At 72.2% G+C, this 46,379-nt stretch carries 42 protein-coding genes and 2 pseudogenes; 18 read left to right on the top strand and 26 right to left on the bottom strand.

What is annotated here, in order from left to right; genetic code table 11:
* Positions 1–29: 29 nt before the first annotated feature.
* Positions 30–1,169 carry a winged helix DNA-binding domain-containing protein gene (locus tag ACFWGJ_RS09575; RefSeq protein WP_387322179.1) on the bottom strand — a complete coding sequence of 380 codons (1,140 nt, stop codon included), beginning with the start codon at positions 1,167–1,169 and terminating at the stop codon, positions 30–32.
* A 3-nt stretch (positions 1,170–1,172) separates the two neighbouring features.
* The gene (locus ACFWGJ_RS09570) at positions 1,173–1,760 is read right to left on the bottom strand and encodes a DinB family protein (protein WP_387322185.1); all 588 of its coding nucleotides are present in this window, start codon (positions 1,758–1,760) and stop codon (positions 1,173–1,175) included.
* A 118-nt stretch (positions 1,761–1,878) separates the two neighbouring features.
* Between ACFWGJ_RS09570 and ACFWGJ_RS09565 the strand changes: the two genes are divergently transcribed.
* Together ACFWGJ_RS09565 and ACFWGJ_RS09560 are read left to right on the top strand one after the other, a co-directional pair.
* A complete protein-coding gene (locus ACFWGJ_RS09565) occupies positions 1,879–2,883 on the top strand; it encodes a helix-turn-helix transcriptional regulator (protein ID WP_387322177.1) in 1,005 nt (334 codons plus the stop codon).
* 54 nt (positions 2,884–2,937) lie between these two features.
* Positions 2,938–3,948, top strand: coding sequence for an NAD-dependent epimerase/dehydratase family protein (locus ACFWGJ_RS09560; RefSeq protein ID WP_387322175.1), 1,011 nt, complete (start codon positions 2,938–2,940; stop codon positions 3,946–3,948).
* A gap of 47 nt (positions 3,949–3,995) precedes the next feature.
* On the opposite strand, the gene ACFWGJ_RS09555 is transcribed toward ACFWGJ_RS09560, so the two are convergent.
* Both ACFWGJ_RS09555 and ACFWGJ_RS09550 read right to left on the bottom strand, forming a co-directional pair.
* Positions 3,996–5,126, bottom strand: a complete 1,131-nt coding sequence (locus ACFWGJ_RS09555; protein ID WP_387322173.1) for a sensor histidine kinase — start codon at positions 5,124–5,126, stop codon at positions 3,996–3,998.
* Positions 5,119–5,970, bottom strand: a complete 852-nt coding sequence (locus ACFWGJ_RS09550) for a response regulator transcription factor (RefSeq protein ID WP_387322171.1) — start codon at positions 5,968–5,970, stop codon at positions 5,119–5,121. The genes ACFWGJ_RS09555 and ACFWGJ_RS09550 overlap by 8 nt, the downstream gene beginning before the upstream one ends.
* 111 nt (positions 5,971–6,081) lie before the next feature.
* On the opposite strand from ACFWGJ_RS09550, the gene ACFWGJ_RS09545 reads away from it, so the two are divergent.
* The 3 genes and pseudogenes from ACFWGJ_RS09545 to ACFWGJ_RS09535 form a co-directional block, all read left to right on the top strand.
* Entirely contained in the window at positions 6,082–6,825 is a 744-nt protein-coding gene (locus ACFWGJ_RS09545; RefSeq protein ID WP_387322169.1) for a glycosyltransferase family 2 protein, read from the top strand.
* Positions 6,822–7,439, top strand: a complete 618-nt coding sequence (locus ACFWGJ_RS09540) for a DUF2064 domain-containing protein (protein WP_387322168.1) — start codon at positions 6,822–6,824, stop codon at positions 7,437–7,439. The genes ACFWGJ_RS09545 and ACFWGJ_RS09540 overlap by 4 nt, the downstream gene beginning before the upstream one ends.
* Positions 7,436–7,948, top strand: a pseudogene (locus ACFWGJ_RS09535) (class I SAM-dependent methyltransferase); the annotation flags it as partial. The gene ACFWGJ_RS09540 and the pseudogene ACFWGJ_RS09535, both read left to right, overlap by 4 nt.
* Before the next feature lie 191 nt (positions 7,949–8,139).
* On the opposite strand, the gene ACFWGJ_RS09530 reads toward ACFWGJ_RS09535, so the two are convergent.
* Together ACFWGJ_RS09530 and ACFWGJ_RS09525 are read right to left on the bottom strand one after the other, a co-directional pair.
* Positions 8,140–8,637: a hypothetical protein gene (locus ACFWGJ_RS09530; RefSeq protein ID WP_387322166.1), complete on the bottom strand. Its 498-nt coding sequence runs from the start codon at positions 8,635–8,637 to the stop codon at positions 8,140–8,142.
* Entirely contained in the window at positions 8,604–9,866 is a 1,263-nt protein-coding gene (locus ACFWGJ_RS09525) for a molybdopterin-dependent oxidoreductase (protein ID WP_387322164.1), read from the bottom strand. The genes ACFWGJ_RS09530 and ACFWGJ_RS09525 overlap by 34 nt, the downstream gene beginning before the upstream one ends.
* Before the next feature lie 113 nt (positions 9,867–9,979).
* Between ACFWGJ_RS09525 and ACFWGJ_RS09520 the strand changes: the two genes are divergently transcribed.
* Positions 9,980–11,479: a hypothetical protein gene (locus ACFWGJ_RS09520; RefSeq protein WP_387322162.1), complete on the top strand. Its 1,500-nt coding sequence runs from the start codon at positions 9,980–9,982 to the stop codon at positions 11,477–11,479.
* 197 nt (positions 11,480–11,676) lie between these two features.
* On the opposite strand, the gene ACFWGJ_RS09515 is transcribed toward ACFWGJ_RS09520, so the two are convergent.
* The 10 genes and pseudogenes from ACFWGJ_RS09515 to ACFWGJ_RS09470 form a co-directional block, all read right to left on the bottom strand.
* Positions 11,677–12,084, bottom strand: a complete 408-nt coding sequence (locus tag ACFWGJ_RS09515) for an STAS domain-containing protein (protein ID WP_387322160.1) — start codon at positions 12,082–12,084, stop codon at positions 11,677–11,679.
* Between the two features lie 114 nt (positions 12,085–12,198).
* Positions 12,199–12,720 carry a DUF5990 family protein gene (locus ACFWGJ_RS09510; protein ID WP_387322158.1) on the bottom strand — a complete coding sequence of 174 codons (522 nt, stop codon included), beginning with the start codon at positions 12,718–12,720 and terminating at the stop codon, positions 12,199–12,201.
* A gap of 146 nt (positions 12,721–12,866) precedes the next feature.
* Positions 12,867–13,010 (bottom strand): annotated as a pseudogene (locus ACFWGJ_RS09505) (aldehyde dehydrogenase family protein); the annotation flags it as partial.
* Between the two features lie 14 nt (positions 13,011–13,024).
* On the bottom strand, positions 13,025–14,017 hold the full coding sequence (locus tag ACFWGJ_RS09500; RefSeq protein WP_387322157.1) for a hypothetical protein: 993 nt from the start codon (positions 14,015–14,017) through the stop codon (positions 13,025–13,027).
* Between the two features lie 186 nt (positions 14,018–14,203).
* The gene (locus ACFWGJ_RS09495) at positions 14,204–15,133 is read right to left on the bottom strand and encodes a helix-turn-helix domain-containing protein (RefSeq protein WP_387322155.1); all 930 of its coding nucleotides are present in this window, start codon (positions 15,131–15,133) and stop codon (positions 14,204–14,206) included.
* Positions 15,134–15,224: 91 nt separating this feature from the next.
* Positions 15,225–17,318, bottom strand: a complete 2,094-nt coding sequence (locus ACFWGJ_RS09490) for a xanthine dehydrogenase family protein molybdopterin-binding subunit (RefSeq protein ID WP_387322153.1) — start codon at positions 17,316–17,318, stop codon at positions 15,225–15,227.
* A gap of 49 nt (positions 17,319–17,367) precedes the next feature.
* Positions 17,368–18,363, bottom strand: coding sequence for an FAD binding domain-containing protein (locus ACFWGJ_RS09485; RefSeq protein WP_387322151.1), 996 nt, complete (start codon positions 18,361–18,363; stop codon positions 17,368–17,370).
* Positions 18,360–19,040, bottom strand: a complete 681-nt coding sequence (locus ACFWGJ_RS09480; RefSeq protein WP_387322149.1) for a (2Fe-2S)-binding protein — start codon at positions 19,038–19,040, stop codon at positions 18,360–18,362. The genes ACFWGJ_RS09485 and ACFWGJ_RS09480 overlap by 4 nt, the downstream gene beginning before the upstream one ends.
* Positions 19,041–19,200: 160 nt before the next feature.
* The gene (locus ACFWGJ_RS09475; protein WP_387322148.1) at positions 19,201–19,626 is read right to left on the bottom strand and encodes a DUF6003 family protein; all 426 of its coding nucleotides are present in this window, start codon (positions 19,624–19,626) and stop codon (positions 19,201–19,203) included.
* 98 nt (positions 19,627–19,724) lie between these two features.
* Complete coding sequence (locus tag ACFWGJ_RS09470) at positions 19,725–20,855, bottom strand: hypothetical protein (protein ID WP_387322147.1); 1,131 nt, start codon at positions 20,853–20,855, stop codon at positions 19,725–19,727.
* 221 nt (positions 20,856–21,076) lie between these two features.
* On the opposite strand from ACFWGJ_RS09470, the gene ACFWGJ_RS09465 reads away from it, so the two are divergent.
* The 5 genes from ACFWGJ_RS09465 to ACFWGJ_RS09445 are packed head-to-tail and all read left to right on the top strand — an operon-like array spanning position 21,077 to position 25,180.
* A complete protein-coding gene (locus tag ACFWGJ_RS09465) occupies positions 21,077–21,265 on the top strand; it encodes a hypothetical protein (RefSeq protein WP_107014931.1) in 189 nt (62 codons plus the stop codon).
* A 12-nt stretch (positions 21,266–21,277) separates the two neighbouring features.
* The gene (locus ACFWGJ_RS09460) at positions 21,278–22,054 is read left to right on the top strand and encodes a hypothetical protein (RefSeq protein ID WP_387322146.1); all 777 of its coding nucleotides are present in this window, start codon (positions 21,278–21,280) and stop codon (positions 22,052–22,054) included.
* A 35-nt stretch (positions 22,055–22,089) separates the two neighbouring features.
* The gene (locus ACFWGJ_RS09455) at positions 22,090–23,145 is read left to right on the top strand and encodes a DUF6895 family protein (protein WP_387322183.1); all 1,056 of its coding nucleotides are present in this window, start codon (positions 22,090–22,092) and stop codon (positions 23,143–23,145) included.
* Complete coding sequence (locus tag ACFWGJ_RS09450; protein WP_387322145.1) at positions 23,142–24,062, top strand: DUF6895 family protein; 921 nt, start codon at positions 23,142–23,144, stop codon at positions 24,060–24,062. Before ACFWGJ_RS09455 ends, ACFWGJ_RS09450 begins: the two co-directional genes overlap by 4 nt.
* Positions 24,059–25,180, top strand: a complete 1,122-nt coding sequence (locus ACFWGJ_RS09445) for a serine hydrolase domain-containing protein (RefSeq protein WP_387322144.1) — start codon at positions 24,059–24,061, stop codon at positions 25,178–25,180. Before ACFWGJ_RS09450 ends, ACFWGJ_RS09445 begins: the two co-directional genes overlap by 4 nt.
* Before the next feature lie 95 nt (positions 25,181–25,275).
* On the opposite strand, the gene ACFWGJ_RS09440 is transcribed toward ACFWGJ_RS09445, so the two are convergent.
* Positions 25,276–26,637: a carbohydrate-binding protein gene (locus ACFWGJ_RS09440; protein WP_387322143.1), complete on the bottom strand. Its 1,362-nt coding sequence runs from the start codon at positions 26,635–26,637 to the stop codon at positions 25,276–25,278.
* A 180-nt stretch (positions 26,638–26,817) separates the two neighbouring features.
* Positions 26,818–28,482 carry an alkaline phosphatase D family protein gene (locus tag ACFWGJ_RS09435; protein WP_387322141.1) on the bottom strand — a complete coding sequence of 555 codons (1,665 nt, stop codon included), beginning with the start codon at positions 28,480–28,482 and terminating at the stop codon, positions 26,818–26,820.
* A 381-nt stretch (positions 28,483–28,863) separates the two neighbouring features.
* Between ACFWGJ_RS09435 and ACFWGJ_RS09430 the strand changes: the two genes are divergently transcribed.
* Positions 28,864–29,406 (top strand): hypothetical protein, encoded by a 543-nt coding sequence (locus ACFWGJ_RS09430; RefSeq protein ID WP_387322140.1) that lies wholly within the window; start codon positions 28,864–28,866, stop codon positions 29,404–29,406.
* Here ACFWGJ_RS09430 and ACFWGJ_RS09425 read toward each other — a convergent pair.
* Positions 29,403–30,050, bottom strand: coding sequence for a CatB-related O-acetyltransferase (locus ACFWGJ_RS09425; protein ID WP_387322137.1), 648 nt, complete (start codon positions 30,048–30,050; stop codon positions 29,403–29,405). The two genes, ACFWGJ_RS09430 and ACFWGJ_RS09425, sit on opposite strands and share 4 nt — an antisense overlap.
* Before the next feature lie 249 nt (positions 30,051–30,299).
* Between ACFWGJ_RS09425 and ACFWGJ_RS09420 the strand changes: the two genes are divergently transcribed.
* Together ACFWGJ_RS09420 and ACFWGJ_RS09415 are read left to right on the top strand one after the other, a co-directional pair.
* A complete protein-coding gene (locus ACFWGJ_RS09420; RefSeq protein ID WP_387322136.1) occupies positions 30,300–30,689 on the top strand; it encodes a hypothetical protein in 390 nt (129 codons plus the stop codon).
* A 168-nt stretch (positions 30,690–30,857) separates the two neighbouring features.
* On the top strand, positions 30,858–33,413 hold the full coding sequence (locus ACFWGJ_RS09415; RefSeq protein ID WP_387322134.1) for an ATP-binding protein: 2,556 nt from the start codon (positions 30,858–30,860) through the stop codon (positions 33,411–33,413).
* 14 nt (positions 33,414–33,427) lie between these two features.
* On the opposite strand, the gene ACFWGJ_RS09410 is transcribed toward ACFWGJ_RS09415, so the two are convergent.
* From ACFWGJ_RS09410 to ACFWGJ_RS09400, 3 genes are all read right to left on the bottom strand, one after another.
* Positions 33,428–34,690 (bottom strand): HEAT repeat domain-containing protein, encoded by a 1,263-nt coding sequence (locus ACFWGJ_RS09410; protein ID WP_387322133.1) that lies wholly within the window; start codon positions 34,688–34,690, stop codon positions 33,428–33,430.
* 70 nt (positions 34,691–34,760) lie between these two features.
* Positions 34,761–36,404: a thiamine pyrophosphate-binding protein gene (locus tag ACFWGJ_RS09405; RefSeq protein ID WP_387322131.1), complete on the bottom strand. Its 1,644-nt coding sequence runs from the start codon at positions 36,402–36,404 to the stop codon at positions 34,761–34,763.
* A complete protein-coding gene (locus ACFWGJ_RS09400) occupies positions 36,401–37,186 on the bottom strand; it encodes a cyclase family protein (RefSeq protein WP_387322128.1) in 786 nt (261 codons plus the stop codon). Before ACFWGJ_RS09400 ends, ACFWGJ_RS09405 begins: the two co-directional genes overlap by 4 nt.
* Before the next feature lie 101 nt (positions 37,187–37,287).
* Between ACFWGJ_RS09400 and ACFWGJ_RS09395 the strand changes: the two genes are divergently transcribed.
* Positions 37,288–37,881, top strand: a complete 594-nt coding sequence (locus tag ACFWGJ_RS09395) for a hypothetical protein (protein ID WP_387322126.1) — start codon at positions 37,288–37,290, stop codon at positions 37,879–37,881.
* 4 nt (positions 37,882–37,885) lie between these two features.
* On the opposite strand, the gene ACFWGJ_RS09390 is transcribed toward ACFWGJ_RS09395, so the two are convergent.
* Positions 37,886–38,968: a protein kinase family protein gene (locus ACFWGJ_RS09390; protein ID WP_387322125.1), complete on the bottom strand. Its 1,083-nt coding sequence runs from the start codon at positions 38,966–38,968 to the stop codon at positions 37,886–37,888.
* 130 nt (positions 38,969–39,098) lie between these two features.
* On the opposite strand from ACFWGJ_RS09390, the gene ACFWGJ_RS09385 reads away from it, so the two are divergent.
* On the top strand, positions 39,099–40,289 hold the full coding sequence (locus ACFWGJ_RS09385; RefSeq protein ID WP_387322124.1) for a PP2C family protein-serine/threonine phosphatase: 1,191 nt from the start codon (positions 39,099–39,101) through the stop codon (positions 40,287–40,289).
* Between the two features lie 69 nt (positions 40,290–40,358).
* Here ACFWGJ_RS09385 and ACFWGJ_RS09380 read toward each other — a convergent pair whose 3' ends face one another.
* Entirely contained in the window at positions 40,359–41,339 is a 981-nt protein-coding gene (locus ACFWGJ_RS09380) for an ArsR/SmtB family transcription factor (protein WP_387322122.1), read from the bottom strand.
* A 372-nt stretch (positions 41,340–41,711) separates the two neighbouring features.
* On the opposite strand from ACFWGJ_RS09380, the gene ppk2 reads away from it, so the two are divergent.
* On the top strand, positions 41,712–42,686 hold the full coding sequence (gene ppk2 / locus ACFWGJ_RS09375) for a polyphosphate kinase 2 (protein ID WP_387322181.1): 975 nt from the start codon (positions 41,712–41,714) through the stop codon (positions 42,684–42,686).
* A gap of 192 nt (positions 42,687–42,878) precedes the next feature.
* Here the strand turns inward: ppk2 and ACFWGJ_RS09370 are convergent, their stop codons facing one another.
* Complete coding sequence (locus tag ACFWGJ_RS09370; protein ID WP_387322119.1) at positions 42,879–44,543, bottom strand: serine/threonine-protein kinase; 1,665 nt, start codon at positions 44,541–44,543, stop codon at positions 42,879–42,881.
* 405 nt (positions 44,544–44,948) lie between these two features.
* Between ACFWGJ_RS09370 and ACFWGJ_RS09365 the strand changes: the two genes are divergently transcribed.
* Positions 44,949–45,419 (top strand): ATP-binding protein, encoded by a 471-nt coding sequence (locus tag ACFWGJ_RS09365; protein WP_387322118.1) that lies wholly within the window; start codon positions 44,949–44,951, stop codon positions 45,417–45,419.
* A gap of 226 nt (positions 45,420–45,645) precedes the next feature.
* On the opposite strand, the gene ACFWGJ_RS09360 is transcribed toward ACFWGJ_RS09365, so the two are convergent.
* The gene (locus tag ACFWGJ_RS09360) at positions 45,646–46,212 is read right to left on the bottom strand and encodes a snapalysin family zinc-dependent metalloprotease (protein ID WP_387322117.1); all 567 of its coding nucleotides are present in this window, start codon (positions 46,210–46,212) and stop codon (positions 45,646–45,648) included.
* Positions 46,213–46,379 lie beyond the last annotated feature (167 nt).

Raw genomic sequence — 46,379 nt, 5'->3', positions numbered from 1 at the left:
CCCCTCGGTCTGCTGAGCGGCCGGATCGATCAGCGGGCGGCCTCCGCGATGCGGATGCCGTGGCTGTCGCCGTCGGACAGGAACGCGGCCAGTGCCTCCCCCTCGGCGGCCACGGCGGTGCGGTCCGTCCGGGAGAAGCCGTGCAACGGGGTGACCGTCACGGCGTCGTCCTTGCCGACGGTCCAGGTCGCGGCGACCCGGCCGTCGACCAGCACGACCCGCTCGCCGGCGACCGACAGACCGCGGTGGGCGTCGTCGATGATCCGGCCGCGGTCCTGGTAGCCGAGGATCGCGTTGTCGAACGCCGGCAGGAACCGCACGGGGGCCGGGGTGTCCGGGTCGGGGCGAGGCGCGTCGGGCAGGTCCAGCAGTTCCCGGCCCCGCTCGTCACGGAAGGCGACCAGCTCTCCGCGTACGGCCGCGACCGCGGCGGGCAGCCCCGCCACACCGCACCAGGCGCGCAGGTCGGCCGAGGCGGCGGGCCCGAACGCGGCCAGATAGCGCCGGACCAGCGCCCGGCCCACCGGATCGGAGCCGTCCCCGTTCGCGGCCGGATCGGAACTGTCCCCGTTCGCGGTGTCGACCTCGCGGCCCAGCCAGGAGGAGAGCGTCACATTGCGTACGCCCGCTCTCGTCCGCCAGAGACCGCGCGGCGGGAGCTGCGCCATCGGGACGAGGGCGGCGATCAGCATCTCGCCCAGCGCCCTCGGCCCCGGGTCCGGCCAGCGCTCCGCGACGGCCCGCGCCAGCTCGGTCATCGTGCGGGGTTCGCCGTCGGCCATGACGGCCCGGCCGGCCGCCGCGAGCTCGTCGAGGTCCACCCCGGCCAGTTCGCGACGGTAGGTCCCGAGCACCCGCTGGCGCAGCATGGCCGTGTGGCGGCCCCGCCAGGCCAGGGCGTCGCCGGCGGTGACGAGGTGGACGGTCCTGCGCATGAGGTGGGTGCGCACGACCTCCCGCCCGGTCAGCAGGTCCGAGAGCGCCGACGGGTCGAACGCGGACAGCCTGGACCAGAGCCCGACGAACGGTTCCTGCGGCTCCTGGGCCTGCAGACCGCCGAGGTGGGCGACGGCGTCGAGGACCGGCAGGTCGGCACGGTCGAGCAGCAGCTGCCGGGCCAGCGTCGCGCGGTTGAGCGCCCGGGTGCCGAGAACGGTCGAGGTGCCCACCGCTCAGGTCGACTTCTGGCCGTCGAGCGACTCGCGCAGGATGTCCGCGTGACCGGCGTGCTGTGCGGTCTCCGCGATGACGTGGATCAGCACCCGGCGGGCGCTGTGCGCCGACCCCGGCTCGTTCCAGGGCGCGTCGGGCAGCGGGTGCGTCACGGACAGGTCGGGCAGGCCGACCACGATCTCCTCGGTCCGGGCCGCGATCTGCTCGTACCGTTCGAGGATCCCGGCCAGCGTCTCGCCGGGCAGCATCCGGAAGTCGTTCTGGCGGTCGATCGCCCACTGCGGGTACTCGCGTGCGGTACCAGCAGCGAAGTCGGCCCAGGTGACACCCTCCGGCAGGTCGAAGGACATCGCGGACGGGCCCTCGACGACGAAGCGCAGCCAGCTCTCCTCGGTGGCCGCGACATGCTTGATCAGCCCGGCCAGGGACAGCGTGCTGACCGTCGGGCTCTGGCCGGCCTGTTCGTCGGTGAGACCGCGGGCCGTGGCGGTCAGAGCGGCCCGGACGGTCGCGAGTTCGGCGAGCAGGTCGCTGCGCTCGGGGTCGAGGGCGGGCCGGGGGGTGGTCGTGGCGGTCACGTCGGTCATGGTGATCGCGTCCTTCTTCTCATCGGGGTGCGCGCTCCGGCTGTCTTGGTCGGGCACAAGAAGACAATGTCAGGAGAAGCGGTCAGGGAGTGTCCGCTACTGCGTGCACCATGGAGCCATGCCGAAAACATCAGCGCGACTGCTGTCCCTCCTCTCGCTGCTCCAGGCGCGCCGGGACTGGCCCGGAGGGCTGCTGGCCGAGCGGCTGGACATCAGTCCGCGCACCGTGCGCCGCGATGTCGACCGCCTGCGCGAACTCGGCTACCCCATCGTCGCCTTCAAGGGGCCGGACGGCGGATACCGCCTCGACGCCGGTACGGAGCTGCCGCCGCTGCTGTTCGACGACGAGCAGGCCGTGGCCCTCGCCGTCGCCCTCCAGATCGCGACCGTCTCCGGTGCCGGGATCGGGGAGGCCTCCGTACGCGCTCTGGCCACGGTGCGGCAGGTCATGCCCGCGCGGCTGCGCCGCCGGATCGACACCCTTCAGGTCACCGCCGTCGAACGGCCCGCGTCCCGGCGGGCGCCGCAGCTCGACAGCGGAGTGCTCCTGACGCTCGGTGCCACCGTCCACGCCTGTGAGGTACTGCGCTTCGACTACACCCCGGCGGCCGTGACGGCTCCGGCGTCCCCGGCGCCCCCACGCAGGGTCGAGCCCCACCACCTGGTCACCCGGGGCGGACGCTGGTATCTCGTCGCCTGGGACCTGGAACGCGAGGACTGGCGGACCTTCCGCGCCGACCGGATCACCCCGCGCGTCCCCACCGGACCCCGCTTCGTCCCGCGCGAGCTGCCCGGCGGTGACGTGGCCGCCTTCGTGGCCGCCAAGTTCCGGGGCGCCGACGGCTCCGGCGACTGGCCCTGCCGGGGCGAGGTGATCCTCGCCAAGCCCGCTTCCGCCATCGCCCAGTACGTGCACGACGGAGTCGTCGAGGCGCTCGGACCGGAGCGTTGCAGGGTCACCCTCGGCTCGTGGTCCTGGGTCGGTCTGGCCGCCACCATCGGCCGCTTCGACGCCGACGTCGAGGTCGTGGGCCCGGAAGAACTCAGGGACGCGTTCGCCCGGTTGGCCCGCCGCTACGCCGACGCCGCGGCCGACCGGGAGCGACCTCTTACGGACCGGTGACGTGCGGCGCGTAACCCTGCCCCGGGGCGCGGGGGCGGACCTAGGGTTCGGCGCATGCGTGTACTGGTCACCGGCGGTGCCGGGTTCATCGGGTCCCATGTCGTCGAGGCGCTGCGGGCGGGCGGGCACGAGCCCGTGGTGTTCGACGTACGGGCCGTACGCGGCGCGGGCGGGGGTGACGTCCGCGAGCGCGGCGCGGTGTCGGCGGCCCTCTGCGGGGTCGACGCGGTCTGTCACCAGGCGGCGATGGTCGGCCTGGGCAAGGGGGTCGCGGACGCGGCCGAGTACGTCTCCCACAACGACCTGGGTACCGCCGTGCTCCTGGCGGCGATGGCCGACGCCGGGGTGCGGCGGCTCGTCCTGGCCGGGTCGATGGTCGTGTACGGGGAGGGCCGGTACTCCTGTGCGCGGCACGGCGGGGTGCGCCCCGGGCCGCGATCGGCCGCCGATCTTACGGCGGGCAGGTTCGAGCCGCGGTGCCCGTCCTGCGGCGCGGACCTGGTGCCCGGTCTCGTCGGCGAGGACGCCCCGGCCGATCCCCGCAACGTGTACGCGACGACCAAGCTCGCGCAGGAACACCTGGCCGCCGCATGGGCGCGGTCGACGGACGGTACGGCGGTCTCACTGAGGTACCACAACGTCTACGGGCCCGGGATGCCGCGCGACACCCCGTACGCCGGGGTCGCGTCCTTCTTCCGTTCCGCGCTCGCCCGCGGTGAGGCTCCCCGTGTCTTCGAGGACGGCGGTCAGCGGCGGGACTTCGTGCATGTACGGGACGTGGCGGCGGCCAATGTGGCGGCGCTGGAGGCGGATACGGCGGGCGGCGCGCTCACGGCGTACAACGTGGGGAGCGGGGAGCCGCACACGGTCGGCGAGATGGCGCGGGCGCTGGCCGACGCCCACGGCGGGCCGGAGCCCGTGGTGACCGGCGAGTTCCGGCTGGGGGACGTCCGGCACATCACCGCGGACTCGTCCCGGCTGCGGGCCGAGCTGGGGTGGAAGCCCGAGGTCGGATTCGCGGAGGGGATGCGGGAGTTCGCGGTGGCGCGCCTGCGGGGTGAGTGAGCCGGTCGCGCACGTGGCCCACTGCGCTGGTGAGGTGCTGCTCGGGCTCAGGTTCCGGTCGCCGCCGGTCCGGTCGCCGCCGGCAGGGTCACCTCGAAGCGGCAGCCGCCGGAGATGTTGCGTACGGTGGCCCGGCCCCGGTGGGCCTCGACGATGCCCTGGACGATGGCGAGTCCGAGGCCGGCTCCGGCCGGGGGTGTGCGGGCGTGGGAGCCTCGCCAGCCCGTGTCGAAGACGCGCGGGAGGTCCTGCTCGGGGATGCCGCCGCAGCCGTCGCTGACGGACAGGACGACACCGTCGGCCGAGCGGGCGGCGGCGACCGCGACCGTGCCGTCGGCCGGGGTGCGCCGGATCGCGTTGACCAGGAGGTTGCCGAGGACCCGGCTCATCTCCTTGCCGTCGACCTCGACCGGCAGCGGTTCGACGAGGTCACCGACGAGCCGTACCCCGTGCCGGCGGGCGAGCGGGTCCGCTCCGGCGAGGGCGTCGCTGACCAGGTCGTACAGCGAGATGCGGGACAGGGACAGCGCGAGTGTTCCGGCGTGGATGCGGGAGAGTTCGAAGAGGTCGCCGACCATGTCGTTGAGGTGGTCGACCTCGGTGCGGATCTGGCGCAGATAGCGCTGGGGGTCGGTGGCCACGCCGTCCTCCAGCGCCTCCGACATCGCGCGCAGCCCGGCGAGCGGGGTGCGCAGGTCGTGCGAGATCCAGGCGACGAGCTCGCGGCGGGAGGACTCCAGGGCGCGCTCGCGCATCCGGGACTCGGCGAGTCTGGCGCTGGTGGCCGCCAGCTCACGGCTGACCTCGGCGAGTTCGGCGGTCGCCGGCGCGTCGGGGGCGGTGAAGTCGCCGCCGTCGCCGAAGGACCGGGCGGCGACGGCGAGTTCGCGGCTGCGGGCGACGACCCAGCGGCCGAGCAGCAGCGCGGTGACCATGGAGACGACGGCCGCCATCGCGACGACCGTGGTGACGACGCTCAGATCGTGTGCGGACAGGAACATCGCCTGCGCGACGGCCAGTGTTCCGGCGAGCATCGCGGTCACGGCCACGGCCGCCACCACGGCGAGGGACAGCGTGAGCGAACGGCGCCGGATCAGGCGCAGCGCACCCGCTCCGGCCAGCCCCGCGGCGGCGGCGCCCGCGAAGGCGTACAGGGCGATGAGCAGCGTGCTAAGCATGGTCGGGTTCTTCCTGGCCTACGGTGTCGGAGGCGGGGGCTGGGGCCGGGGCGTCACCAGCGGTGGGCTCGGGGGTGTTCCCGGTGGGGTGGGCGGCTTCGCCGGTGGGGTGGGATGCGTCTCCGGTGGGGTCGAAGCGGTAGCCGACGCCCCACACCGTCTGGATCAGCCGGGGCCGCGCGGGGTCGTCCTCGACCTTGCCGCGCAGCCGCCGGACGTGGACGGTCACGGTCGACAGGTCCCCGAAGTCCCACCCCCACACCTCGCGCATCAGGTCCTCCCGGGCGAACGCGCGGCCCGGATGGCGCAGGAGGAAGGCCAGCAGGTCGAACTCCCGCAGGGTGAGGGCGAGTTCCGTGCCCTGTTTGGAGGCGCGGCGCGCGGCGGGGTCGACGGTCAGCCCGGCCGCGCTCAGGGGCCGTGCGGCGACGGCGGGCCGGGTACGGCGCAGCACCGACTCCACCCGCAGCACCAGTTCGCGCGGGCTGAACGGCTTGGTCACGTAGTCGTCCGCGCCCACTTCGAGGCCCAGGATCCGGTCGTCCTCGTCGCCGCGGGCGGTGAGCATGATGACAGGCACCGGCCCGAGACCGCGCAGCCGCCGACACACCTCCAAGCCGTCCATGCCGGGCAGCATCAGGTCCAGGACCACGAGGTCGGGCCAGTGCGCGGCGGCGCGGGCGAGCGCGTCGGGGCCGTCGCCGGCCCGGTCGACGCCGTATCCGGCGCGGTCGAGGTAGCCGGAGACGACCTCGGCCACGGTGGGGTCGTCGTCGACCACCAGGATCCGGGCGCCCTGCGGGGCTGCGCGAGGAGCCGGTGTCGGTTCGTGCGGCTGGTGCATGCGCCAAGCCTCGCACCGCACGGTCCGCCGTGCCGCCCCCTGGCCCCGACGTCCCTGTTTCGTAAGGACCCGATGCCGGAAATGCGTATTTCGCGTTCGTAGGGTGAAGGCGTGACAACCCCTCCCGCCCCACCTCCTGTCGACGTGATCCTCCCGTGCCTGAACGAGGCCGAGGCCCTGCCCTGGGTCCTCGCCCGGATCCCGCCCGGCTGGCGGGCCCTCGTCGTGGACAACGGCTCCACCGACGGTTCGGCCGACGTCGCCCGCGCTCTCGGCGCGCGCGTCGTCCACGAGCCGCGCCGTGGCTTCGGAGCCGCCTGCCACGCGGGGCTCGTCGCCGCCACCGCCGACATCGTCTGCTTCTGCGACTGCGACGCCTCGCTGGATCCGTCGCTCCTCATCCCCTTCGTCCGTGAAGTACGGGACGGTGAGAGCGACCTGGTGCTGGGCAGACGCCGTCCGGAAGGCCGGTCCGCCTGGCCCGTCCACGCCCGGGCAGGCAACCTCGCACTCGCCCGGCTGCTGCGCCGCCGCACCGGACTCCGGCTGCACGACCTCGGCCCGCTGCGCGCCGCCCGCCGCGAGCCCCTGCTGGCCCTCGGGCTCACCGACCGGCGCAGCGGCTATCCGCTCCAGATGGTCGTGCGCGCCGCCGACGCGGAGTGGCGGATCACCGAGCACGACGTGCCCTATCTGCCGCGCACGGGCTCCTCCAAGGTGACCGGCACCTGGCTCGGCACCTGGCAGGCCGTCCGGGACATGAGCCGCGTACTGGCCCAGCCCGCTCCCCCGGCCCAGCCCGATGTGCAAGCCCAGGACTCAGCCCCGGCCGCCCGAGGAGGCACCCCCCGATGACCACCCTGCTCGTCATCGCCAAGGAGCCGCGGCCGGGACGGGTCAAGACCCGGCTCACGCCGCCGTTCACCCCGGTGGAGGCCGCCGCCCTCGCCGAGGCGGCGCTCGCAGACACCCTGTACGCCGTGGCCGCCACGCCCGCCACCCGCCGGGTGCTCGTCCTGGAAGGGGCGCCCGGCCCGTGGCTGCCGCCCGGCTTCGACGTCGTACCGCAGTGCGACGGAGGTCTCGACGAGCGGCTGGCCGCGGCCTTCGCCGCCTGTGACGGACCGGCCCTGCTCATCGGAATGGACACGCCTCAGGTGACACCGGCTCTGCTCACCGTGGACCTCACGCACTGCGACGCCGTCTTCGGCCCGGCCGAGGACGGCGGTTTCTGGGCGCTGGGGCTGGCCGCACCCGACCCGCGGCTGTTGCTCGGGGTGCCGATGTCGACGCCCGACACCGGGGCCGTGCAGCGGGCCCGGCTCGTCGCCGCCGGGCTGCGCGTACGCGACCTGCCGCCGCTGCGGGACGTCGACACGGCCGCCGACGCCGAGGCGGTCGCCGCGCTCGCGCCCCGGGGCCGCTTCGCCGCCCGTCTCGCCGGGCTCACGGCGGTCGCCGGCCGATGAACCGACCCAGGAACGAATCCCCGGTGGACGGATCCCCGGTGAGCGACTTCCCCGCGGGTGACTTCCCGGTGGGCGACCTGGTCCCGTCGGCCGCCCAGCCCGCGTGGGCCGGCGCCGACCCGTACACCCGCGCGCTACGCACCGGCCACGGGCCCCTCTTCCTGCGCCGGTCCGACGGCTGGCTGCTGCCGTTGGAGGTGGAACGCTGGTGCGCCCGCGCCGACGCGGTCGACCTGGAGATCCTCGGCAGGTGCGAGGGCTCCGTGCTCGACATCGGCTGCGGCCCGGGCCGGCTCGTCGCGGAACTCGCCGGGCAGGGACGGCGTGTCCTCGGCATCGACGTCAGCGCGGCGGCCGTCAGCCGGACCACGCGGCTCGGCGGCCCCGCCATGCGCCGCTCGGTCTTCGAGCCGCTGCCCGCCGAGGGCCGCTGGGACACCGCCCTCCTCGTCGACGGCAACATCGGCATCGGCGGCGATCCGCGCGCGCTCCTCGCCCGGCTGACCGCCCTGCTGGTCCCGGCCGGGCTGCTGATCGCCGAGACCGTGCCGATGGACGTCGACGAGCGCGTCCGCGTACACATCACGGACGCGCGCGCCGCCGATGTCCCCGCCGCACCGGGTACGCCGTTCCCCTGGGCCCGCATCGGGACCCGCGCCCTGATCCGGTACGCGACGCGCGCGGGCTGGACCGCCGTCGATCAGTGGGCGACCGGCGGACGGTCCTTCGTCGCCCTGCGCAGCCGCAGCCTCAGGCGCAGCAGGAGGAGCAGCGCCGACCCGGCGAAGAGGACGGCCGTGATCAGCAGCCAGCGGCCGAGGAAGCCGTCCGCCGACAGCCCGGTCGCCAGCCGGTACCGCCGGTCCACCTGACCGCCGATCAGCGGGAACCAGACCAGCAGGAGCAGCGCCGACAGGGCCGCCGGGACACGGACGTACATCGTCCGCTCCCGGTGGCCCAGCGCGCCGAACACCCGGACCAGCGCGCGATCCGCCACCGCGTACAACGGCAGCAGCACCAGGTCGTGCAGCAGGGCCGCCCCCACGAACCACAGGGTGACCCCGAGCAGGTCGTCGCCGAGGAGCCGTACCCCGGCGTAGCCCGCGAGGGCGAACGAGCAGGCGAGCAGCAGGAGTTGCGCGGTCCCCTTGGGCGGCTTCCTCATCACAGGTCTCCGAACGTCATGCGGGCCACCCATTTCGTGTTGAGCACTCCGGGCGCGGCGGGCACGACGATGCGTGCCGGGTAGCCGTGGTCCGGGCTCAGGTCCTCGCCGTTGACCTGCAGAGCGAGCAGGGAGCGCGGGTCCGCCACCTGGTTGGCGCGCAGGGCCGCGCGGCGGAAGGAGCCGTGCAGTTGCAGGGACTCGACGAGGACGTCCGGCGGATCGTGGTCGTGGCCGACGAGCGCCGCGAGGTCCCGCAGCCGCACACCGCGCCACCACTGGTCCGAGGTCGACCAGCCTTCGACGCACGCGATGGGCAACGCCGCACTGTGCTGCGGCAGTTGGAGCAGATCGGCCCGGCTCAGCCGGACCGTGCCCGTGCGTCCCGTGACGACGAGCCGCCATGCGTCGTCGCCCGTCTCCGCGTCGTCGATGCCCGCGTAGGCGGCCGTCTTGTTGATCTGGAAGCCGTTCGGGCCGCTGCCCGGATCGGCTCCGCCGTGCGGTGCGAGGAGGGCCGTGTGCCGCAGCGGCCCGTCGAAACTCCGCCCCGCCGTCGTCCCGAACAGCAGCAGGGACCCACCGCCGACGAACCACAGCGCCCCACGCCGGGAGACGGTCGCGGGATCGGGCCGGGGGGAGACCAACTCCCCTCCGTCCGTTGCCTCCTGGCCCTGCCGCATACGGCGTACGTTGCGTACGGCGGCCGGTGTCTTCAGTACGGCGTGGGTGACGAACGCGGCGAAGAACACCCAGGCGCCGTAGAAGTGCAGCGGATAGAAGGACCCCGGGAAGAGGTAGTCGAGCTGGACGTTGAGCACGCCGGTCACGAACTCGAACAGCGCGCCCCCGACCAGCAGCAGCAACGAAATCCGCTCCAGCGCGTGGGCGAGCGAACGGGCCGGCGGCAGCGCGAAGAGCTTCGGTACCACCGACCACAGTTTGGCGAGCAGCACGGGGATCAGGGTGACGCCGAGCGTGACGTGCACACCCTGCGTGAGGCGGTAGAGCCAGTGCGGGCCAGTGGGCCACGCGAAGAGGTAGAAACCGAGGATCCCCTTGTCCGGGGTCTTGTCGTTCACCGGCGACAGGCCCGGGTTGTAGGCGGCGTACGACAGCAGGCCCGTCACGAACAGCACGGTGATGCCGACGAGCAGGACGAGGCCCAGTACCGAGGTGAACCACGGGCCGCGCAGCGGACTGCGCCAGAAACCGGGTGAGGTGGGAAGGCTTGGGAAGTGCCTTGGGGAGTGGTCGCGCATGGCCCGACCGTAGGCAGGAAAGGGCCCCGGGCAGGGCCCGCGAACCATGACGAAACGCTGACGTCCGCACGGCAGGAGGCTCGGAACGCCCTCTGTCGCCCTAGCGTTCCCGTGTGATCCGCTCCCCTCTGCGCGACCTGACCTCACGTGACCTGTTCGCGGCGTCGGCCGCCGTGCTCCTCGTCCTCGCCGCCGTGCTGATCGGCCGCCACATCGAGGAGACCGACCACACCCTGTTCGCGAACTGGCCGCCGCTGTGGGCGAGTTGGGAACCGCATGTTGGCCCGGGCACTCCGGCCGCGGTGACCGTCGCGCTCGGAGTCGTGGCGTACGGTCCCGTCCTCGCGGCGCGTCTGCCCTGGCGTGCGCTGCTGGGTGCCTCCTGGGCGGGCGCCATGGCCTGGATCTGGTCGCTGGCCCTGATCGACGGATGGCACCGGGGCGTGGCCGTCCGGCTCACCACCCGCTACGAATACCTCCAGGTCATCGACCGCTTCCACGACATCCCGGCGACCCTGCGGGACTTCACCCGCCACATCCCGCTCGACTCCCCCGACCACTGGCCACCCCATGTGGCGGGACATCCGCCCGCCGCCTCCCTCACCTTCGTCCTCCTCGACCGGATCGGGCTGAGCGGCGGCGGCTGGGCCGGCACCTGGTGCATCACGGTCGGCTCCACTGCCTGCGTCGCCGTGCTCGTGACCCTGCGCAGGCTCGCCGACGAGGAGTCGGCCAGGCGCGCGGCACCGTTCCTGGTGCTCGCACCGGCCGCGGTGTGGATGGGCACGTCGGCCGACGCGTACTTCGCCGCGGTCGCCGCCTGGTCGATCGCGGCACTCGCACGCGCCGTGACCTCACCGAAGGGCCCCCGGACGAAAGCCGCCGCCTTCACCTCCGGCCTCCTCTTCGGCCTGACCTGCTACCTCTCGTACGGGCTCACGCTCATGGCGGTGATCGGTGCGGGCGTGCTGTTCCTCGGGCGGAGCCGGGTCCGGGCCCTTCCCTGTCTCGTCTCCCGCGCCGCCTTCCTGGCCGCCGGTCTCGCCGTCGTCCCGGCGGCGTTCACGCTCGCCGGGTTCGACTGGTGGGAGGCGTACCACGTCCTGGTCACGCGCTACTACGACGGCGCGGGCGGTATCCGGCCCTACGGCTACTGGGTGTGGGCGAACCTCGCGTGCACGGTCCTCATCACGGGCCTCGCGACGGCGGCGGGGCTCCGGCGGGCGGGCGTGGCGCTGGTCCGGGGACGTCATGGGCTGCTGCCTCGCCGCGAGCCCCGGGGGCCGGGGGTCGTACGCCGAGTGCCCGGCGCCGAGTCTCCGGCGGTCGGCGTCGAGTCTCCGGAGGTCGGCACCGCTTCCTCCGGGACGGACGCCGAGTCGGTGCGGGCGGGTGCCCGGGCCCGGCTCGCCCTGCTCGTCCTGTGCGGGCTGCTCGCCCTGCTCGTCGCCGACCTGTCCGGGATGAGCAAGGCCGAGACCGAACGCATCTGGCTGCCCTTCGCGATGTGGCTGCTCCCCGCCTGCGCGCTGCTCGGCCGCCCCCGGGCCTGGCTGACCGCCCAGGCCGTACTCGCTCTGCTCCTCAACCACCTGCTGCTGACCGGCTGGTGACCGTTCCCGGGCCCGTCGTGAGGACACCGTCACGATTCTTTTGCTCGCCCGCCGCCCAAAGAACCGTATTTTCACGCCCGGGTGTGGCAAGTTGTACCTCAGCCGGTCCCGTCACTTCCCCCCGTAGTGGCGGGGCCGGCGTTTTCCTGCGTCCGCCCGGAGCGGCGGACGACCCCTCCCGGCTCGTCCTGTGGCCCTCACGTGTCGTCGGGACCGGGTGTGGGGGGCCAGACGGGGCGATGCTCCTCGGGAAGTTCCAGCAGGGCCAGCCCTACCGTGCGGCGGACGGGCAGCAGCTCCGTACTGCCCGTCAGGACCAGCAGCTCGGAGAGTCTGCGGCCCGCTCCGGCCAGGATCAGTCGGCCGTCCAGGCGCTTCAGCAGCCATCGGATCGCGAGCAGACAGTTCAGCCCCCGCGAGTCGCAGAAGACGAGAGCCGTCACATCGAGCACCAGGTGCCGTCGCCCCGCGTCGACGATGGCGGCGAGAAAGCCCAGGAAGTACTCCTCGCAGCTCTGGTCGAGTTCGCCGCTGATCCGCAGGACCGCGCAGTGCTCGCCCTCGGTTATCTGGGTGATCGTCAGGCGGTGGGTCTGCGTGGACATCACACCTCCCGGTTCCGGTGCCACGGGCGCCCTGTGGCACGCACCCGTACGCGTGCGTGTGCCCCGCATTCGAGCGGGCAACGGCACGGAGCGAAACTCTCTCCGCACGGTGGATCACGGTTGCCGCGGCGTCTGCTTGCGTGCGACGACGGGCGCGTAGGTGTCGTGTTCGGCGGTCCAGGTGACGTGCGGGGGTACGACCCGGGCGCACAGGGGGCCGCCCTGCGGGTCGGTCAGGCCGAGGCGTGCCACCAGTACGCCCTCGCGGGCGGCCTTCGCGAGGACGTCCGCGGGGACCATGTCGAGCATGAGCTTGGCGCGCCGGAACATCGAGAAGACGCCCGCCTCGTCGACCGTGCCCCAGGACAGGTAGACGAAGCGGCGGCCCAGGCGGTCCTGCACGTAGGGGCCCTGCACGTCCGTGCCGGTCGGTGTCGCGGTCGCCGTGCACTCCAGGGTCCAGGTCGCCGACTCCGCGTCCCCGGGGTGGGGTTCGAGCAGTTCGCCCGGCCGGCCGCGACGCTGTACGGCCACGTGGATCTCGCGGGGCTCCTCGGGGCCGTTCCTGCTGAGGGGGACGGGGTGGGTGCGGCCGGGGAGGTCGACGGCTTCGATGCGGATGCGCAGGGCGGTCATGGGGTCATCATGCCGCCGCGGGCGGCGGCCTGTGTCCCCCGGGCCTGCGGCGGCAGGTGCGGCTGGGGTGAGTGGTGAGCCACGGGTTCGATGTGGGGGGCGCCCCTTCGAGGGCGCCGCCGAAGGGGCGCGGGGAACTGCGCGCCCACCTCGTTCTCGTCGTCGAAGGTGAGGAGCGCGGCGACCGGTCCGAAGATCTCCGTGTCCATCAGCCGGCTGCCGGTGTCGACGTCGGCGAGCACGGTCGGCGGACAGAACCATCCCGGTCCCGGGTCGCCGCTCCGCCGTCCCCCGCGGCCGGGTCCTACAGGTGGCCGTGGCCGCGCAGACGTGCGCGCAGCAGGTTGGGGTCGGTGGCCGTGGCATAGGCGGCGCTGAGCACGTACACCTCCTTGCCGCGCAGCGCCACGGAGCTGGGGTTCTGGAGCCCGTCGGCGGTGTCCAGGACGGTGGTCCGGGTGCCGTCGGCCCCGATGAGCACGACCCGGTTGGTGGTGTTGAGCGTGGCCAGGACGTCGTCGCCGTGTCCGGTGAAGGCGAAGTCGTCGATTCCGGCCAGGTCCGGGTCCGACGCCTCGACCTGCGGGGTGCCCGCGCGGTTTCCCGGGCGGACCGGGATGCGCAGGAGGGTGCCCCGGTCGAGGTTGGTCACCCAGAGCGCGCCGTCGCGCACCTTCGCTCCGTTGACTCCGAGGAAGCCGACCGGGGCGAGTTCGGGTGCGGTGGACCAGGCGGTGGGGGTGCCGCCGGTGACGGGGACGGTCCACACCGTGCCGAGGACCGAGTCGGTGATGTAGAGGTGCTTGCCGCGTTCGTCCAGGGCCAGTCCGTTGGGCAGACCGTCCGCGGGCAGTGCGGCGATGCGCTGCGGCGCCTTCCCGGGGCGCAGCCGCCACAGGCCTGTCAGGTCGGCGGTTCCGGTCGCGTACAGCACGTACAGGGTGCCGTCTGGGGTGCGGGCGATCCCGGTGGCCAGCGGGAAGCCGAGGGCGGGGGTGTGGACTCCGCCGTCGGCGGGCGCGGGCAGGGTCGCCAGGACGCGGGTCGTGCCCTGCGGACTCACCTCGGCCACCTGGCGGCTCGCCGCGAAGGTGACGGCCGCGGCGCCGCCGGGCAACAGGGCTATGTTCTCCGGCAGTTGACCCGCGGACACGTCGAAGTGGGTGGCGATCCGTACGTCGGTCAGTGGTTCGTGGGTGGGACGGGTGGGGGTGGCGTCGGCCGGCAGGGCCGAGGCGAGGGTGGCCGCGACCACCGCGACGGCGGCCATGAGTGCCTTGCTACGTCGGTTCGGCATGGTTCCTTCTCTGGTTCCTTCTCTGGCTTCTTCTCTGGTTTCGGGCATGCGGCAGCCGCGGTGCGGCGCCGTGGTCGAAGGGCGCCTCGGGGAGAGGGCGTGAGGGTGCGACCGCCCCGCGACGGGCGCGGGTCAGGCGGTGCGGGTCAGCGGGTCAGCGGGTCAGCAGGTCAGCGGGTCAGCGGGTCAGACCGTGCGGGGATCGGCGCCGTGGTGCGGCCGGTCCGCTTCCCGTGGCGGCGCGGTGGCATGGGCGAGCAGCGCCAGGGCCGCCGCTGACGGGGAGCCGGGGTCGGCGGTGGCCACCACCAGGGACGGTCCGTCCCCCTGCGGGCTCTGCAGTGTCTGCTGGGTGACGGTCAGGGTCCCGACCAGCGGATGGCGCATCTCGTAGTCGGCGACATCGCAGGCGAGCACCCGGTGGTCGGCCCAGAGCGTGGCGAACTCCCTGCTGCGCATGGTCAGTTCGCCGATCAGCGCGGCCAGCAGCGGGTCGTCCGGGTGCCGTCCGGCCGTCAGCCGCAGATTGCCCACGACGGCTCTGGCCTTGGCGGGCCAGTCGGCGTACAGGTCGCGGGTGTGCGCGTCGAGGAACACCAGCCTGGCCATGTTGGGCCGTCGCCCCGGACCGCCCGCGCCGCCCGCGCCGCCGGGATCGTCCGGGCTGTCGGGATCGAGATGGCCCGCGAACAGCCCGTGCCCCGGCCGGTTCCAGGCCAGGACGTCGCTGCGGCGGCCGATCACGACGGCGGGGGTGCCGTCGACGGCCGCAAGCAGGGCACGCGTGGCGGGGGTGATGCGTTCGGGACGCGGCCGTGCGCCGGGCCCGCGGCGCCTCGGCGCACCGGCCAGGGTGTGCAGATGGGCCCGCTCGGCGTCGTCCAGCCGCAGTGCGCCCGCCACGGCGTCGAGCACCTCGCGCGAGGCGTTGCGTGACTGGCCCTGTTCCAGGCGGGTGTAGTAGGGCGCGCTGATGCCGGCGAGCATGGCCAGTTCCTCCCGGCGCAGCCCCGGCACGCGGCGCCGCTCGCCGTAGGTCCGCAACCCCACGTCCTCGGGGCGCAGTCGGCTCCGGCGTGCCTGGAGGAACTCGGCGAGGTGCCCGTGCTTGTTCATGACACCGAGTATGCGGACGGCCGCCGGTCGGTGCCTCACCCCGCCGGGGTAGGGATCGGCGGGGTGTCCGGCTGCAAGCCCGAGGGTCCGCCTACAGGCCGGCGAGCACCCGGTCCGGGGTCAGGGGGAGTTCGCGGTGGCGGACGCCCGTGGCGTGGTGGACGGCGTTGCCGATGGCGGCGGCCGTGCCGACGATGCCGATCTCGCCGATGCCCTTGCTGCCCATCGGGTTGAGGTGCGGGTCGTCCTCGTCGATCCAGTGCGCCTCGATGTCGGGCACGTCGGCGTGGGCCGGGACGTGATAGGCGGCGAGGTCGCGTTCCACGAAGGCGCCGGACGCGGCGTCCATGGTGCTGCTCTCGGTGAGCGCCATGCCCAGGCCCATGGTCATGGCGCCGATGAACTGGGAGCGCGCGGTACGGGCGTTGAGGATGTGTCCGGCGGCGTAGACGCCCAGGAGCCGGCGTACCCGGACCTCTCCCGTGACCGTGTCGACCGTGACCTCGGCGAATTGGGCGCCGAAGGCGTGCCGGGCGTAGGGGCTGTCGGCGTCGGCGGTGCCCGCCGTGTCGGCGTGCGCCCTGAGCCCCTCGGACGGCAGGGGGCCGCTGTGCCCAGCGAGGGTCGAGGCCAGTCGCGTACACGCCTCGTGGACGGCCCAGCCCCAGGACGCCGTACCGGACGAGCCGCCGGCCAGTGGCGCGGACGGCAGGTCGCTGTTGCCGACTTCGGTGCGTACGCGGTCCAGGGGGGCGCCGAGTGCGTCGGCGGCGACCTGGGCGAGGACGGTACGGGCGCCGGTGCCGATGTCGGTGGCGTTGATGCGGACGACGAAACTGCCGTCGGGAGCCGCGTGTGCCTCCGCCTGCGCCGGGCTCGCCATCACCGGGTAGGTGGCGGAGGCGACTCCCGTACCGACGAGGAGCGGGCCTTCGGAACGGATCCCGGGGCGGGGGTCGCGTGCCGCCCAGTCGAAGCGCCGCGCGCCCTCGCGCAGGCAGTCGACGAGGTGGCGGCTGCTGAACGGCTTGCCGCTGTCGGGTTCGGTGTCCGGCTCGTTGGTGATGCGCAGTTCCACGGGGTCCAGGCCCGCCGCGACGGCGAGTTCGTCCATGGCCGACTCCAGGGCGTACATGCCCGGTGCCTCGCCGGGTGCGCGCATCCAGGACGGGCTGGGCACGTCGAGTGGGACCACCCGGTGGGAGCTGAGCCGGTGGGGCGCCGCGTACATGATCCGGCTCGGTACGGCGGCCTGTTCCACGAACTCCTTGATGCGGGAGGTGTGGGTGGTGACCTCGTGGAGGGACGAGGTGAGGGTCCCGTCGGCGGTGGCGCCCAGGCGGATCCGGTGCAGGGTGGGTGCCCGGTGCCCGACGACCGCGGGCAGGAAACGCCGGGGCAGTGCGACGGTGACGGGGCGTCCGGTCTCGCGTGCCGCCATCACGGCGAGCACCACATGGGGACGCGGGGTGCCCTTGGATCCGAACCCGCCGCCGACGTGCTCACTGATGACGGTGACGTCGTCCTCGGACAGCTCGAACAGCGAGGCCAGGGTGGCACGGACGGTCGTGGCGCCCTGGCTGGAGTCGTGCACGACGAGCCTGCCGCCGTCCCAGCGGGCCGTGGCCGCGTGCGGCTCCATGGGGTGGTTGTGCAGCGGCGGTACGCGATAGCGGGTGTCGATACGGACCTCTGCGGACGCGAACGCGCCCTCGGGATCGCCCTGTTCGCGGCGCGCGGGGAATCCGCCGTTGGCCTCCCCGGGCGCGTAGGCCCCGGGATGGTCGTCGGTCAGGGTGACGTCGTGTTCCTCCACGTCGTACTCGACCCGGACCGCGGCGGCGCCGGCGCGGGCCGCCTCCAGGGTCTCGCCGATCACCAGAGCGACGAACCAGCCGTGGTGCGGCACGCGCGGGTCCTGCAGCACGGAGAGTGTGGGATCGTCGGCGGGGGCGAGCCTGGGCGCGTTCTCGTGGGTGAGGACGGAGAGGACTCCGGGCAGTGCCAGGGCGGCTTCCACGTCCACGGTACGGACCGTCCCGCCGGCGATCCCGGCTACCACCGGCCAGGCGTGCGCCCGGCCGGGATCGGTCTGTTCGGCGGCGTAGCGGGCACTGCCGGTGACCTTGTCCCGGCCCTCCCGGCGCTCGGCGGGCGCGCCCAGCGCGGTGCCGGTGTCGGCCATGACTGCTCCTTCTGCTGAGTTTTCGGTCAGGTGCCGGTCGGGTTTGCGGTCAGGTGCCGGTGGTGGGCGGCGCGAGCCGTTGCAGGGCGTCCACCGCGAGATTGCGGACCAGCCGGACCTTGTAGCCGTTGTCGCGCAGCGGCTGGGCGGCGGCGAGTTCGAGATCGGCGGCCCGCTCGAACGCGGCCGTCGTCGGCGCCGCGCCCAGCAGCGCCTCTTCGGCGATGCGGGCCCGCCAGGGCCGGTGGGCCACTCCCCCGAAGGCGAGGCCGACCTGCCGGACGACACCGCCCTCCACGTCGAGCACCGCGGCGACGGAGGCGAGGGCGAAGGCGTACGAGGCACGGTCGCGGGCCTTGCGGTAGAGCGAGGGCAGCCCGGCCGTGGCGCCGGGCAGGACCACACCGGTGATCAGCTCGCCGGGGCGAATCACCGTGTCCTGCTCGGGCCGGTCCCCGGGCAGCCGGTGGAACTCCGCCACGGGAACGGTCCGCGGCCCGTCGGCGCCGTGCAGTTCGACCTGCGCGTCCAGGGCGGCCAGCGCCACGGCCATGTCCGACGGATGCGTCGCGATGCAGTGCGGGGAGTGCCCGAGCACCGCGTGATCACGGTGTACGCCGTCCAGGGCGCCGCAACCGGACCCGGGAGCGCGTTTGTTGCAGGGCTGGTCGGTGTCCTGGAAGTACGGGCAGCGGGTGCGCTGGAGCAGATTGCCGCCGGTGGTGGCCGCGTTGCGGAGTTGTCCGGAAGCTCCGGCCAGCAGGGCCTGGGAGAGCGCCGGCCAGCGGTCGCGGACCGTCGGGTGGGCGGCGAGGTCGCTGTTGCGGACCGTGGCGCCGATCCGTACGGATCCGTCGGGCAGTTCGTCCACCGTGTCGAGGGGCAGCCTGCTGACGTCGACCAGCGTGGACGGTTCCTCCACGCCGAGTTTCATCAGGTCCATCAGGTTGGTGCCGCCGCCGAGATAGCGGGCGCCGGGGTGGGCCGCGTACAGCTCGGCGGCCTCCTCGACACTGCCGGCGCGCGCGTAGGCGAGGGGTTTCACCGGATCACGTCCTCGACGGCTCGCACGATGTTCGGATAGGCGCCGCAGCGGCAGAGGTTGCCGCTGAGCCGCTCGCGGATCTCGTCCGGATCGAGCGGCACGGGTTCCCCGGACGGGCTTCCGGGGTCCGTCACGTGCGAGGGGTGCCCGGACTCGGCCTCGGCGATCGCGCCGACGGCGCTGCAGAGCTGTCCCGGTGTGCAGTAGCCGCACTGGAAGGCGTCGCGGTCGATGAAGGCCCGCTGCAGCGGGTGCAGTTCGCCGTCCGTCGGCCGTTCTGCGCCGTCGTCGCGGTCGTCGTCACCGGCGGCGAGTCCCTCCACCGTCGTGATGTCGCAGCCGTCCTGGGCCACGGCGGGCAGCAGACAGCTGTTGAGGCGGCGGCCGTCCACCAGGACCGTGCAGGCGCCGCACTGGCCGTGATCGCAGCCCTTCTTGGCGCCGGTGAGGTGCAGCTGCTCGCGCAGCACGTCCAGCAGGACGGAGCGGTGGTCGACGACGAGCGTGCGCGGCCTGCCGTTCACCCGCAACGTCACCTCGGAGTGGTGGCGATCGGGTGACGAGGGGATGCGTTCCCCGCGAGGGGCGCCGCCGTCCGCGGTCCGGCCGTCCACGGCCGAGCCGTTGGCCGGGCCGCTGCTCAGGCTGTTCTTCGGACTGTTCTTCGGGCTGCCCATGCTGTTCATGACCTTCCGACGGCATACGGAACACGCAGCTCACGTATCCAGGCTGCGGCCCGCCACACGTTCCCGCACGCCGGAACCGTGCCCGGAGGTCCGGCGTGCGGCTCCCTCGCCGTCGCTCCTCGGCGCTCCTCGGCCCCCCCCTCAGCCTTCGTCAGCGGCCGGCCGCCGCCGTGACCGTCGCCGGGTCCTCACCGGTCAGCTCCACGATGCGGTGCGGCGCCACACCCGCGGCCAGCGCCCGTCCGATCAGCTCGTCCCGGCCGTCCGTGATGTCGCGGTACGACAGCAGCTGCTCCTCGACCCGGGCGATCACCTCGGGGCCGGTCCGTGCGCGCACCCGGCTCAGTTCCTCGTCGCTCAGCGGCACCGGCAGCCGCTCCGCGCCCTCGGGGACGGAGCCCGTCTCCTCCGGCGGCAGCAGACGCAGTTCCGGCGCGGTCGCCGTCGTCCCCTGGGCGTCCAGCCATGCCCGTACCGCGGGAGTCTCCATGCAGGCGAGGTCACCGACGGCGGCCGGGGGCACGCCGAGGCGCACGGCCGCGTCGTCCAGCAGGAACAGGTAGGCGTCGTCGGTCATCCTCGGCACCTTCTCAACGGGGACAGGTCGACCTCCCTCTACCCCGCCACTCCCTGATTACCGCCGTCGTTCGGATCGGCCGACGGCCACCCGGCGGTTCACGGCCGCGGTGCCAGGGCGCCCAGCACCCACGGCATGTGCTGCCGCTGGGTGACGATCAGCACGGGTACGCCCTCGTCCTCGCACTCCAGGACCCAGGCACGGCCCCGGAGGTCCGGCGGGGAGGGATCCGACCAGTACGGATGGCGGACGCGCAGCGGGGTCAGGGTGCGCGGCACCGCCCGGCGGTGCGCCACACCCGGGTGGCCCATGGTCGTCGCCAGGAGACCGGCGGCGGCCAGCAGGTGGGTGCCGTGTTCCGCGTAGGGGACCTCGCCCACGATCCGGCCCGGGAAGTGCTGCTCCTCGGTGGGCCGGGTGGGCGGCACGTCGATGGTGTCGTCACCGCGCCGGCGTCGGCGCAGGAGTACGGCGGTCACCGCGCAGACGGCGACCGCGACCGCGGTCGCCTCTGCGACGAGGAGGAGTGCCGCCCCCATGTCGTCGGTGGCCCACGGGGCGCACGCGCCGACGACCGCCAGGCAGACGGCCGCGAGGAAGGGCAGGCCGATGTCCCACGGCTGCGCCCTCCTCGCCACCCGGGCGTGCAGCGCCATCCAGAACCAGCACCAGAGGAAGCCCGTCCCGTAGAGGCCGATCGCGAGGCCCGCGGTGGCGACGACCTTGTAGTCGTCGCGCGGGTCCGCGTGGGTGTACCTGCGCCCGGCGGCGAAGTCGACGTACCGGATCTGCCCACGCCAGTACGTGACCCGGACGGCCGCGCCGGGAGAGGCGACCGGGCTCACCGAGGGACCGCCCCCGAGGGTGGCCCGCCCCTCGGTCCCGTCCGCCTCCACGACGTACAGCCGATACGAGGATGTCCTTCGGCCCCGTACCTCCTCGGTGTGGTCGATGCGCGCGCCCACGGTGCGCAGGCAGTCGTCGGAGGCGCTGTCGTCCGGGGCGCAGCGGGACGCCGTCCTGAAGGCGTGTCCGTCACCGATCGCGGCAGGCGTGCTGATCAGCAGCAGCCATGCGGCCGCCAGCGCGCACACGGCGGCGACGGCCGCGGCGCCGATCAGCTGTCCACGGTTCCTTGAACGCCGTACTACAGGCGGTACTTCAGTCGCTACGCCGGCCGGTACTTCGGTCGGCATTTCGGTCGGTACTTCGGTCCGTACGCGAGTCACCAGCGCATTCTCCTGGGGTGACAGCCGAAAGAACATGAGTGAACTGGGCGCTGCGACGTGCCGGTTGTTGCCGGGATCCGGCAGGTGGGGCCTGAGGCGGGAGAAGTTGAAAGCGCGACCGAATAAGACAAATGCAACTTCTATGAATAAGTCCTCGCATAACGGTCACCCGTAGCTCCGAGAACCGAGAAGAACATGTCTCTCGCAAAGGGGATGGTGGTATGTCTTCCACCGAGTTTCTGACCGACGAGCTCACCGAGGTCCAGGGCGTGGACGTCGAAGCGGCTCTCGACCCGGTCGAGGCCGACGGCTCGTACCGTGACAGTCGTGAATGCGCAGCGCTCGCCCTGACGTCCGGGTCGACATCACTCCTGCTGTCGCCTCCGACTCCGCGGCCGAAGAAGGGCTGACGGGACAGACACATGGAACAGTCAGGCACTTCTACCCGCCTGGCGGACGCAGTGCAGGGCCTGACGTCAGAACTGGTCTCCGCTCTTCGGAGCGGGGGCCCGTTCGGGCTGGCGGGCAGCGTCCCGGGAGCCGGCGGACCGGAGGCGGCCGACGGACTGACCCTCGCCGCCGTACGGGTGGTGGGGGCCGATGCCGTTCTGCCGAACGTCCTGCGCGGCGGACCTCCCGCACCGGACGACCTCGCCGTGTTCAGCGGGGCCGTACACGCCTATCCGCCACCCGCGGACGCGTCGCCCACCTCCGCGTGGAGCCACTGGGCCATGAAACGAACACTTCTGCGACTGGGCGGCACAGCGGACACGTCGTCGCCCGCGTCGTCGGGCACGTCGTCGGACGCGCCTCGTCACGGCACGCCCGGGCACAACGGTTCGGCGGGGCAGGGCGCGGAACCCCGGGCGGCCTGGCTCGACGGCGCCTCATGGCAGTCGCTCACCCATCAACTCGCCGTACTGGCCCCGCTCGCGGTGCCCGGCGGGGACTGCGCGGTGGCCCGCGTGGCCCGTGACCGTCCCGTCGACGTGGCCCGGGGATTCGTCCGGGCCGTCCGTCGCCGCGACTGGCTCCAGGCGGCAGGGGCGGGCCGCTGGCTGGTCCTGCTCGACGGAGTGCCGGACACGCTCGGACTGGAGGCCGGCCTCGCGTTCGTGGCGCAGATGGGCTCCGCCGATCCACGGGTGCAGCTGCAGGTCGAGGCCGCGCGGCTGATGCGGACCGGAGCACCGGTGTGACGGCGCACGACGTGCGAGGGCTCGGTGAGGCCGCGATGGCCTGGGTGTCCGCCCATCGCGGCGAGTTCGCGCTCGGCGACGACGCGCTCGCCGAGCACGCGGATGTGAACTTCACCTGGAAGCCCCTCGGTGAACTGGCCCAGGTGTGCGTCAGTGTCCGCAGACACACCGACGCCGCCGACCCGCTGCACGAGGCCGCCCGCGACCTGCTCGCCTTCGCCTGGCAGCAGACCGGCCGGGGCTCCCTCTTCCTCGAACTGCAGCACCTCGAACCCTTCGCCACGTATCCACTGGAGATCTACGCGGCCTTCGCGTCGGCCGGACTGCGCCACACCGGCTACGAGAAGGCCACCGCGACGGTGGCCCGCACCCGCGGCTGGCAGGTGACCGAGCAGGAACCGAACCGGCGCCTCAGCGTCCTCAACTCCGAGCGCCGCAGCGGCATCCCGCAGCACGCCGAGACGGACCGGGCGCTCGGACGCACCTGGCTGGGCGGTCTGCCGGAGCCCTGGACGTTCGAACGGGCCGCCGGGTACACGCTCACCCATGTGGTCTTCCATCTGACGGACTGGGGCCTGACCCCGCTGGGCATTCCGCCGCAGGTCGCCGACTACCTCCACCAGTGGCTGCCGCCCTGGCTGGACACCTGCCTGGAGGACGGGCAGTGGGACCTGAGCTGCGAACTGCTGGCCGTGGCCGGCAGCCTGCCGGGCCCACCCGACCTCACCATGCTGCGGGATTCCTGGGCGAAGCTCGCCCGGGCTCAGGACCCCTCCGGCGCGGTCCCGGAGGTGGGTTCCGGGCGGGAGGGCCACCCGGTCGCGGACGACTTCGCCGGCTGCTACCACTCGACCCTGATGACGCTCTTCGCCGCCGTACTGACCGATGACCGGCTGCGTGCGCATGCCACGGCCGCAACCGCAGGAACGGGAACGGGAGCGGGAGCGGGGACGGGGACTGACACGGACACAGCGGATGACGACAGCGCGCGCACGAGCAAGCCCTCGGGAAAGGTGCGCGTCTTCGAGCACGCCGTCCACGCGACCCGCGCGGCGCGGCCCGAACAGGGCGGGCAAGGAGTGTCGAGATGACCAGCACCCGCCTCGTCCACACCGTCGGAACCGGCGCCCTGGAGTGGCTGCACGCCCACCGCGACGGGTTCCGGCTGGAGCAGGACGTCGACCCGGAAGTGGGCTTCCTGGAGCGTTTCAAGCCGGTCGGTGAACTGGCCCTCATCTGCAAGGTGTTGTTCCGCGAGGGCGTGGCCGGATCCCGACAGGCCCAGCTGGCACGGCAGTTGCTCGACCACGCCTGGCGCGACACGCTGGACGGCGGCCGGATGCTGGTCCGCGCCCAGCGCATCGAGCCCCTCTCCCCCATCCCCTTCGAGGTCTATCTCCCGTTCAAGGAACTGGGCTACAGCCACCCCGAGGCCGAGCAGGCCTTCCGGCTCAACCAGCGACTGGAGAGCTTCCACGCCTTCGAGCTGCCGCCGACGCGCCGGCTCGGCCTCTCCGCGTTCCAGCGCCGTTTCGGGCTGCCTGCCCGGCCGCCTGAGTCCGAGGTGATCGGCAGGACCTGGCTCGGGCGCACCCCGGAACCCTGGACCGTCGAAGGGCACATCGCCTACGACATCACGCACACCGTCTTCCACCTCACCGACTGGGGCGAGAACCCGGGCGGGATACCGGCTCCGCTCGCCGACTACCTGGCCACCTGGCTGCCGGTCTGGCTGGACGACTGGCTCGACCTGGAACGCTGGGACCTGCTCGGCGAACTGCTCGTCGTCGACGCCTGCCTGCCCCGCCCCACCCTGGACGAGCGGGCCTGGGAAGGCTTCGCCGCCGCCCAGCAGCCCGACGGGGCGATGCCCGCCGTGCGCACGATGCCCGAGGGCACTCCCGAGGAACTGTTCGACCTCGTCTACCACCCGACACTCGTCGCCGCGTTCGCCTCCGTACTGGCCACGTCCCGCGCCCTGACGCAGTTGGCGCACGCACCGGCATGACACCGCGACCCGAACCCTGGCCCGGCATCGCGCCCGGCCTCACGGGTGAACTCCCGTGCCGTCCCGCCCCGAAGCGGCCCCCGGACGGCGGGACCGCAGGGGACCTGCTCGACGACGCCGTCGACGCCGTCGACGCGCCCGATGTCGTCTTCGCCCTCTCCCGCGACGGTCACCGCACGGTGCGCGGCGGAGGCACCGCGCCGCACCCGCCCGTGCCCCGCGAACAGCTGCGCTACGAGATCGGCTCGGCCACCAAGACCTTCACCGGACTGCTCCTGGCCCGGTTGACGCAGTCGGGCGCCCTGTCCGCCGGCGAGCCCGCCGCGACCTGTCTGGACCCGGCCCGGCGCGTCGGGCGGGACCCCGTCACTCTCGCGCACCTGATCACCCACACCTCCGGACTGCCCGCGCTGCCCGCCGACTTCTTCCTCCGGGCCCTGCCCACCTGGCGCACCGACCCGTACGCCGGCTACCCGGACCGGCGCGTGATCGACGCCTTCCTGCGCCACCGGCAGCACCGGCGGCCCGGCGCCCGCTGGCACTACTCCAACTTCGGTGTCGCCGTCCTCGGTCACGCCCTGGCCGCGGCCACCGCGACCCCCTGGGACGACCTGCTCGGCGCGCAGGTGCTGCGGCCCCTCGGACTGAACGGCACCGCCCTGCGTCCCGGCGGCCCGGAGACCGACGCCACGGGCCACCGCAAGGACGGCACAACTGCCGTACCTCCGCTGTCCGTCGGCGGCTTCCAGTCGGCGGGCGCCGTCCGGGCCACCCCGCCCGACCTGCTGACGTTCCTCGAAGCCCACCTGGCACCGTCGGGCCCGTATCCCTCGGGCCGGGCTCCCGCCGACGGCGGTCTGGCCGACGCACTGCGGGCGGTACGCCGTCCGGTCCTGCGGCGCGGGTGGGGGCACCGGCATGTGCACACCGTGGCCTGGTTCCAGCACCCCACCGGCCACGGCCCGATGTACTTCCACTGCGGGGCCACGCTCGGCCAGCAGGCCTTCCTGGGATTCAGGCCCGACACCGGTACGGCACTGGCGGCCGTGTGCACGCGCCGCTTCAGGGCCCGCGACACCTTCGTGGCGACGGCGTACGCCCTGCTGGCCGGTACGTGAGTCACGGCCCCGGCCCGCCGGGCGCACGCGACGGCGCGAGGGCCATGTCCGAAGACAGGCACCTCGCGCCGTCGCGCACTGCGTCCGAGTGACCGTCAGAGGCGCTGCCACAGGGCCGGCGTGAGGCGGGGCTGCCACGCTCCCTGCGCCTGGTGCGTCTGCAGACACTGGTACGAGACTCCGTCGTAGGTCACCCGGGTCCCGGTCTCGTACACCCGGCCCGTGGTCCAGCCGACCGTCTGGCCGTCCTCCGGTGCGGGTGTGCCGCTCTGCGCCGTGGCGGTCCTGAGCGTCAGACCGTACGTGGTGAGCAGCGGGTTGATGGGCTGGTGGAACGTGATGCCGCCGGCCTTGCAGTCGCCGCTGCCCCCGGACGTGACGCCCTGGGCCTGGGTGCCGGACATGTAGGAGCCGCCGGAGTCACCCGGCTCCGCGCACACCGTCGTACGGGTCACTCCGTTGATGTCGCCCTCGGCGTAGCTCACGGTGGTGTCGTGCTGCTCGATCGTGCCGCAGTGCCAGCCGGTGGTGGAGCCGGAGCGGCAGATCGCCGCGCCCACCAGCGCCTGTACGGAGCCGGCGACCTGCACGTTCGTGTCGCCCTCGCCCTTGACGGCGGGTGTGGCGGTCCACTCGCTGTTGACGCTCACCCAGGACATGTCCTTACCCGGGAAGACCGAGGCCTCGAAGGTGCCCTGGGCGACCTTGTTGAAGCCGGTGGTCCTGGCACCCGCCTTCCCGCAGTGCCCGGCGCTGGCGAAGCCCTGCTGCTCCCCCTTGGTCACGGAGAAGCCGACCGAGCAGCGGGCCTTGTCGTCGATGTAGTAGGCGTCGCCGCCCCGGACGTCGTGCAGGGCGCGCGGCCGGTCCGCCGACACCTTGACGTCCACGAGCCGCCGGTCGATCCCGGCGGCCTCGACGAGCTTGTCCGCGGCGGCACGGCTGGTCGCCTGCACGGTCACGAGGTTGGTCCGTACGTCGACGTACCTGACCGGCGTGTCGAGGGACGTGCCGACCGCCGCGGCGTCCAGTTTCGACTTGGCGGTGTTCAGGTCCTTCAGCGCGTTCTTGACGACCTTGGCCTCGGCCCCGTCGGCCTTGATGGCGGCGACCCGGGCGGCGTCGGTGGTGGCGACGGTCAGGCCGGCGGAGGTCGTGCCGTGCACCCAGGCGCCCGCGAAGTGCTTGCCCAGTACGTTCTGGAGCCGGCCGGCGCGGGTGCCCGCCTCGGCCTCGTTCACCAGCCGCGCCTTGGCCTGTGGACCCGTCAGCCGCAGGTCGCGCTGCATGGCGCGCAGGACGACGGCCGAGGGCCGGTCGGCGCCGAGCGTCTGCGCGGAGGACGGCGCCGGCGCGGGTGGCTCGGCGGCCGCGGCCGCGGGCAGCGCGGTGAGCGCGAGTGCGCCGAGCACGGTCAGGGCGGTCCGGGCGGCTCCGCCGGCGTGTCTGGGGACCATCGGGTGACTCCTCGTTCTCGGGATATCTAGGCCTTGCCGACATGGGCTCAGAACATGTCTGCTTTCTGATGGTTCGGCGCTTCGGACGACACGAAGGACCCGCCCGGCGGAGTACCGGATGCCGGGGAGCGCCCTCTGCGGGTACGGACCCCGGCCGTCGGCGCCCGGACGGGTTTCCCGTCACACGGGCTTGAGGCCCGGATCGCCCGCCTCGGTCACGAAGGACGCGGCCGTGGTGACCGGTGCGCCGGGCTTCGTCACGGCGGAGACGGTCCGGTAGTCGGCCCGGGCCTTCGCACGGTCCAGGGCGACCCGTACGTAACCGCGCCGCCCGTTGTAGAACTTCAGGTGCGGGTTGGCCTTGAGATACGTGTCCCAGTTGCCGGGCCGGTCCGCGCCGTCCTTGCCGCTGGCGACCGAGGTGGCGACGATCTCCGTGGCCAGCGTCTTCGACGCCGGGTCGTCGAAGTCCTCCTTGATGTCGAAGGCGTACCCGACGTGCACGTCCCCCGTCATGACGAGCAGGTTGTCGACCCCGGCGGAGTCCGCGCCGTCGAGGACGCGCCGGCGCGAGGCGCGGTAGCCGTCCCAGGCGTCCATCGACGTCCGCGCCTCCGCGCCGAGGTCGAACTTGCGCTGCGAGAAGCACACCTGCTGCGCCATGACGTTCCACAGGTTCTGCGAGGCACGCCAGCCGTCGAGCAGCCACTTCTCCTGCGCCGCGCCCGTGATGGAGCGGGCCGGATCGTCCGTCTCGGGACCGGGGGCGTGCAGTGTGTCCCCGTACGCCTGGTCGGAGCGGTACTGGCGGGTGTCGAGGACGTCGAACTGGGCGAGGGTGCCCCACTGGAGCCGGCGGTAGAGCTGTCCGTCCGGGCCGTTGGGCATCTGGGCGTTGCGCAGGGGCTGGTTCTCCCAGTGCGCCCGGTAGGCCGCCGCGCGCCGCAGCAGGAACTCCTGCGGCGGGTCGTTGTTCTCGCTGATCGCGCCCGCGTAGTTGTTCTCGGTCTCGTGGTCGTCCCAGGTGACGACGAAGGGATGCGCGGCGTGGGCCGCCTGCAGATCCGGATCGCTCTTGTAGAGCGCGTAGCGCAGCCGGTAGTCGTCGAGGGTCTTGGTCTCACGGTTGTAGAGGTCGGGCAGCTTGCGGTCCGTGTAGTTGCGCGCACCGCCCACGGCGTTGACGGCGTACTCGTAGAGGTAGTCGCCGAGGTGGAGGACCACGTCGACGTCGTCCTGCGCCAGATGGCGGTGCACGGTGAAATAGCCGTCGTGGTACGCCTGGCAGGCCACGGCCGCGTAGGTGAGCTTCGCGACGGCGGCCGCGGTGGCGGGCGCCGTGCGGGTACGGCCGGTCTCGCTGATCCAGGTCCCGGTCCTGAACCGGTAGTAGTAGACCCGGCCGGCGTCGAGGCCCTCGACCTCCACGTGCAGGCTGTGGTTGTACTCGGGGAAGGCGATGGCGGTGCCCCTGCGGACCGTCAGCGCGAAGAACTCGTCGGTGGCCACCTCCCACTCGACGGCCACGTACTGCCCGGGCAGACCACCGCCCGGCTCGTACGGGGCGGGCGCGAGCCGGGTCCACAGCAGCACCGAGCCGGGCAGCGGGTCTCCGGAGGCGACGCCGAGCGTGAACGGATCGGTGGGGATCCTCGCCGCGTCCAGTTCCCGGGGGCCTGAGGCACCCCGGGCCGGCAGGTTGGTGCCGAAGGCGAGGGCGGCGGTCGCGGCGGTCACCGAGAGGAACCGGCGGCGGCCGAAATGCCGTGCGGCGGCGCGCACTTCGGGGTCGTGCCGTGACGAGGTGTCCTGCGTCAGCGCTCTGCGACGGCCTGCCGGGGCCATGGAGGCCTCCTCTCGCGGTTGACGACACGCACAACGGACCCACCCGCTGCGTGCGACCAGGTCACGGGGCCGCAGGAAGTGGATCACCGCATGTTAAACAGATAAAGCGCATAAATGCCGCAAGCTTGGAGATGCGGGGCGTCCGCGCCGCACAGGGGGACCGCCCGGCCCTCCGGTCCGTCACCATCCGCTCGCCGTGCCGGACTTGACCGGTCGCGGACCATGGCGCGGGGTACGGCGCGGGGCACGCGCAAGCCCCGCGCGAACACGTACGCGCCGTCGCCCTGACCCTACGGACCGGAACCGTCCGCCGACGGCCTCGCGTCTAGGGCGGAAACAACCGGTATCAACCGGAATCGATCCGACCGCGGGGGACGGACCATGGAACGCCTCAGGACCTTTCTCGGCAAGCACGTGTGGCTGCAAGTCGTGCTGTCGACCCTCATCGCCAGCGCCCTGGTGGTGCTCCTGTTCCCGGAGTCCTCGGTCCTCTCCGCCGTGATCCGCACGGCCCTCATCTCGGTCGCGGTCGTCGCCGTGCTGCTCGCCGCCCGGCGCGAGGAGAGGCGCGCCGTCGGCGGCACGGAGAACCTCGTCACGCTGGAACGCAAGGTGCGCAAGGGTGACGTGCCCGCCGATCCCGCGGAGCGCGACGCCATGCGCGGACTGGTGGACCGGCGTCTGTACCGTTCACGTCACCGCGTTGCGGCCCTCGTCCTCCTCACGGTCGTCCTCGGCGCGGTCACCGCCCTGTCGGCCCTGGCCGGCGAGGAGCGCCAGGCCGTCATCTTCTCGCTGTTCGCCGTCGCCTTCGTCAGCTGGAGCATCGTCAACAGCTCCCGTCAGCATCGGCGCCTGACCACCATGGACGCGGCGCTCAGGAGCGGCGGCCCCGCTCCGGGGCCCGACTGCTCCCAGGCCTAGGCCGAGCCGGGCGCCGCGGCCTCCAGGTCGTCGATGCTGCCGGACATGATGGTCCGCACGTGCTCGCTGATGTGCTCGGCGGGCCAGTCCCACCAGGCGACGGCCAGCAGCCGGGCGACGTCCTCGTCGGCGTACCGGCGCCGCAGGAGCCTGGCCGGGTTGCCGCCGACGATGCCGTAGTCGGGCACGTCGTCGACCACGACGGCCCCGGAGGCGATGATCGCCCCGTGCCCGATCCGGACCCCGGGCATCACCGTGGTCCGGTATCCGAACCACACGTCGTTGCCGACCACGGTGTCGCCCCGGCCGGGCAGCCCGGTGATCAGATCGAAGTGCTCGGCCCAGTCCCCTCCCATGATCGGGAAGGGGAACGTCGAGGGGCCGTCCATCCGGTGGTTGGCCCCGTTCATGATGAACCGCACGCCTTCGCCCAGCGCACAGTACTTACCGATCACCAGCTTCTCCGGCCCGTAGTGATACAGCACATTGCGGGTCTCGAAAGCCGTCGGGTCGTCCGGATCGTCGTAGTAGGAGTACTCCCCCACATCGATCAACGGCGAGGTGACCAGGGGACGCAGCAGCACCACCCGGGGCTGCTCGGGCATCGGATGCAGCACGTCGGGATCGGCGGGAAGGGCCGGCATCACGGATCAACTCCTCATGGATGACTGGTCACATGATCGCAGCCGCCGACGGGACGATGCCGGATGCCCCGCTTTCTCCAAGTCCATGGTCCCGGCATGCCGTGCGGCTCTATGCTTGAAGCCGCGCCGGGGGACGGGGATTGCATGGTGGCACCTGAGGCGTCCCGCGACGCGGATCGGCCGCAAGGTTCGGCACGCGACGAATTCGCACTGGAGCGCTACCGCTACATACTCCAGCAGATTCACGCGGTGAACGAGAATCTCCACCGTTTCCTGGCCATCTATCAGACACTCGCGACCACGTTGGTCACCGCCGTTCTCGCCCTTTTCGTGGGATACCGCGAATGGGGGATCGACGCCGCGACAGCCCGTGGCGGAGTGCTCGGGCTACTCGTCCTCACCACCGTTGTCGCCGCTTTCACCGCGACCCTGATCGTCGTCGGAGCCCTCACGTGGCTGGACTACCGCCATGAGGAGTGCGACCTCACGGACGAGATGGTCGCCCCCGACTTCCGCGCGCGTCCACGCACCCGAAACCTGCTGCGCTGGTACGAGACGTACGTCCTGGCCTTCATCGTCGTCTCGGTACTGCTGATGTGGTTACTGGCCACACTCTTCCTGCTTCCCGCGATGAGGTGAAGTTCTCAGGTGCCGGAATTCGATTTCACCGCGACACCTCTGTGGCAGAAGACCCTCGCTGTACGACCGCGTGGGGACGATCACCGGGTACAGCGTGAACGTCTGCGCGCTTCCTATCTGGCCCTGCGTGAGAACGCGGCCCCGCTGCTCACTGAGAATGCCCGCAGCATGCCCGATTTCACGGTCCACGACATCACGCACGTCGACGCCCTGTGGGAGACGGCCGACATCATCTGCGGTGAACAGGTCACTCTGACACCGGCCGAGGCGTACGTCCTGGGGTGTGCCTTCGTTCTGCACGACGCGGCCATGGGAGCGGCCGCCTACTCCGTGAGCCTGCCTGACGCACTGGGCGAACAACGGTGGCGCGACCTCGTATCGATCACACACTTCCGTAAGAAGGGATGCTGGCCGGACCCGGCGGAGCTGGACACGCCCCCGGCGGAGATCGCGGAGGAATGCCGGGCCATCGCCATCCGGGAGGCCCACGCGGAACAGGCCCGACGGCTGGTGGACCAGCCGTGGCGGTCCACCGCGGGCAACGAGATCCACCTCATCCAGGATCTGCAGCTGCGCGAGTCGTACGGCCCGCTCATCGGCGACCTGGCGGCGAGCCACTGGTGGTCGGTCGACGCACTCGGCTCTCAGTTCCGGCAGGCAAAGGGTTCGCTGACCTGGCAGCCGGTGGAATGGCTCATCGAGCCGCTCAAGCTGGCCTGTGTGCTGCGGCTCGCCGACGCCACTCAGATCGACAGCCGCCGCGCCCCGACGTTCCTGTTCTCGCTCCGCAGGCCCGAGGGCCTCTCGCACGACCACTGGCGGTTCCAGGAACACGTGAGCCGCCCTCATCTGCAGGGCGACCGGGTCACGTACACCTCGCTGCGGCCTTTCGCCCCGCAGGCCGCGTCGGCATGGTGGCTTGCTCTGGACTATCTGCGCCAGGTGGACGATGAGCTGAAGAAGGTCGACGCCCTGCTTCACGACCTCGGGCGTGGACGACTGGCCGCCCGCGCCGTGGCAGGGGTGGACTCCCCGGAGCGTTTCGCCGAGTTGTTCCCCGTGACCGACTGGCGGCCCGTCGACGCCGCGGTGAAAATCTCCAACGTTCCCTCCCTGGTGGAGACCCTTGGCGGTGAACAGCTCTACGGCAAGGAACCGGAGGTAGCGGTCCGTGAGCTGATCCAGAACGCGCAGGACGCCGTCCTGGCCCGCCAGGTGATCGACCCCGACTTCGCGGGCGCCCAGGTCGAGGTGCGGCTGACGCAGACACAGGCTGACTGGTACCTGGAAGTACGTGACAACGGCATCGGCATGGATGAGGAGACCCTCGTCCACGGCCTGCTGGACTTCGGCACCAGCGGCTGGAGTTCCCGCCGTGTCCGAAACAGGCTGCCCGGACTCGCAAGCGGCGGCTTCAAACCGAGAGGCCGGTTCGGTATCGGCTTCTTCTCCGTCTTCATGCTCGGCCACGAGATCGAGCTGACCACCCGGCGCTTCGACGGTTCGACGGCGGACGCCCGCCGTCTCACCTTCGACGGATCAGCGAGACGCCCACTGCTCGCGGCCCTGCCGGCCTCTGTCCGGACGGCTCCCGGCACGCTGATACGTATCCGGCTCAAGGAGGATCCGTACGGCGCCGAGGGCATCCTCCTGCGCACCGACGACGACCACCTCAGCCAGCTCGTGCGCCGGCTCGTCCTGGAGAACATGGTGCCCATCCGGGTCTGGGGACCTGGAGCACTCTCCGCGGAAACCGTCGAGCCCTTCGCCCTGGCCACCGGGTCTCCCGAGGCGGTGTTCGACCGCCTCTACCCCTCTTTCACCCACAGCTGGAAGGTCAATCAGGAGAAGCAACGCCTCCGGCTGCGGGATGCCTTCGTCGAACGCGCCACGGAGCTGTTCGACGACGACCGGCAGCGCATCGGCCTGGCCGCGCTGGGATCCGACCTTCTTTACTGGAGCCAGCTCAATTACCAGGGCATCGTGACCGTCAATGGTTTTCTCGCCGACGAAGCGATCGGCTTCGCGGGGTACCTCGTCGGCCGCCCCGACCGCGCTTCGCGAGACCAGGCCAAACCCGTCGCCGACCATGAACAACTGCGCCGCTGGATACGTGAACAGGAGCAGCGACTGCGCTGCACGGACAACTACACGGACTCACTTCAGCTGGAACTCTCGTTCATCCAGTACCGGGCCCTTCACAGCCTGCCCGACGACGCCGCCTTCGCGATGACCGCCGACGGACTCATAAGGCCTGCCGACGTCAAACGGTGGGCCGCGCAACGGGCCGAGGTGTTCCTTGTCGAGGGAGGCCCGCCGCTGAGTTGGAGAGCCCGTCCGCCCGGAGCCTTCCACTACCTGTCCGGACGCGAGGTACGTCTGGCGGAGGGCTGGGCCATGGTCTGCGTCCACGTCCTGGATCCCAAACTCGCCGACCTCTTCCCAGCCGCCCACGGCCGCGACAGCGCCTACGAATTCGCCCGCCACGACACGACTCTCAGCTGGCAGAAGTTCTGGTGGCGCATCTCCGGCAATGTGCACGGGCTGTTCCTCGAAGCGCTCTGCTCGGCGTGGTCCTGCACCGTGGGTGACCTTCTCGCGCCGATCGAACAACGAGGCTGGTCCGACGTCGCCCATCTGGAGGACGCGACCTTGGGACCCATCTGGGGCTACCACCTACGCCGTCCGCACCAAGCAACCCCGCCTCCGCCACCGACCCCCTGAGCCGATCCCTGCTGTCAGGTCTCACCCTTGGCCAGCCGCAGCGCGGCAGCCCGGATCTCCGCGGAATCGGTCTCCTCCGCCAGGCGGCGCAGCGCCGGAAGCGCCTCGTCCAAGCCGTCGAGGGCACGGCATGTGTTCCAGGTTCCGTCCCTGCCGGACGCGAGGTGGGCGGTGAGCGCGTCCGCCACGGGACGGCGTTCCCAGAAGCGGAGGCCGTCGCGGACCAGTGCGCCCAGGCCGTCGACCGCTCCCGCGCGCACCTCGGCTCCGGGGTCGTCGAGAAGCGGGAGCAGCAGCCACACCGCGTCCCATCTCCCCGCCCTGCCCACCTCCACCGCGGCGGCTCCCCTGGTGAGCGCGGGCAGCTCCCTGTCGGCGAGTGCTCTGCGGAGATGCGCCACGGCGGTCCCCGTGCCGAGGTCGCCCAGAGCGCCCGCGGCCCACCGCCCGGCCCGGGGGTCGCCGAGCCATCGCGCCGCGAGGTCGGTCACCCACCGCTCGCCACGCCACCCGAGTCCGCGCAGCAGCAGGCCCGCGACCTCCGGATCCCGTTCCGTCCGCAGGGCCTCGGCCAGGGCGTCCTGCACCGAGTGCCTTTCCTGGTCCAGCAGCCGCCGGGCCACCGCGTACCGCACCTCCGGGGACGGGTCGCGCAGTCCGGTGAGCAGCGAGTCGAGCAACCGCTCGGTGCAGTCCCTCGGCAGGATCTCCAGGACCTGCGCCCGGGCGGCCCCCTCGCCCTCCCGGGCCGTGCGGATCACCTCCGCGCGAACGACCGGGTCGCCGCGCAACGGATACAGCACCCTCAGGGCCCGCCCCCACACCGCGCCCTCCGGATCGCCCAGCAGCCGCACCAGCGCGGCGACATCGCCCGCCACGCCCAGCGCGTACAGGCCATCCAGGGCGTTGATCCGCAGGTGGTGGTCCGGGTCGTCCAGCAGGTCCGCGAACGCCTGCGTGACCGTCGGGCCCGTCAGCTTCAGCCGGATCGCGGCGACCGAGGCCCGGCGCCGCACCCATGGGTCCGTGTCCCGCATCAGCCGTGGCAGCACGGTGCCACCCACCTCCGGGACGCCGAGCCGGCCGAGTCCCAGGGCCGCCGCCGCGCGCACCGCCGGGACGGGGTCCGCGGCAGCCCCGGCGAGGGCTCCGGCGTGCTCGGGTCGGCCGATCCTGCCGAGGCCTTTGGCCGCCGCCGCGCGTCGCGCCGGGTCCGTGTGCGGGCCGGAGTACGCCAACTCTCGCAAGAAGTAGGCGATTTGCTGTCTCGTTCCCATGGCACCCCCAGTAAGGGAGACGCACGAGACGTCGTGGAGTTGCGCTTCCCCCGCCTGGGCGCCTGTCCGGTCAGTGGCCTCGGAATGCTTCTTCGAGCCACCACGAGCCGTGGTCCCGGGTCACCTTCGCGTCGATGAGCAAGGGGGCCGACCGGGGGCCTGCGACCCAGTCCTCGACGGGCTTCAGGTCCGTCGGCGTGCGCACGGTCACCACCTCGAAGCGGTGGCCGCGGGCCACCGCGGCGATGTCCGTGGGCGGGAACTCGACCGTCGCCAGGGGGTGTCCGTCCGGTCCGAAGTGGTGCACCTCCGCCCCGTAGGCGTCGTCGTTGTACACGACCACGACCATCGGCAGTCCGAGCCTGCGTACCGTGTCGAACTCCGCGGCGCCCATCATGGCTCCGCCGTCGCCGAGGGCCGCCACCGCGAGCCGGTCCGGCCGCGCGAGGGCCGCGCCGATCGCGGTCGCGAGTCCCAGGCCGATCGCCTGGAACGCCTGGGTGAAACACAGTCCGTTCTCGTCCGGCACCGACAGGTACATGGTCGGGTGGCCCATGAAGTTGCCGGAGTCCACGCCGATCACGCGCTCCGCGGGCAGGATGTCGTCGAGGGCGATGCTCAGCGTGCGCGGATCGATCCGCTCACGGGTGCTGTCATCGTCGTACGGCACGTCCCGCCAGCGCACGCGTGCGCTGATGGCCTCGGCGATGTCGGGGGTCCGCCAGCCCTGCCGTTGCGCTGCGCCACCCGTCTCCAGGGCGCGCCGGGCGGTGCGTTCCACGTCGCCGGTGACGCCGAGCCGGACCTCCCGGTGCGCGCCGAGCGCCGACCGGTCGTCGTCGACCTGTACGACGGTCGTGCCTGCGCCGATCAGCCGGCCGTGGCGCATCGTCCACATGTTCAGGACGCAGCCCCAGCCCACGATCGTGTCGGCGGACTCGATCAGCTCGGCCGCCAGCGGGGACGAGAAACCCCCGGACACGTCGAGCGACCAGGGGTTGCCGTGGAACAGTCCGCGCGCCACGGCCGACGTCGCCAGCAGGGCCCCGTACCGGTCGGCGAGCGCTTCGAGGGCGGCCCGTGCCCCGGGTGAGCGTGCTCCGCGGCCGGCCACGAAGAGCGGCCGCCGCGCCTGTTCGAGGACGTGCACCAGCGCCGCCACGTCGTCCGGCGACGGCTGAACCGCCTCCCGACCCCGTGGCGGTGCCGCCTGTGCCAGGGCGCCCTCGGGAACGTCCAGGGACTGCACCGCCAGGGGTACGTTGAGCAGCACGGTCCGCCGCTCGTGCACGGCTTGCGCGACGGCCGCGCAGGCCTGCTCCACCGCGTGCCCGGCCGAGGTGATCCGCAGCGGAACCGCGCCCACCGCCCGGGCCAGCGCCTCCTGGTCGATGTGGAAGTTGGAGCGCCGCTCGGTCACCTCCGCCGCCAGCACCAGCAGCGGTGTACGGCTCTTGGCCGCTTCGGCGATGCCGGTCATCGCGTTCGTGAGGCCGGGTCCCTGATGGACGCTCAGTGCGGCCACCGCGCCGCTCGTGCGGGCGTACGCGTCGGCCATGGTCGCCGCGCCGCCCTCGTGGCGTGCGGCGACGAAACGTGCTCCCGCCGCGACCATGGCGTTCGTCAGATGGAAGTTGCCCGACCCGACGACGCCGAAGACCTGGCCGACCCCGGCCGCGTACAGCGCCCGTCCGACGGCCTCCGCGACCTTCATGAGCGCTCCACCAGGGCGAGCACCCGGGCCGGGGAGCCGGAGCCCGAGACGATGGGCAGCGGTCCGGCGACGACGACGGCGCCGGTCGGGGGCAGCGCCGCGAGGTTCTGCAACTGGGTGAGCCCGTACTTGTCGCTGCCCATCAGGTACGCGTGGCAGGGGAAGGGCGGGTCGAAGGCGTGCCCGCGGCCGGCGTCGGTGCCCACCGTCTCGACGCCGAGGCCGATCACCGGCGACTCCTCGGCGACCCAGCGGGCGCACTCGGGTGACAGGCCGGGGGTGTGCGGGCCGTCCTCGTCCGCGTTCAGGAACGCCTCCTGTGCATGCGAGCGGGCGTCCCACCCTGTCCGCAGCAACAGCCAGCCGCCGTCGGGCAGCGGCCCGTGCTCGGCCTCCCAGCGCCGCACGTGGTCCACCTCCACGAGGAAGTCCGGGTCCTTCGCGGCCTCGGCGGTGAAGTCGAGCACCGCAGCCGGCGCGACCAGCCGCCCCGCCGGTACGGACGCCACGTCGGCGAGGTCCTTGCCGGTCACCCAGTGGTTCGGGGCGTCGAAATGGGTACCCGTGTGCTCGCCGCTGCGGAAGTTGTTCCAGTACCAGGCAGGACCCCGGTCGTCGTACCTGCTGATCTCCTCCAGGGTGAACACCTGGGTCTGGCCGAACTCCGGCGGCAGTCGCAGCACCGGGGTGGACGACGACAGCGGCGAGGTGAGGTCGACGACTTCGATGGACCCTCCTCGCAACCCGGCGACCAGCGCGGCGAGAACGGACGGCTCGGACATGCGGCCTCCTCGTACGACGGAAGAACTGACAGCATGGCAGCCGGGACCGGCGGCCGCTCCGGTCCGACGAGCGGAAAGCGGGTGGAGGCACAGTGCGCGCGATGCCCAGGAGTACGACGGCTGCGGCCGTGTTCGCGGCCACCGTGCTGAGCCTGGCCGGTTGTTCCGCGGACGGCGGCGAGGACGCGGCACGGTCGTCGGATCCCTCCGCGGGCGCCACCACCTCTCCGTCCGCCTCCCCGCCCGCTGAACTCCCCAGTCCCAGCACCACCCCGGCCTCGCCGCCGTCCGTGACGGACTCGGCTTCCGCCTCCGTCACGGCCCCGCCGTCCGCAAGCCCGTCGCCGGTGCCCACCGCGGGACAGCGGCAGAAGCTGGTGACCATGACCGTCACCGGCGGCTTCGCCGGCGTGCAGCGCGAGGTGGTCCTGCGCGGCGACGGCACCGTCCGCACCAGCGACAAGGGCGACACGGAGGTACGCCGGGCCAGCGCGGCCCAGTTCACGCGGTTGCGTACGCTGCTCGGGGACCCGGCGCTGGACGACGTCCCCGCGACCACCGTGGACAAGAACGCCGCCGACCTGTTCCGGTACACGCTGCGCTTCGACGGCCGTACGGTCGTCACGGACCGCTCCACGGAACGGCCGCCCCTGGACCGGCTCATCGACGCCCTCGACAAATGGCTGCCCGCCTGACGGCTCACGCCGCGGAGTCGCCGCCGGACGCACTGCGGAGCGCGCCGATCTCGTGAAGCCGCTTGAGCGGGTACGGCGTGTGCTTGCTCTCGTCCGTGAGCCGGCGGATGAAGTCCGCCATCACCGCGGCGAGCGGCGCGTCGCGGCTGAGGATCGCCGCGATCCCCGCGGGAACCCCGGTGGGACGCTCGCCCTCGGCGTACGCCCGCACCTGCGCCGCCCGCCTGTCCCTCCCGTACAGGGTGGCGACCAGCCAGTTGACCAGATAGCCGGCCGAGTAGCAGCGGTCGTAGCCGCGATGCCGGTCGAAGAAGGCGCGCTCCTCCGGCGTCAGCTCGAACGACGAGGAGAGGGCGAGGCCGTAGTCCGCGAAGTAGAGGCGCTCGCCGTCGGTGAGGATGTTCTCGAAGTGGGTGTCGAAGTGCAGCAGGCCTCGGCCGTCCATGAAGGAGGTGCCTGCTTCGAGGCCGCTCTCCACCAGGGCGCAGGCCCGCTCGGCGGCCTCGTCACCGGCGGCCAGCTGCCGCCCCAGCCACTGGTGCAGGTTCTGCGGGACGTACTCCAGGAACAGCGTGATGCTCGCCGAGGACCGCCGCAGGGCGTCGATCCGTCGGCGTACCGCTGCTCCGCCGCTGTCCCAGCCCGCGGTGGCCCGTTCCGTCTCGGCCAGTTCCCCGAACAGGGGCGCCGAGTCCGGCAGGATCCGCCAGTGGTGCATCAGGGGGAAGCCGTCGTACTCGCCCGTGAGCACCCAGTTCGTCGTCATCGTGTGCACGGCGAGTTCTCGCCAGGCCCCGAAGCCCGGTCCGCCGACGCCGTACTGGCTGAAGAGCGGCAGCTCGAACAGGTTGGCGGTGGAGCGGATGTTCCCCGCTTGCTGTTCGAGGTCGGTGAGGGGCACCCGCTTCACGAAGACCCGTGTTCCGCCGACCTCCAGCAGGGTCGTCCTGCCTCCGATACCGGTACCGATCGTGCCTGCGGCGTCCAGAAGTTTCCGCAGCGCCCGGTCGCTGAGCAGGGCCAGGGCCGTGGAGACGGCTCCATGGGTCGTGAGCCGCGCACCCCGGCCCGTACCGCCATATTTCACCGTCGGCTCCACTCCGAATGATCCCCAAATGCGCCCGGATGCATGTTCGAGAACTCCCCCGTTACGCGTCACATTAAGTGAGGTCCGAGGAACTCGGGGCAGAAGGAACGGAATCCGATGGGAGGTCGTCGTGGATGGTGGAGATCTGGAACTGGGTGAGCTGCTGGCCTCTGCGGAGGCCGCGCCGCCCGGAGAGTCGGTCGACGTGGTGGCACGCAACCTGCAGAAGCGCTTCGGCGCGGAGCGCGTGTCGTTCCTGTTCGTCGACCTGATCGGGCATCGGCTCGTACGGCTGACCGCGGCCGCCGAGGACGATGTCGCGGAGCGTGCCGAGCCGATCGACCTTCAGGACAGTGTGCACGGCATGGTGCTGCGCAGTCAGCGCCAGCACGTGGAGGCGGACGGCCAGGGCAACCGGCGCATCATCACGCCCGTGTCCAACCGCGGGGACTGCATCGGCGTACTCGAAGTCACCCTGCAGCACGCGGACGACACGGTCCTGAGACAGGTGCGGGAGGCGGCGCACGCGCTGGCCTACATCATCGTCACGGACCGGCGCTTCACCGACCTGTACCACCTGCGCCGGCGCACCACCGACACCAGCCTGGCCGCGGAGATCCAGCACCAGCTGCTTCCCACGGCGTCCAGTTGCGAGGCGTCGCAGTTCACCCTGGCCGCGGGGCTGGTCCCGGCCGACGACATCGGTGGCGACACCTACGACTACACGCTGGACCGCGACACCCTGCATCTGTCGATCACCGACGCCATGGGCCACGACACCGATTCCGCGCTGCTGGCCACGTTGCTGCTCGGTGCGCTGCGCGGGGCCCGCCGCAGTGGCTGCGACCCGGTCAGACAGGCCCAGCAGGCCCATCAGGCCCTGCTGAAACACAGCCGAGGACTGGCCACCGGGCAACTGCTGTGCGTGGACCTCGCGTCGGGTGTCTGCCGACTGGTCAACGCCGGCCATCCCTGGCCGTTGCGGCTGCGCGACGGGGCGGTCGAGGAGATCCACCTCGCCGTCAACCTGCCGTTCGGCGTGCCGGGGCCGATCCCCTACCGAGAGCAGATACTGCAGCTGCGGGCCGGTGACCGGCTGATACTGCTCACCGACGGCATGCAGGACCGCGGTGCCGCCGCCGTCGATCTGGCCGGGGTCGTCCATGACACCCGCGCGCTGCATCCCCGGGAGGCCGTCCGGACCCTGACGGCCGCGGTCTCGGAAGCCTGCCGGGGCAACCTCAGCGACGACGCGACGGTCCTGATCCTGGACTGGCACGGCGACCGTGCTCCGGCCCGGGAACCCGCCGCGGCGAGCTGACGACGTACGACCGCGCGCGGGGCACCGCCCGGCGGTCCCGGCCCGTCACGCACGTACTGACCCCTCCGGCTAACCCCTCCGCGAGGGCGTCTGCGGAATCTGCCGGTGGCCGTCCAGCAGCGCGCTCCCGAGAGGGGTGGCGCTGTGGTGCACACTCTGGCCGCGGCGCTGCGTGACGATCAGTCCCGAGTCGCGCAGTGCCGCGGCGTGCTGCGAGACCGACGCCGGGGAGACCACGAGCCGCCGGGCCAGATCACTGGTCGACCCGCCGTGGTCCGCGACGGTCGCCAGCAGGTCGGCACGCGTCTTCCCCAGCAGGGTGCCGAGCGCCTCCCGGGCGTCACGCCCTGCGCCGTCATCGGCTCGCGACCACCCGAGGTCGTGGGCGACCGGGTAGACGACCACGGGCGGAAGACCGGGATCGCGCAGCGTGATCGGCGCCCGCCAGCAGAAGAACGAGGGCAGCAACAGCAGACCGCGGCCGTCCAGACGGATGTCGCGGTCGTAGGCGCTGGCCACGGTGAGGACACCGGGCTGCCAGCGCAGGGAGGGGTGCAGGGTGGACAGCATTCCCTCGGAGCCGCCGTCCAGGAGCGCCCGTACCCGCACGGCGCGATCCGCTTCGATCGCGTTCCTCACCTCGGACCAGTACGGGCGCAGCGCGACGTCGAAGTAGCCGCGCAGGGCCGCGCCGAGGCTGCGCATCGCGTCGGAGCCCGCCTCGGCCAGCGACAGCGTTCGCGCTCCGAGGTTCCGGGTCGCGGCGAGCCGGGCGATGTCGCGTCTGAGGCCGCCGCGCGGGGTGGACAGAACCGCGTCGATACCCGTTTCGAGTTCACCTCGGTCGGGCGCCGGAGTGAGGAAGTCGGCCGAATATCCGCGGGGCGGCGCCAGATCGAACAGCATCCGGGTGCTGCCGGGCAGGCGGTTGCGGATCCGCCGTTTCCACGCCCCGAAGACGACCGATCCGTCGTTCCCGCCGAGCAGATGCAGGCTGAGCAGCAGTTCCCACAGGGGATCCGGGCCGCCCGCCATCCTGATACGGGCCATATCTGCGTCCGTGAAGTGGAACTTGAGCATGGTTCCCCCGTGTGCGTTCCTTGCTTGACTCGTCCCGTACCCATTTAAGAGCCGTCAGGGGAGACGGGAGTTGCACGAGGGCCGGGAACAGGGCGTGCAATGGCCGGATCCGTTCGGCCCGTCGACAGCACGGGCGGGCGGCTCGCGGCAGGGGGTCCCGCTGTGAGGAAGCGCGTCGTCGGGGTACTGGTCGGACGGACATCCGAAGACGGGCGCCCTTGACCGTTCCGCACGGCGCCGGGCGCCCCCGCGCATGCCATTCTGACGGAGGCGGGACACGTCCGCCGGTCCGTCGGCGGGCGCTGCAGCCAGGCTACGAAGGGACCACAGGTGGCTGATCCTCTGAACGTGCCGCCCTCCGACGGCGCGGAAGCACCGTCCGTCGAGGCGGAGTTGCTGGCCGGGCTGCTGGTGAACGAGGAGCGCCCCGAGCAGCCCGTCCTGCTGGACGGCGAGGGCAAGCCCCTCGACACCTGGCGCGAGAACTACCCGTACGAGAGCAAGCTGCGCCGTCGGTCCTACGAGCGGCAGAAGCGGATCCTGCAGATCGAACTCCTCAAACTGCAGAAGTGGGTACGGGACACCGGCCGGCGGATCGTCGTGGTGTGCGAGGGACGCGACGCGGCGGGCAAGGGCGGCACCATCAAGCGTTTCACCGAACGCCTGAACCCGCGCGGCGCGCACGTGGTGGCGCTGGACAAGCCCACCGAGAAGGAAGCCGGGCAGTGGTACTTCCAGCGTTACGTGCCGCATCTCCCGGGAGCCGGCGAGATCGTCTTCTTCGACCGGTCCTGGTACAACCGGGCAGGCGTCGAACGCGTGATGGGTTTCTGCACCCCGGCCGAGTACAAGCACTTCCACACGCAGGCGCCCATCTTCGAGAAGATGCTCACCGACGAGGGCATCGTGCTGATCAAGTTCTGGTTCTCGGTGTCGCGCAGTGAGCAGCGCACCCGGTTCGCCATCCGCCAGGTCGACCCCGTCCGGCAGTGGAAACTGTCCCCCACCGACCTGGCCTCCCTCGACCTGTGGGACGCCTACACGGAGGCGAAGGTCGACATGTTCCGTGCGACGGACACGTCGTACGCGCCGTGGACCGTGGTGAAGAGCAACGACAAACGCCGTGCCCGCCTCGAAGCCATGCGGCATCTGCTGCTGCTCTGCGACTACACGGCGAAGGACGAACAGGCCGTCGGCACGGCCGATCCGCGCATCATCGGCTCCGCGAACACCCTCCTGGAAAGCGACGAGGAACCAACGGACCTCTCCCCCACCCCACTGACCCCCGGCCCGGAGGGGCCTGGCCGCCATCCTTAGCGCTCGGAAGTGAGCGCACGGGGCCTCATGGGGAGTACGGCAGGGGTCCCGGCGTCAACGCACTCGGGGACTCGCCGGCCTGGTCCGGGATCCTTCTCGGCGGGCTGATCGCGGGAGCGGCTGTGGCTGCCGCCGGACTGGCACCGGTGCCGGTGCGGGCGGGCCGGTCGGTCAGTCGGGCCGGTCGGCCGGTCAGGTCGGGAGTCCTCGGAAGGTCGACAGGAAAGCCTTCAGCGCCCGCTGGTTGGCCGGGGCCTCCCAGTCGTCGGCCGGTGTGGCCCAGCGGATCGAGTAACCCTCGCCGTCCCCGATGAGGAATCCACGGCCGAAGGTGCGCACGCGCGTGCCCTCGGACTCGTCGATCCACTCCATGTCCGCGGCCTCGCGGCCCTGGTAGGTCGTCGCGCGGATGGCGCCCAGCCTGTCGTAACCGGCTTCCTTCAGCAACGAGGGCTCGACGGTGTCCCGCCATACGGCCACCGGGTCGGAGCCGACCCGCGTGCTGTAGGTGACGGCCAGTTCGCGCGGGTCACCGTCGGCGCCGAAGACCACCCGGTAGGAGTCGTCCTCAGCGCGGTTCGTGCTCAGTCGCTGCCAGCCCTTGGGAAGGGCGACGGCGAAGCCTTCCGACGCCGTGAAGACGCGGAAGCCCGCCGGAAGCTTCCCCGCGCCCGAGGACGAGGAGGAGGAAGACGACGACGAGGGCGAAGGGGAGGAGGACGGGGACGGGGGCGCGGAGGGCGAAGGGGAGGTCCTGGGGGACGCGGTCCCCGGCGACGGCGTACCCGCTTCGTCCTCGTCGCCGGTCGGGAGCACGGGGACGGGGCGCGAGGCAGTCGCGTCGGACGCCGAGACGTCGTCGCCCGATCCGTCGCCGGTCGCGGCGAGAGCGGTCACCGTCACGGCGACGACCGCGGCGACCGCGGTCCCGATGAGCGCCGCGCGGCCGAGGTTCTTCCTGCCGCGGGCCATGCCCATCATGCGGTGGACCGAGGGCCGCGGCAGCGGAAGCGACGACTCCGCTGCGGCCGGGTCGTCCTTCACGATCCGGACGAGGGCGTCGCGGACCACGGGCCCCGTGAGCCGTTCGCGCGAGTCCTTGCGGAGCAGTCCCTGCATCATCCGGGCGAGGGGGCCGGCGTGCCGCGGGCTGCGCAGCGGCAGCCGCACGATCGCCTTGAGGGTCGCCTCGGGCTGACCGCGGTCGCGGAAGGGCGGGCGGCCCTCGGTCATCGTGTAGAGCAGCGCGCCCAGCGCCCACAGGTCGGCCGGTGAACCGTAGGCCTCGTTACGGGCCTGCTCCGGGGACGCGTACGCCGGTGCTCCGACCCGTGCCCCGGGACCGGCGCCCGCGAGACCGTACCCGGAGACCACCACGCCGCCGTGGTCGCGCACGAACACCTGGCCGAGGCTCAGCTCGCCGTGCACCAGGCCCTGGCCGTGCCCGGCCTCCAGCACGCCCAGGACGTCGAGCCCGATACGGGCGGCCCGCGCGTGGTCGAGCGGCCCGTACTGATCGAGGAACTCACCCAGGGGCATGCCGTCGATCCATTCGACGACCGTCCAGAGGCTGCCGTGCTCCTCGACGACGTCGATGACGCTCGCCACCGCGCCGGGACACCGCAGTTCCATGATCTCGGACGCGCGTCTGATCCGTGCGACGGCCGGTCCGGCCCGGTCCTCCACCTGGTCCTCCACCGGACCGGGCGGCAGCTGTGTCTGTGTCAGCAGTCTTGGACGGGCGTACTCGATGTCCTCCCCGTACCAGCAGACGCAGCCCACTTCGTGGTGGACGACCTCTTGGAGCCGATACCTTCCGGCGACCAACTCATTTGCAGCGGCACCCGCGTTGCCCATGCGCCCATCCCTCGCTGAAGCCTCGCTCCCGGTCACCAGGAATACGCAGAGGGCCACGTGCTGCGTTCAAAGGATCCGCAATTCCTGCAATCCCCGACGGCCGATGGGCCTGCCGCGCCTCGTTCCCGGGGCGTCCCCGGGAAAATCTCCGGGCGGAGTACGGGCTCGCAAAACGGCGGGAAAGCGGGACGTGTGACCTCCCCAGGCTCCACGTCCCGCTTTCCCGCAACATGGGGCCACTACCCGCACTCCTCACGCCTACTCCCACCGATATTCCACCGCTGCTTCACCGCTGCTTCACCGCATGAACCCTGACGCGTGGCCGGTCGAATTTCGCCGACAGCGGATGCGTAGGTAGTGAAAGAGGGGGTACATGCGGGCGAGCACCGGGTGAGGACGGACTGCATGGAATCTTTGATCAAGGGCGGAGGCCGTATGGCGCCGCAGCGTGGCCGTATAGAGACCACTGTTGCTCTGGAAGGCGATTCGCTCTGCATCGCCGAGGCCCGTCACCTCGCGGCCGACTTCCTGTCACAGGCCCAGGGCGAACACGGCGTGCCGGTCACGGCCCGGGCGATGGACCTGACCCAGCTGGTGGTGAGCGAGCTGGTCACCAATGCCCTGAAGTACGCGCCGGGGCCGGTCCTGCTCGCTCTGCGGATCGTCGGAGGTCTGCTTGAGGTGGCCGTCTGGGACAGCGATCCGGTCCTGCCGGTGGCCCGGGCGGCGGACCCCGGACGGGTGGGTCAGCACGGCCTGGAGATCGTCATGGCCGTCTGCGAGGGCTTCGAGGTCCGCAGAGAGCCGGTCGGCAAACACATCACGGCCCGGATCGGGCTGCTCGCCGACACCCACGCCGACGTCGACACCCGCTGACAGGCTGACAGATTGACAGACTGACAGGCGTTCCCGGGCCGACCGGGATCTCGGACAGCGCCCGTACGCCCCGGAGCGCGGCATCCGCTCCGGGGCGTACGGCTGTTCCGGCCCGACGCCTCTCGGCCCGACGTCCCTCGGCCCGACGCCTCTCGGCCCGACGTCCCTCGGCCCGACGCCTCTCGGTCCGACGTCCCTCGTGCTCGGTGAACCAGCCTGCGTCGAGTCAGTCCACGATCGTGACGCCGACCGGTACCGCTCCGGCCGTCCGCGCCAGCTCACCGCCGAAGTTGCCCTCGACCTCGGCCTTCTCCGCCGCGTTCGGGTAGGGGTTCGTGCACGCGACTCCCGCGCTGGAACCGGACATCAGGCTGGTGCACGGGCCGGGCTTGCGGTCCGGCAGGCCGAGAATGTGCCCCAGTTCGTGGGACGAGATACGGATCGTGTTGTAGCCCTGGTCGACCGCCTGCCGTCCGATGTAGACGGTGCCGTTGCCGAGCGAGGTGGTCTGGGCGCGGGGCCAGCCGTTGTCCGCCAGGACCCGGATGTTGGCGCGCTGTCCGGACGCGACGGGCTGCAGTTCGACGGCGTCGACGCTCTCGTTCCAGATCGCGGCACCTCGGTCCACCGCGCTCCTGAACTCCGCGGAACCGCTGGCGTCGTAGGTCACGACCCGGGCTGCGGCGAGGTGGTCCGCGACCGGGGCCGGGGCGGCCACGGCCTGGCCACCCAGCAGCGAGAAGGTCACCGCCAGGACGGCGGCGAATCCACTGGTCAGCTTACGGACGTGCATGGTCGACCTCCTTGTGGGGGGAAGGTAGTCGTGCACATGACATGACATTCCCTGGCTCCCTGCCCAGCAAGGACGGATGCCAATCCGTCAATTCGGCCGCGTCCTGCCGCGTACGGCCGAGGCGCCGGGATCGACCGCGACGAGGACAGGGCCCGACCCCCTCCCGG

Origin of the sequence: Streptomyces sp. NPDC060205, from assembly GCF_042728395.1 — a bacterium.
Taxonomy (GTDB): Bacteria; Actinomycetota; Actinomycetes; order Streptomycetales; family Streptomycetaceae; genus Streptomyces.
This window is presented reverse-complemented; position numbering and strand designations above follow the sequence as displayed.

Coding starts and splice junctions, on each gene's coding strand:
- ACFWGJ_RS09570 (WP_387322185.1), bottom strand. CDS start 1,760: ATGACCGACGTGACCGCCACGACCACCCCCCGGCCCGCCCTCGACCCC.
- ACFWGJ_RS09565 (WP_387322177.1), top strand. CDS start 1,879: ATGCCGAAAACATCAGCGCGACTGCTGTCCCTCCTCTCGCTGCTCCAG.
- ACFWGJ_RS09560 (WP_387322175.1), top strand. CDS start 2,938: ATGCGTGTACTGGTCACCGGCGGTGCCGGGTTCATCGGGTCCCATGTC.
- ACFWGJ_RS09555 (WP_387322173.1), bottom strand. CDS start 5,126: ATGCTTAGCACGCTGCTCATCGCCCTGTACGCCTTCGCGGGCGCCGCC.
- ACFWGJ_RS09550 (WP_387322171.1), bottom strand. CDS start 5,970: ATGCACCAGCCGCACGAACCGACACCGGCTCCTCGCGCAGCCCCGCAG.
- ACFWGJ_RS09540 (WP_387322168.1), top strand. CDS start 6,822: ATGACCACCCTGCTCGTCATCGCCAAGGAGCCGCGGCCGGGACGGGTC.
- ACFWGJ_RS09530 (WP_387322166.1), bottom strand. CDS start 8,637: ATGGGTGGCCCGCATGACGTTCGGAGACCTGTGATGAGGAAGCCGCCC.
- ACFWGJ_RS09525 (WP_387322164.1), bottom strand. CDS start 9,866: ATGCGCGACCACTCCCCAAGGCACTTCCCAAGCCTTCCCACCTCACCC.
- ACFWGJ_RS09515 (WP_387322160.1), bottom strand. CDS start 12,084: ATGTCCACGCAGACCCACCGCCTGACGATCACCCAGATAACCGAGGGC.
- ACFWGJ_RS09510 (WP_387322158.1), bottom strand. CDS start 12,720: ATGACCGCCCTGCGCATCCGCATCGAAGCCGTCGACCTCCCCGGCCGC.
- ACFWGJ_RS09500 (WP_387322157.1), bottom strand. CDS start 14,017: ATGCCGAACCGACGTAGCAAGGCACTCATGGCCGCCGTCGCGGTGGTC.
- ACFWGJ_RS09495 (WP_387322155.1), bottom strand. CDS start 15,133: ATGAACAAGCACGGGCACCTCGCCGAGTTCCTCCAGGCACGCCGGAGC.
- ACFWGJ_RS09490 (WP_387322153.1), bottom strand. CDS start 17,318: ATGGCCGACACCGGCACCGCGCTGGGCGCGCCCGCCGAGCGCCGGGAG.
- ACFWGJ_RS09480 (WP_387322149.1), bottom strand. CDS start 19,040: ATGGGCAGCCCGAAGAACAGTCCGAAGAACAGCCTGAGCAGCGGCCCG.
- ACFWGJ_RS09475 (WP_387322148.1), bottom strand. CDS start 19,626: ATGACCGACGACGCCTACCTGTTCCTGCTGGACGACGCGGCCGTGCGC.
- ACFWGJ_RS09465 (WP_107014931.1), top strand. CDS start 21,077: ATGTCTTCCACCGAGTTTCTGACCGACGAGCTCACCGAGGTCCAGGGC.
- ACFWGJ_RS09460 (WP_387322146.1), top strand. CDS start 21,278: ATGGAACAGTCAGGCACTTCTACCCGCCTGGCGGACGCAGTGCAGGGC.
- ACFWGJ_RS09455 (WP_387322183.1), top strand. CDS start 22,090: ATGGCCTGGGTGTCCGCCCATCGCGGCGAGTTCGCGCTCGGCGACGAC.
- ACFWGJ_RS09450 (WP_387322145.1), top strand. CDS start 23,142: ATGACCAGCACCCGCCTCGTCCACACCGTCGGAACCGGCGCCCTGGAG.
- ACFWGJ_RS09445 (WP_387322144.1), top strand. CDS start 24,059: ATGACACCGCGACCCGAACCCTGGCCCGGCATCGCGCCCGGCCTCACG.
- ACFWGJ_RS09440 (WP_387322143.1), bottom strand. CDS start 26,637: ATGGTCCCCAGACACGCCGGCGGAGCCGCCCGGACCGCCCTGACCGTG.
- ACFWGJ_RS09435 (WP_387322141.1), bottom strand. CDS start 28,482: ATGGCCCCGGCAGGCCGTCGCAGAGCGCTGACGCAGGACACCTCGTCA.
- ACFWGJ_RS09430 (WP_387322140.1), top strand. CDS start 28,864: ATGGAACGCCTCAGGACCTTTCTCGGCAAGCACGTGTGGCTGCAAGTC.
- ACFWGJ_RS09425 (WP_387322137.1), bottom strand. CDS start 30,050: ATGCCGGCCCTTCCCGCCGATCCCGACGTGCTGCATCCGATGCCCGAG.
- ACFWGJ_RS09415 (WP_387322134.1), top strand. CDS start 30,858: ATGCCCGATTTCACGGTCCACGACATCACGCACGTCGACGCCCTGTGG.
- ACFWGJ_RS09410 (WP_387322133.1), bottom strand. CDS start 34,690: ATGGGAACGAGACAGCAAATCGCCTACTTCTTGCGAGAGTTGGCGTAC.
- ACFWGJ_RS09405 (WP_387322131.1), bottom strand. CDS start 36,404: ATGAAGGTCGCGGAGGCCGTCGGACGGGCGCTGTACGCGGCCGGGGTC.
- ACFWGJ_RS09400 (WP_387322128.1), bottom strand. CDS start 37,186: ATGTCCGAGCCGTCCGTTCTCGCCGCGCTGGTCGCCGGGTTGCGAGGA.
- ACFWGJ_RS09395 (WP_387322126.1), top strand. CDS start 37,288: ATGCCCAGGAGTACGACGGCTGCGGCCGTGTTCGCGGCCACCGTGCTG.
- ACFWGJ_RS09380 (WP_387322122.1), bottom strand. CDS start 41,339: ATGGCCCGTATCAGGATGGCGGGCGGCCCGGATCCCCTGTGGGAACTG.
- ACFWGJ_RS09370 (WP_387322119.1), bottom strand. CDS start 44,543: ATGGGCAACGCGGGTGCCGCTGCAAATGAGTTGGTCGCCGGAAGGTAT.
- ACFWGJ_RS09365 (WP_387322118.1), top strand. CDS start 44,949: ATGGAATCTTTGATCAAGGGCGGAGGCCGTATGGCGCCGCAGCGTGGC.
- ACFWGJ_RS09360 (WP_387322117.1), bottom strand. CDS start 46,212: ATGCACGTCCGTAAGCTGACCAGTGGATTCGCCGCCGTCCTGGCGGTG.